Source organism: Pseudomonas corni, assembly GCF_057128765.1.
Genome location: NZ_JBSKHW010000025.1, coordinates 1 through 46,008 on the forward strand (window position 1 = coordinate 1; position 46,008 = coordinate 46,008).

38 protein-coding genes and 1 pseudogene are annotated in these 46,008 nt (G+C 58.8%); 12 read left to right on the forward strand and 27 right to left on the reverse strand.

Features of this window, described 5'->3' with window-relative positions; translation table 11 throughout:
* The first annotated feature begins 486 nt into the window (after window positions 1-486).
* From treS to mnmH, 4 genes are all read left to right on the forward strand, one after another.
* Window positions 487-2,556, forward strand: a complete 2,070-nt coding sequence (treS, locus tag ACWKV9_RS27040; RefSeq protein ID WP_483839174.1) for a maltose alpha-D-glucosyltransferase — start codon at window positions 487-489, stop codon at window positions 2,554-2,556.
* 126 nt (window positions 2,557-2,682) lie between these two features.
* Window positions 2,683-3,339: an ATPase gene (locus ACWKV9_RS27045; RefSeq protein ID WP_483839175.1), complete on the forward strand. Its 657-nt coding sequence runs from the start codon at window positions 2,683-2,685 to the stop codon at window positions 3,337-3,339.
* 260 nt (window positions 3,340-3,599) lie between these two features.
* The gene (gene selD / locus ACWKV9_RS27050) at window positions 3,600-4,634 is read left to right on the forward strand and encodes a selenide, water dikinase SelD (protein ID WP_483839176.1); all 1,035 of its coding nucleotides are present in this window, start codon (window positions 3,600-3,602) and stop codon (window positions 4,632-4,634) included.
* A complete protein-coding gene (gene mnmH, locus ACWKV9_RS27055) occupies window positions 4,634-5,740 on the forward strand; it encodes a tRNA 2-selenouridine(34) synthase MnmH (protein WP_483839177.1) in 1,107 nt (368 codons plus the stop codon). Before selD ends, mnmH begins: the two co-directional genes overlap by 1 nt.
* A gap of 40 nt (window positions 5,741-5,780) precedes the next feature.
* Here the strand turns inward: mnmH and ACWKV9_RS27060 are convergent, their stop codons facing one another.
* The 9 genes from ACWKV9_RS27060 to ACWKV9_RS27100 all read right to left on the reverse strand — a co-directional run bounded on the left by ACWKV9_RS27060 (window position 5,781) and on the right by ACWKV9_RS27100 (window position 18,242).
* Entirely contained in the window at window positions 5,781-6,836 is a 1,056-nt protein-coding gene (locus tag ACWKV9_RS27060; protein WP_483839178.1) for a permease, read from the reverse strand.
* A 703-nt stretch (window positions 6,837-7,539) separates the two neighbouring features.
* Window positions 7,540-9,138, reverse strand: a complete 1,599-nt coding sequence (locus tag ACWKV9_RS27065) for an ABC transporter ATP-binding protein (RefSeq protein WP_483839179.1) — start codon at window positions 9,136-9,138, stop codon at window positions 7,540-7,542.
* Between the two features lies 1 nt (window position 9,139).
* Entirely contained in the window at window positions 9,140-10,162 is a 1,023-nt protein-coding gene (locus tag ACWKV9_RS27070) for an ABC transporter permease (RefSeq protein WP_483839180.1), read from the reverse strand.
* Window positions 10,162-11,229, reverse strand: coding sequence for a microcin C ABC transporter permease YejB (locus tag ACWKV9_RS27075; RefSeq protein WP_483839181.1), 1,068 nt, complete (start codon window positions 11,227-11,229; stop codon window positions 10,162-10,164). Before ACWKV9_RS27075 ends, ACWKV9_RS27070 begins: the two co-directional genes overlap by 1 nt.
* A complete protein-coding gene (locus tag ACWKV9_RS27080) occupies window positions 11,230-13,128 on the reverse strand; it encodes an extracellular solute-binding protein (protein WP_483839182.1) in 1,899 nt (632 codons plus the stop codon).
* 165 nt (window positions 13,129-13,293) lie between these two features.
* The gene (locus tag ACWKV9_RS27085) at window positions 13,294-16,047 is read right to left on the reverse strand and encodes a TonB-dependent receptor (protein WP_483839183.1); all 2,754 of its coding nucleotides are present in this window, start codon (window positions 16,045-16,047) and stop codon (window positions 13,294-13,296) included.
* A 199-nt stretch (window positions 16,048-16,246) separates the two neighbouring features.
* Complete coding sequence (locus tag ACWKV9_RS27090; RefSeq protein ID WP_483839184.1) at window positions 16,247-16,648, reverse strand: ExbD/TolR family protein; 402 nt, start codon at window positions 16,646-16,648, stop codon at window positions 16,247-16,249.
* The gene (locus ACWKV9_RS27095; protein WP_483839185.1) at window positions 16,649-17,356 is read right to left on the reverse strand and encodes a MotA/TolQ/ExbB proton channel family protein; all 708 of its coding nucleotides are present in this window, start codon (window positions 17,354-17,356) and stop codon (window positions 16,649-16,651) included.
* Window positions 17,357-17,405: 49 nt separating this feature from the next.
* Window positions 17,406-18,242 carry an energy transducer TonB gene (locus ACWKV9_RS27100; protein ID WP_483839186.1) on the reverse strand — a complete coding sequence of 279 codons (837 nt, stop codon included), beginning with the start codon at window positions 18,240-18,242 and terminating at the stop codon, window positions 17,406-17,408.
* Window positions 18,243-19,473: 1,231 nt separating this feature from the next.
* Between ACWKV9_RS27100 and ACWKV9_RS27105 the strand changes: the two genes are divergently transcribed.
* Window positions 19,474-20,586 carry a DUF2817 domain-containing protein gene (locus ACWKV9_RS27105; protein ID WP_483839187.1) on the forward strand — a complete coding sequence of 371 codons (1,113 nt, stop codon included), beginning with the start codon at window positions 19,474-19,476 and terminating at the stop codon, window positions 20,584-20,586.
* A gap of 3 nt (window positions 20,587-20,589) precedes the next feature.
* Here ACWKV9_RS27105 and ACWKV9_RS27110 read toward each other — a convergent pair whose 3' ends face one another.
* Both ACWKV9_RS27110 and ACWKV9_RS27115 read right to left on the reverse strand, forming a co-directional pair.
* Window positions 20,590-21,423: an NAD-dependent protein deacetylase gene (locus ACWKV9_RS27110; protein ID WP_483839188.1), complete on the reverse strand. Its 834-nt coding sequence runs from the start codon at window positions 21,421-21,423 to the stop codon at window positions 20,590-20,592.
* Between the two features lie 125 nt (window positions 21,424-21,548).
* Window positions 21,549-22,313 (reverse strand): MBL fold metallo-hydrolase, encoded by a 765-nt coding sequence (locus tag ACWKV9_RS27115; protein WP_483839189.1) that lies wholly within the window; start codon window positions 22,311-22,313, stop codon window positions 21,549-21,551.
* Window positions 22,314-22,515: 202 nt separating this feature from the next.
* Here ACWKV9_RS27115 and ACWKV9_RS27120 point away from each other — a divergent pair, with 202 nt between their 5' ends.
* Both ACWKV9_RS27120 and ACWKV9_RS27125 read left to right on the forward strand, forming a co-directional pair.
* A complete protein-coding gene (locus ACWKV9_RS27120) occupies window positions 22,516-23,535 on the forward strand; it encodes a branched-chain amino acid aminotransferase (RefSeq protein ID WP_483839190.1) in 1,020 nt (339 codons plus the stop codon).
* A 169-nt stretch (window positions 23,536-23,704) separates the two neighbouring features.
* The gene (locus ACWKV9_RS27125; protein ID WP_483839191.1) at window positions 23,705-24,973 is read left to right on the forward strand and encodes a serine hydrolase domain-containing protein; all 1,269 of its coding nucleotides are present in this window, start codon (window positions 23,705-23,707) and stop codon (window positions 24,971-24,973) included.
* Window positions 24,974-25,167: 194 nt separating this feature from the next.
* On the opposite strand, the gene gloA is transcribed toward ACWKV9_RS27125, so the two are convergent.
* Together gloA and ACWKV9_RS27135 are read right to left on the reverse strand one after the other, a co-directional pair.
* On the reverse strand, window positions 25,168-25,695 hold the full coding sequence (gene gloA, locus ACWKV9_RS27130) for a lactoylglutathione lyase (protein WP_483839192.1): 528 nt from the start codon (window positions 25,693-25,695) through the stop codon (window positions 25,168-25,170).
* A gap of 222 nt (window positions 25,696-25,917) precedes the next feature.
* On the reverse strand, window positions 25,918-26,379 hold the full coding sequence (locus tag ACWKV9_RS27135; RefSeq protein WP_483839193.1) for an XRE family transcriptional regulator: 462 nt from the start codon (window positions 26,377-26,379) through the stop codon (window positions 25,918-25,920).
* A 289-nt stretch (window positions 26,380-26,668) separates the two neighbouring features.
* Between ACWKV9_RS27135 and ACWKV9_RS27140 the strand changes: the two genes are divergently transcribed.
* Window positions 26,669-27,229 carry a tat (twin-arginine translocation) pathway signal sequence gene (locus ACWKV9_RS27140; RefSeq protein ID WP_483839194.1) on the forward strand — a complete coding sequence of 187 codons (561 nt, stop codon included), beginning with the start codon at window positions 26,669-26,671 and terminating at the stop codon, window positions 27,227-27,229.
* An 11-nt stretch (window positions 27,230-27,240) separates the two neighbouring features.
* Window positions 27,241-28,809: a GMC family oxidoreductase gene (locus ACWKV9_RS27145; RefSeq protein WP_483839195.1), complete on the forward strand. Its 1,569-nt coding sequence runs from the start codon at window positions 27,241-27,243 to the stop codon at window positions 28,807-28,809.
* A 133-nt stretch (window positions 28,810-28,942) separates the two neighbouring features.
* Here the strand turns inward: ACWKV9_RS27145 and ACWKV9_RS27150 are convergent, their stop codons facing one another.
* Window positions 28,943-29,848, reverse strand: a complete 906-nt coding sequence (locus ACWKV9_RS27150; RefSeq protein ID WP_483839196.1) for a LysR family transcriptional regulator — start codon at window positions 29,846-29,848, stop codon at window positions 28,943-28,945.
* 123 nt (window positions 29,849-29,971) lie between these two features.
* On the opposite strand from ACWKV9_RS27150, the gene ACWKV9_RS27155 reads away from it, so the two are divergent.
* Window positions 29,972-30,730, forward strand: coding sequence for an SDR family NAD(P)-dependent oxidoreductase (locus ACWKV9_RS27155; RefSeq protein ID WP_483839197.1), 759 nt, complete (start codon window positions 29,972-29,974; stop codon window positions 30,728-30,730).
* A 103-nt stretch (window positions 30,731-30,833) separates the two neighbouring features.
* Here the strand turns inward: ACWKV9_RS27155 and ACWKV9_RS27160 are convergent, their stop codons facing one another.
* The 4 genes from ACWKV9_RS27160 to ACWKV9_RS27175 all read right to left on the reverse strand — a co-directional run bounded on the left by ACWKV9_RS27160 (window position 30,834) and on the right by ACWKV9_RS27175 (window position 33,874).
* Window positions 30,834-31,763: an AEC family transporter gene (locus tag ACWKV9_RS27160; RefSeq protein WP_483839198.1), complete on the reverse strand. Its 930-nt coding sequence runs from the start codon at window positions 31,761-31,763 to the stop codon at window positions 30,834-30,836.
* A gap of 209 nt (window positions 31,764-31,972) precedes the next feature.
* On the reverse strand, window positions 31,973-32,278 hold the full coding sequence (locus tag ACWKV9_RS27165) for an RcnB family protein (RefSeq protein ID WP_483839199.1): 306 nt from the start codon (window positions 32,276-32,278) through the stop codon (window positions 31,973-31,975).
* A 64-nt stretch (window positions 32,279-32,342) separates the two neighbouring features.
* Window positions 32,343-32,678: an RcnB family protein gene (locus ACWKV9_RS27170; protein ID WP_483839200.1), complete on the reverse strand. Its 336-nt coding sequence runs from the start codon at window positions 32,676-32,678 to the stop codon at window positions 32,343-32,345.
* Window positions 32,679-33,019: 341 nt separating this feature from the next.
* The gene (locus ACWKV9_RS27175; protein ID WP_483839201.1) at window positions 33,020-33,874 is read right to left on the reverse strand and encodes an SDR family oxidoreductase; all 855 of its coding nucleotides are present in this window, start codon (window positions 33,872-33,874) and stop codon (window positions 33,020-33,022) included.
* A gap of 84 nt (window positions 33,875-33,958) precedes the next feature.
* On the opposite strand from ACWKV9_RS27175, the gene ACWKV9_RS27180 reads away from it, so the two are divergent.
* Window positions 33,959-34,378 (forward strand): winged helix-turn-helix transcriptional regulator, encoded by a 420-nt coding sequence (locus ACWKV9_RS27180; protein WP_483839202.1) that lies wholly within the window; start codon window positions 33,959-33,961, stop codon window positions 34,376-34,378.
* Here the strand turns inward: ACWKV9_RS27180 and ACWKV9_RS27185 are convergent, their stop codons facing one another.
* From ACWKV9_RS27185 to ACWKV9_RS27205, 5 genes are all read right to left on the reverse strand, one after another.
* Complete coding sequence (locus ACWKV9_RS27185; protein ID WP_483839203.1) at window positions 34,379-34,987, reverse strand: FMN-dependent NADH-azoreductase; 609 nt, start codon at window positions 34,985-34,987, stop codon at window positions 34,379-34,381.
* Window positions 34,988-35,103: 116 nt separating this feature from the next.
* Window positions 35,104-36,204 carry an SMP-30/gluconolactonase/LRE family protein gene (locus ACWKV9_RS27190; protein ID WP_483839204.1) on the reverse strand — a complete coding sequence of 367 codons (1,101 nt, stop codon included), beginning with the start codon at window positions 36,202-36,204 and terminating at the stop codon, window positions 35,104-35,106.
* A 243-nt stretch (window positions 36,205-36,447) separates the two neighbouring features.
* The gene (locus ACWKV9_RS27195) at window positions 36,448-37,674 is read right to left on the reverse strand and encodes a c-type cytochrome (protein WP_483839205.1); all 1,227 of its coding nucleotides are present in this window, start codon (window positions 37,672-37,674) and stop codon (window positions 36,448-36,450) included.
* Window positions 37,671-39,434 carry a GMC family oxidoreductase gene (locus ACWKV9_RS27200; protein ID WP_483839206.1) on the reverse strand — a complete coding sequence of 588 codons (1,764 nt, stop codon included), beginning with the start codon at window positions 39,432-39,434 and terminating at the stop codon, window positions 37,671-37,673. The genes ACWKV9_RS27195 and ACWKV9_RS27200 overlap by 4 nt, the downstream gene beginning before the upstream one ends.
* Window positions 39,435-39,440: 6 nt before the next feature.
* Entirely contained in the window at window positions 39,441-40,187 is a 747-nt protein-coding gene (locus ACWKV9_RS27205) for a gluconate 2-dehydrogenase subunit 3 family protein (RefSeq protein ID WP_483839207.1), read from the reverse strand.
* Window positions 40,188-40,850: 663 nt separating this feature from the next.
* Here ACWKV9_RS27205 and mrdA point away from each other — a divergent pair.
* Window positions 40,851-42,785 (forward strand): penicillin-binding protein 2, encoded by a 1,935-nt coding sequence (gene mrdA / locus ACWKV9_RS27210; RefSeq protein ID WP_483839208.1) that lies wholly within the window; start codon window positions 40,851-40,853, stop codon window positions 42,783-42,785.
* 170 nt (window positions 42,786-42,955) lie between these two features.
* On the opposite strand, the gene ACWKV9_RS27215 is transcribed toward mrdA, so the two are convergent.
* From ACWKV9_RS27215 to ACWKV9_RS27230, 4 genes and pseudogenes are all read right to left on the reverse strand, one after another.
* Window positions 42,956-43,450 carry a hypothetical protein gene (locus ACWKV9_RS27215; RefSeq protein WP_483839209.1) on the reverse strand — a complete coding sequence of 165 codons (495 nt, stop codon included), beginning with the start codon at window positions 43,448-43,450 and terminating at the stop codon, window positions 42,956-42,958.
* Between the two features lie 156 nt (window positions 43,451-43,606).
* On the reverse strand, window positions 43,607-44,374 hold the full coding sequence (locus ACWKV9_RS27220; RefSeq protein ID WP_483839210.1) for a hypothetical protein: 768 nt from the start codon (window positions 44,372-44,374) through the stop codon (window positions 43,607-43,609).
* Window positions 44,375-44,523: 149 nt separating this feature from the next.
* A complete protein-coding gene (locus ACWKV9_RS27225; RefSeq protein ID WP_483839211.1) occupies window positions 44,524-45,186 on the reverse strand; it encodes a hypothetical protein in 663 nt (220 codons plus the stop codon).
* Window positions 45,187-45,238: 52 nt separating this feature from the next.
* Window positions 45,239-46,008, reverse strand: a pseudogene (locus ACWKV9_RS27230) (hypothetical protein); the annotation flags it as partial.

A 46,008-nucleotide genomic window follows, 5' to 3' on the forward strand; every position in this document is an offset into this window, starting at 1 on the left:
TAGGAGCGAACTTGTTCGCGAGACGATGTGCCTGATACACCGCAGCGTCTACCTCGCCAACAAGTTGGCTCCTACAGGTATCTGCGGTGGTTCGCCCAACACAATCCCCGTGGGAGCCGAGTCGGTCCAGCAGTCTGCGCCGAACTCAAAACCTGTAGGAGCGAACTTGTTCGCGAGACGATGTGCCTGATAGACCGCAGCGTCTGGCTCGCCAACAAGTTGGCTCCTACAGGTATCTGCGGTGGTTCGCCCAACACAACCCCCGTGGGAGCCGAGTCGGTCCAGCAATCTGCACCGAACTCAAAACCTGTAGGAGCGAACTTGTTCGCGAGACGATGTGCCTGATACACCGCAGCGTCTACCTCGCCAACAAGTTGGCTCCTACAGAACCTGCGTGCGGGGGGCTAAATCACTTCGTCATGCAACGTTTCCGGTCCGCCGCGCTCATACCCTTAAGCATTCGAGCGCACAGGACGACTGAAATTTATGACGACCCCGGACAAGCAATACGTGGACTGGCTGGTTGAGCAATCGATGCTCAACGCCGCACAACAGCGCGCAAAACTCTATGGCGGCCAGGGCCGTTTGTGGCAGAGACCCTACGCACAAGCCCGACCTCGCGACGCCTCGGCCATCGCATCGGTGTGGTTCACGGCGTATCCGGCATCGATCATCACTCGCGAAGGCGGCTCGGTGCTTGAAGCCCTGGGCGATGAAACCTTGTGGCATGCCTTGTCCGACATCGGCATCCAGGGCATCCACAACGGCCCGTTGAAAACCTCCGGCGGTCTGAAAGGCAAGCAACGCACTCCGAGTATCGACGGCAACTTCGACCGCATCAGCTTCGAAGTCGACCCGGAACTGGGCACTGACGCGCAATTTCTGGGCTTGAGCCGCATCGCTGCCGCCCACAACGCGATCATCGTCGACGACGTGATTCCGTCCCACACCGGCAAGGGCGCGGACTTCCGTCTGGCCGAAATGGCTTACGAGGAATATCCGGGCCTGTACCACATGGTGGAGATCCGCGAAGAAGACTGGTCGCTGCTGCCAGACGTTGCCAAAGGCCGCGATGCGGTCAACCTGCCGCCAGCTACCGTGGACATTCTGCGGGACAAGCACTACATCGTCGGCCAGTTGCAACGGGTGATCTTCTTCGAACCCGGCGTCAAGGAAACCGACTGGAGTGCAACCGATGTGGTGGTCGGCGTCGATGGCAAGCCACGCCGCTGGGTTTATCTGCATTACTTCAAGGAAGGCCAGCCGTCGCTGAACTGGCTGGACCCAAGCTTCGCCGCGCAACAGATGATCATCGGCGACGCCCTGCATGCAATCGATGTCATGGGCGCGCGGGTGTTGCGTCTGGATGCCAACGGCTTTCTCGGCGTCGAGCGCAAGGCTGATGGCACCGCGTGGTCCGAGAGTCACCCACTGTCGATCACCGGCAACCAGTTACTGGCTGGCGCCATTCGCAAGGCCGGCGGTTTCAGCTTTCAGGAGCTGAACCTGACCATCGACGACATCGCCGCGATGTCCCACGGCGGCGCGGATCTGTCTTACGACTTCATCACTCGCCCCGCGTACCAGCATGCGCTGCTGACCGGGCGCACCGAGTTTCTGCGCTTGATGCTGCGTCAGGTGCACGAGTTCGGTATCGATCCGGCGTCGTTGATCCACGCCCTGCAAAACCATGATGAGCTGACCCTTGAACTGGTGCATTTCTGGACGCTGCACGCCCACGACCAATACCTGTACATGGGTCAGACCTTCCCCGGCAATATCTTGCGTGAGCACATCCGTGAAGAGATGTACGAGCACCTGGCCGGTGAACACGCGCCGTACAACCTGAAATTCGTGACCAACGGCGTGTCCTGCACCACCGCCAGCATCATCACTGCCGCTTTGGGTATTCGTGATCTGGATACCATTACCGACGAAGACGTGCTGAAGATTCAGCACATTCACTTGCTGTTGGTGATGTTCAACGCCATGCAGCCGGGGGTGTTCGCGTTGTCCGGTTGGGATCTCGTCGGCGCCTTGCCGCTGCCGGCTGAACAGGTGGCGCACCTGATGGAAGACGGTGACACCCGCTGGATTCATCGCGGCGCCTACGATCTGGTGGGCATCGACCCCGAGGCAGAGTTCTCGGCCGGTGGCATGCCGCGACCGAAAACGTTGTACGGCAGCTTGCCTGAGCAGTTGCAGCGCCCGGATTCCTTCGCTTCGCAGCTGAAGAAAATCCTGTCGGTGCGCCGCGCCTATGACATCGCCGCCAGCCGCCAGATTCTGATTCCGGACGTCGAACATCCGGGCCTGCTGATCATGGTCCACGAGCTGCCTGCGGGCAAAGGCATCCAGATCACAGCGCTGAACTTCAGTGCTGAATCCATCGTTGAAACACTGCATTTGCCAGGCATCGCGCCGGGCCCGGTGGTGGATATCATCAACGAGCGGGTGGAGGGCGACCTGACCGAAGAGGGCGAGTTCACCATTACCCTGGATGCTTACGAAGGCCTGGCGTTGCGCGTGGTGAGCATGGTCTCGCCGATGATGTAAGGCGTCGATGGGCGCGGGCTATTATTGCTGCGCTCGATACCGAACATTGATAATCGGAAATTCTGCTTTTCTCCGCAAAGGCTCAGGATGACGCCACGTCAACCGAGCCTCTGCGGAGCACCCCTCATGAACCTTCGAATCGTTGCCCTTATTACCTTTGTCGCTGCATTGGCAGGCTGTTCCGTGCCTGGCGCTCCGCGTTACTCAGATGCACAGATGGGAACCTTCCACGCATCCGCCGTGACTTCCAGTGTTGCGCTGAAACACACCCAGACCGTGGGTGTGATCTTCACAGAAAACACCGTCGCCAACCTCAAGTACATGGAAAGCTACAACGCCAGCGCGCAAACCGGCCTGGCTGCGAAGCTCACGGACAGCCGCATCACCGAAGCCTACGTGAAGAGCTCCGATCCGGAACTGGCGATCAACTGGTTTGCCGAGTCGCTGGAAAAGCAGTTCGCCACGGTAAATTTCTACGAAAACCTGGATTCGGTACTGGCAGCGCGGCCTGACGTCATCGTGCTGCTCGACACCCGCAGCAAGCTGATCACCGAGCGCAGTTCGGACATGCAGGCGAGCATCACCGCTGAGTTCTTCGACGGCGATTTCAACTACATAGGCAAGGCTCAGGGCAGCGATGCCAAGTCCCTGTCGCCGATCTGGGCCCACACCAAACGCGCCCCGGAAATCGCTGCCGACATCGACCAGCAACGCGCCGTGCAGATCAACGCGCTGCAGCAGTTCGATGCGTCGCTGGAGTCGTTGATCAAGTCGCAGTCGTGATTCACCAGATGTCTCGATGGTTCGCCCTACACAAACCCCGTGGGAGCGGATCAGCTCGGTCCAGCAATCTGAGCCGAACACAAACCCTGTAGGAGCGAACTTGTTCGCGAGAAGGTTTGCCTGACACACCGCATTGCCCGTCTCGCCAACAAGTTGGCTCCTACAGGGATTTGCATTTCCAGGCCCCAACCATCCGCCACTCAATTCGCATACCCCCCGGCTCTGTTAGACTTCGGCGCCTTGATACTCAGGGGCTCCCCATGAACGATCCGGTTCGTCTCACCCAGTACAGTCACGGCGCCGGCTGTGGCTGCAAGATCTCTCCAAAAACCCTCGAAACCATCCTCGCCGGCAGCGGCGCGCAGAACCTTGATCCGCGTCTGTGGGTCGGCAATGCCTCCCGCGATGACGCGGCGGTCTATGCCATCGACGAAGAACGCGGCGTGGTCTCCACCACCGATTTCTTCATGCCCATCGTTGATGACCCGTTCGACTTCGGCCGCATCGCCGCCACCAACGCCATCAGCGACATCTACGCCATGGGCGGCGACCCGCTCATGGCCATTGCCATTCTTGGCTGGCCGGTCAACGTGCTGGCCCCGGAAATCGCCCGTGAAGTGATTCGCGGCGGGCGTTCGGTGTGCGACGAGGCAGGCATTCCCTTGGCTGGCGGCCACTCCATTGATGCCCCGGAGCCGATCTTCGGCCTCGCGGTCACGGGACTTGTGGAAAAGCGCTTCATGAAGCGTAACGACACCGCGACCGTGGGCTGCAGGCTGTACCTGACCAAACCGCTGGGCATCGGCATTCTCACTACCGCCGAGAAAAAGGGCCTGCTGCGCGACGAAGACGTCGGCCTGGCCCGGGACGTGATGTGCCTGCTGAACAAGCCGGGCAGCAAGTTTTCCAGACTCGCCGGCGTCACCGCGATGACTGACGTCACCGGTTTCGGCCTGTTGGGGCACTTAGTGGAAATGGCCGACGGCAGTGGCCTCAGCGCGCGCCTGAATGCAGCAGCGGTTCCACGTCTGGGCAGCGTTGATTTCTACATCGAACAGGATTGCATCCCCGGCGGCACTCATCGCAACTACGACAGCTACGGCGATCGTATCGGCGCCCTGACCGAAACGCAGAAACTGCTGCTGTGCGACCCACAAACCAGCGGCGGTTTGCTGATCGCCGTCGAGCCTGCCGAAGAGGCCGCATTCGTGGCCATGGCCACCGAGCTGGGCCTGAACCTGGCACCGATCGGCGAACTGATCGAGCGACAGCGGCACGCGGTCGAGGTGTTCTGATGCGCGATAACAGCGCTCACTTTCGCGAGATGTTCCTTCACGACGTGCCAATGATGGATGTGCGCGCCCCGGTTGAATTCGACAAGGGCGCCTTTCCCGGCGTGATCAATCTGCCGCTGATGAACGACAGCGAGCGGCAGAAGGTCGGCACCAGTTACAAGCAGGAAGGCCAGCAAGCGGCCATTGAGCTGGGTCATCGCCTGGTGTCGGGCGAGGTCAAGCAGGCGCGCATCGAAGCTTGGGCGGATTTTGCACGCCAGCACCCTGAGGGATTTTTGTATTGCTTCCGGGGCGGGCTGCGCTCGCAGATCACCCAGCAATGGCTGCAAAGCGAGGCGGGCATTCAATACCCCCGGGTGATCGGTGGGTACAAGGCGCTGCGCACGTTCCTGCTTGGCACCCTCGAACAAGCGGTCGCCGAGTGCGATCTGGTGCTGGTGGGCGGCATGACCGGCACCGGCAAGACCGAGGTGCTGGCGCAGCTGAACAACGCGCTGGACCTGGAAGGCCACGCCAATCATCGCGGTTCGAGTTTCGGCAAACACGCGACGCCGCAGCCCAGCCAGATCGATTTCGAAAACCGTCTGGCCGTCGACATTCTCAAGAAGCGCGCCGGTCATGTGCAGCAGTTCGTGATCGAGGACGAAGGACGCATCGTCGGCAGTCGTGCCGTGCCCGTCGACTTCTACCGGGCGATGCAGGAAGCGCCGCTGGTGTGGCTGGAGGACAGTTTCGACAGTCGCGTGGAGCGGATTCTCAAGGATTACGTGATTGACCTGTGCGCGGAATTCATCGCCGTTCAGGGGTTGGCAACCGGCTTCAGCGGTTTTGCCGAGCGCTTGCGGCAGAGTCTGTCGAGCATCGTCCGGCGCCTGGGTGGCGAGCGCTATCAACGGCTGTCGGCGATCATGGAGGCTGCGCTGCAAGAGCAGGAACGCAGTGGCAATGTCGATCTGCATCGCGGTTGGATCAGCGGCATGCTCAGCGAATATTACGACCCGATGTACGTCTATCAGCGAGACAGCAAAGACCCGCGTATCGAGTTCTCCGGCGATCAGGCTGAAGTGGTGGAGTACCTGAAACAGCGAAGCCGCCGGGAGGTTTAGTCCACGGCGGCTTCGTTGTGTTGCGTGTTGCGTGCAGCGTTTAGAGCAAAGCAGCACCCACCAGTCCGCTGACGATGCCGATCAGCATGGTCAGCACGCCGACGGTCACCAGCACTTTGGCGTCGAATGATTTACGCAGCATCAGCAGCGATGGCAGGCTCACGCTCGGCAGGGTCATCAACAGCGCCACGGCGGGCGCGGTGCCCAGACCCAGAGCCATCAACGTCTGCACGATGGGGATTTCCGCAGCAGTGGGAATCACGAACAGCGTGCCGACGATGGCCAACGGAATCAGCCACAACAGGCTATTGCCCATGGCGCCATCCACGTGGGGGAACAGCCAGACCCGGGCTGCGCCGAGGATCAGCACCGCGACGATGTAGATCGGGATGGTGGTCCAGAACAGACTCCACAGGGTTTTGCCCCAGCGAGTGAGCAAATTGCCGTGTTGTGGGGTTTCGGCATTGACCACTGCGTCAACGGCTTGCTCAGGCAACGGTTCGGCTTTGGAGATGCGTTGTGCGATCAACGACACGCCAATCACCAGCACCAGCCCGGCCACCAGGCGCAACGCAGTAAAGCCCCAGCCCAGCACGAAGCCCATGAACACCAAGGTGGCGGGGTTGAGCACCGGATTAGCGATCCAGAACGCCAGCGCCGCACCCACCGAAACGTTTTGCTTGCGCAGGCCAGCAGCGACCGGCGCGGCGCAGCAGCTGCACATCATCCCCGGAAGGGCGAACAAGCCGCCGCGTACCGTTGAACCCAAGCCTGCGCGGCCGAACATGCGCAGCAGCCAGTCGCGGGGGATCAAGACCTGGAGCAGGGAGCCGAGGATCACTGCCAGGACGGCGGCTTTCCAGATCGCCAGGAAATACACCTGCGCGTAGGCCAAAGCGGCGGCCCACGGGTTGGCCGGGTTGTCGTTGATGATCGAAGCGCCGATGTTGTGGGTGTCGGCGGCGACGAAGGACTTGAGGTAGTAAGGGGACCATTTGACGTAATACAGACCGATGGCGGCGATCAGCAAAAATACGACGGGTTTCCACCAGAACGACCAGCCACGGGACGGCGTGGCAAGCGGGAGACTGGACATGGGAGCGTTTCCGGGTAAGAGGCGTTAAAGCGCAATGATAGCCGCCACGGGACATGGATGCTTACAAATCAGCGAGCGCCATTCGCAGCACACTCCTGAGATCAGACACAAAACCCGTGGGAGCGGATCTGTCCGCGAAGGGGTCTGTACAGGCAATACATCTCCGGCGACTGACGCTTGGTCTTCGCGGACAGGTCCGCTCCCACGGGTTTCACACGTCATGGTTTGATCGATCAGTGCCGCTCTTGATTCTGACCGACGTCATCGTTCCATCGATCAGTGAAGGTCCGCCTTTGATTCTGGCCGAAGGCCGTAGGAGTCTGGCTTGCCGACGATCTGCCGGGGACCGGCAGTAAATCCTACGCACGCGGTGAGCCAGGCATGACGGCGGCGTTTGGTTTCAGGACTGCTGCGGTCGGACGCGACCCCGGACCCATCGCCTGCAAGCAAGGCTCCTGCGCCTTCGGCAGAAGCGGGCGTCATCCACTGCGTGATCGTCCCTCCCACAGAGCATGGCTGGGTGATGACGCCGAGTGAGGTCAGACGCAAAACCCGTGGGAGCGGACCTGTCCGCGAACGGGGCGGTGCGGGCAGTGCATCTCTGGTGACTGACGCTCAGTCTTCGCGGACAGGTCCGCTCCCACGGTTTTATCGCGTTCGATTGGGTAGCCTCCTCGAGGACGCAGCGCCTGGGAATGATCAATCAATGAAACGCCAACCCCGACGACTTCAACAGCTCCTGGGTATACGCCTGCTGCGGATTGGCGAAGATGTCGCGGGAGGCGCCTTGCTCGACCACTTTGCCGTCCTTGATCACGATCAGGTCGTGGGCGAGGGCATGCACCACCGCCAGGTCATGGCTGATGAACAGATAGGTCAATCCATGACGAATCTGCAGGTCCCGCAGCAAGGCGACGATCTGTTTCTGCACCGTGCGGTCCAGGGCCGAGGTCGGTTCGTCGAGCAGGATCAGTTCCGGCTCCAGCACCAACGCACGGGCGATGGAGATGCGTTGACGCTGCCCGCCGGAAAACTCATGGGGATAGCGATGCCGCCACGCCGGGTCGAGCCCGACTTCCCCCATCACCCGAATCACCGTCTGTTCACGCTCTTTAGGCGTGCCAATCCGGTGAGTAAGCAAGCCCTCGGCGATGATCTGCTCCACGGTCATCCTCGGGCTCAAACTGCCGAACGGGTCCTGAAACACGATCTGCATCTGCCTGCGCAATGGGCGCATCAAGTCCTGGCTGCGCAGGCTCAGCTCTTTGTTGCCGAAGCGGATGCTGCCCTCGGAATCGATCAGCCGCAAAATGGCCTGGCCCAATGTGGATTTTCCCGACCCCGACTCTCCGACAATCCCCAGCGTCTTGCCCTTGAGCAGTTCAAAACTGACGCCATCCACCGCTTTCACGTAGCGCTTCTCGCGGCTGAACAGCGGCTTGGGCAGAGGAAACCAGACCTTCAGTTCATCCACCGACAGCAACGTTTGCGGGTGCAGACTCGGCACCGGTTCGCCATCGGGTTCTGCGTTGATCAGCAGTCGGCTGTACTCATGCTGAGGGTTGGCGAACAGCGCCTGACATTCCGCTTGTTCGACGATTTGCCCGGCGCGCATCACGCACACCTGCTGGGCAATGCGCCGCACCAGATTCAAATCGTGGCTGATCAGCAACAAGGACATGCCCAGCCGCGCCTGCAACGATTTCAGCAGCTCCAGAATCTTCACCTGCACGGTCACGTCCAGCGCCGTGGTCGGCTCGTCGGCGATCAGCAAATCCGGCTCGTTGGCCAGTGCCATGGCGATCATCACCCGTTGCCGTTGCCCGCCTGATAGCTGATGGGGATAGGCCTTCAGACGCAGCAGCGGGTTGTGAATCCCCACCAGTTCCAGCAGCTCCAGAGTCCGGGCCCGCGCGGCGCGGCCCTTGATACCCTTGTGCATGGCGAGGATTTCGCTGATCTGCTTTTCCACGGTGTGCAGCGGATTGAGGGAGGTCATCGGCTCCTGAAAGATCATCGCAATGCGGTTGCCACGCAGGCTGCGTAATTGCTTGTCGCTGGCATGCACCAGGTCCAGGCCGTTGTAGCTGATGCTGCCGGTGGTGCTCACCGATTTTCCGGGCAGCAGGCGCAGGATTGAGTGGGCGGTCACCGATTTGCCCGAACCGGATTCGCCCACCAGTGCCAGGCATTCGCCGCGTCGGATGTTCAAATTGATCCCGTGCACCACTTCCGCGCCGTTGAACGCGACGCGCAAGTCGCGAATTTCGATGAGGGTGTCGGTGTTGTCTGCGTGTTGCATGTCAGCTCCTTGGATCGAATGCGTCGCGGCAGGCTTCGCCGATGAACACCAGCAGCGAGAGAATCAACGCCAGCGCAAAAAACGCCGTCAGCCCTAGCCACGGCGCCTGCAGATTGCGCTTGGCCTGACCGATCAATTCGCCGAGGGACGCACTGCCCGCCGGCATGCCGAAGCCAAGAAAATCCAGCGCGGTCAGGGTCGAAATCGCGCCGGTAACAATGAACGGCAGGTAGGTGAGGGTGCTGGTCATCGCATTGGGCAGGATGTGCCGGATCATCAGCGCGCCATCGGTCAGGCCCAAGGCACGGGCGGCTTTGACGTATTCCAGATTGCGCCCGCGCAGAAATTCCGCGCGCACCACGTCCACCAGGGCCAGCCACGAGAACAGCGCCATGATCCCCAGCAACCACCAGAAACTTGGTGCGACAAACCCCGACAGAATGATCAGCAGATACAGCACCGGCAGCCCGGACCAGATCTCCAGCACGCGCTGGCCGATCAAGTCCGCCATGCCGCCATAAAAGCCCTGAATCGCTCCGGCGAACACGCCGATCACCGTGCTGATCACCGTCAGCAACAGCGCAAACAGAATCGATATCCGCGCACCGAACAACACCCGCGCCGTCACATCCCGCGCCTGATCGTCGGTACCAAGCCAGTTCTGCGCGCTGGGCGGACTTGGGGAGGGCTGCTTGAGTTCGTAGTTGATGGTCTCTGCTGAAAAAGGGATCGGCGGGAACAGCATCCAGCCCCCGTTGTCAGCGATCAGCTTGCGCACGTAATCACTGGAATAGTCCGGCTCGAACGGCAGTTCGCCGCCGAAATCGGTCTCCAGGTATTGGTGCAGCGTCGGGTAATACAGCTTGCCGTCCAGACGAATGAGCAGCGGTTTGTCGTTAGCCACCAGCTCGCCGCACAGGCACACCGCAAGCAGGGCGATGAACAGCCACAACGACCACCAGCCACGCCGATTGGCCTTGAAGCGGGCCAGACGCTGTCTGCTTTGGGGAGAGAACTCGAACATCAGGCGCTCCTCGCCGAAAAGTCGATGCGCGGATCGATCATCGTGTAAGTCAGATCGCCCACCAGCTTGATCAGCAAGCCAAACAGGGTGAAGAGGAATAGAGCGCCGAACACCACCGGGTAATCCCGAGATACAGCGGCTTCGTAGCTCATGCGCCCGAGGCCATCGAGGCCGAAGATGGTTTCGATCAACAATGAGCCTGCGAAGAACACATCGATCAGCGCCTGGGGGATGCCCGCCACCACCAGCAGCATGGCGTTGCGAAACACGTGGCCGTACAACACGCGGGTTTCGCTCAAGCCCTTGGCCCGAGCGGTGACCACGTACTGACGGCTGATCTCGTTGAGAAAGCTGTTTTTGGTGAGAATGGTCAGGGTGGCAAAACCCCCGATTACCAGTGCGCTGACCGGCAGCACCAGATGCCACAGATAGTCGCGAACCTTGCCGAAGGTCGAGAGGGTTTCGTAGTTATCCGAGACCAGACCCTGGGCGGGGAACCAGCTGAGATAACTGCCGCCGGAGAACACCACGATCAGCAAAATCGCGAACAGAAACGCAGGCGTGGCATAGCCAATGATCACCAGCGTGCTGGTCCAGACATCGAATGCGCTGCCATGGTGAATGGCTTTGCGAATGCCCAGCGGGATTGAGATCAGGTAAGTGATCAGCGTGGCCCAAAGGCCCAGCGACAACGAGGTTGGCAGTTTTTGCAGGATCAAATCCGTGACTGAGGCGCCGCGAAAAAAGCTGTTGCCGAAGTCCAGCTGTGCGTAGTTTTTCAGCATCAGCCACAGGCGTTCATGCAGCGGTTTGTCGAAGCCATAGTGCTTTTTGATTTCTTCCACCAGCGCCGGGTCCAGGCCGCGACTGCTGCGGCTGCCGGTTCCGGTGGACGCAACTTCTCCGCCGCCACCGCCCACGCCGGTGGGGCTGAAGCCCTGAATACGGGCGATGGCCTGTTCCACCGGACCGCCGGGCGCGGCCTGCACGATGAGGAAGTTGACCACCAGAATGCACAGCAGCGTCGGGATGATCAGCAACAAACGACGGATCAGATAGGCCAGCATTCAGTGAGCCTCCGACGCGGGTTTGGGGTTTTTCTGTTGCGCGGCCAGCAGCGCAGCCATTTGTTCGTTGGTCAGTGCTGTAGGGCTGACCTCCCACCAGCTTTCCAGCCCCACGTCGTAGGTGGGGCCGACTTTCGGCATGCCGAAGCGGTTGGCGTACACCAGCGGCGTGCCCTGAGAGAAGTAGTGCGGAATCATGTAGAAATTCCACAGCAGCACCCGGTCCAGCGCGCGGGCATAGCGGACCATTTCATCGCGGCTGTTGGTGGCGACCAAGCCGTCGATCAACCGATCCACCACCGGATCGCGCAGCACCAGGGTGTTGGAACTGCCGACCTGGGTGGCGCTTTGCGAGCCGTACAAATTGTAGAGTTCGCGGCCCGGAGAAATGATCGGATTACCGTTGTTGGGGAACTGGGTGACGATCATGTCGTAGTCCCGGGCATTGAGCCGGTTCTGGTACTGCGCCGAGTCCACGCGTCGGTAGTCCAGGGTGATGCCGATCTGCGCCAGCACGCGTTTGTAAGGCAAGACCAGTCGGTCGAAGCCGCCCTGACCGTCGAGAAACGAGAACTCCATGGGCTCACCGGCAGCGTTGACCAACCGGTTGTTTTTCGGCAGCCAGCCGGCTTCGGCGAACAGCTTCAGCGCCTGCTTCTGCTTGTCACGGATGTAGCCGCTGCCGTCGGTTTTCGGTGCTTTCCATACCTGAGTGAAGACCTCGTCCGGCACCTGACCGCGCAGGGGTTCGAGGATTTTCAGTTCTTCGGCGTCAGGCAGTTCAGTGGCCGCCATGTCGCTTTTTGGCCAGTAGCTCTGCTCGCGCACGTAAAAGTTGCGCATGATCTGATTGTTGATCCATTCGAAATCCCAGAGCATCGCCAGCGCCTCGCGCACCTTGCGGTCCTTGAACACCGGTTTGTCGAGATTGAAGCCAAAACCCTGCGCGGCGACCGGACGGTTCTTCGCCACGATGTGTTTTTGCAAACGCCCGTCGTCGATGGCCGGGCCCGAATAGCCCACCACATAACCGGACGACGAGAACTCGCGGTTGTAATCGAATGAGCCGGACTGGATCAGCTGCCGTGCCACTTCAACGTCGCCATAGAAATTCACCGTCAGTGTGTCGAAGTTATAAAGCCCGCGACTGACCGGCAGATCCTTGGCCCACCAGTCCTTGACCCGCTCGAAAGACACGCTGCGCCCGGCATCGACCTTCGACACCCGATAAGGCCCGCTGCCCAGGGGTGGCTCGAAGCCGCCGCCGTTGGACAGATCGCGAGTCTTCCACCAGTGCTCGGGCAAGATGCGCATGCTGGCGATGTCCAGTGCCAGGGTGCGGTTGAGGTTGTTCTTGAAGTTGAAGCGAATCTGGCCCGGCCCCTCGACCACGACGTCCTGCACGTCGGCGTACAGCGGTCGGTAGCTGAAGCTGGCCTTGGTGGTCATCAGTTCGAAGGTGTAACGCACGTCTTCGGCGGTGATCGGGCTGCCGTCATCGAAGCGGGCCTTGGGGTTCAGATAAAAACGCACCCACAGATTGTCGGGGTCGCGCTCGATCTTTTCCGCCACCAGTCCGTAGACCGTGTACGGCTCGTCCAGCGAGCGGTAGGCCAGCGGCGAGTAAACCCAGGTGTCGATCTGGGAAACATTGATGCCCTGATCCGCGTAGGGCATCAGGTAGTTGTATTGGCCGATTTCCTCGGAGGAACGGCTCAGCGACCCACCCTTGGGCGCATCGGGATTGACGTAGTCAAAATGCTTGAAGCCATCAGGATACTTCGGTGCTTCGCCATAAACGGTCAACGCATGACCGGGCGCCGCAAGACAAAACTGGGAGATACAGGCCACGACAGTGCCCAGCAACAGGCGCCGCAGTGATAGGGAAAAACAACACATGATCGGACCATCCTCGGTTTGCAGTTCGGCACACTTGAAGCCTTCAAAACCCTGCGATGAAAAAAGCCCCCCGGCCGGGGAAAGGTGGACGAGACCTTGATGCCGGGGGCGCGAATTCGCAGAAAGACCGAGGCGCGCCGGAGTGGTGCGCGCCTCGGGTACGGCTTAGAAGTGGTAAGTGGCGCGTGCGAACAACGTGCGACCCATGGCTTCGGCGTAACGCGGGTCATAACCGGTCTGGAAGTTGTCGGTCTGGATGCTGAACGGCGGGTTGCGGTCGAACATGTTTTTCACGCCCGCATCCAGGTCCAGGGACTTGTCGAAGGTGTAGCCCGCCGACATGTCCCACAAGGCATAGGACGCAACGCGACGAGTGCTGCCGTCTTCATAGGAGGTGTCGTTGTAACCGGTGGTGAACCGGTTGGTCAGCGACGCACGATAAGCGCCCAGGTTCCAGGTGCCGACCAGGTTGTGCTTCCAGCGCGCGGCAACGCCAAGGCTGCTTTGCAGATCGCCGACCTTGTCGATGTAAACGCCATCGATGGCCTCCTGATAGTCATAACGATCGGTGTAAGTGCCTTGCAGGTTCAGACCGAACTGGCCGATCGGGGTGTTCGGGAAGCGGTAGTCCAGCGTGACGTCGACACCGTTGGTTTTGACTTTGCCCAGGTTGGCAAGGCCGGTGTTGATGTGGTCGATGGAGCCATCGGCGCCACGCACGATGCGGTCGGCGTACAGATCCGGGTTAGCGAAGATCGAGGCTTCCGGGAATTCGGCGATCTGATCGGAGATCTTGATCCACCAGAAATCCAGGCCTACCGACAAATCGCGGATGGGCTGGAACACGAAGCCAATGGTCTTGTTGCGTGCCTGCTCCGGGGAAAGGTCATGGTTGCCGCCGGTGCGGTTGTTGAACTGCAGACCGCAGTCGCGCGCAGCGTTGCCGCCCGGTTGAGCAGTACCGCCGGTACACAGGCGTGGGTCGTTGTAGCTGCCGGTGGTGAAGGTGGTGTAGTTGGGGTTGTTCAGCTCATACAAGGACGGTGCCCGGAACCCTTCACTGTAGGAACCCCGCACCACCAACTCTTTGATTGGCTGATAGCGGAACGAGTATTTCGGGTTGGTGGTGCTGCCAAAATCGCTGAATTTGTCGTGACGCACAGCGGCCGACAGTTCCAGGTTGTCCAGCACCGGCACGGTCAATTCGGCGTATTCGGCGCGGATGCTGCGATCACCGGCCACGGTTGCGCTCGGGTCGACGCCCAGGCTTTGCAGGTCGCCGGCGAAGTCTTCGATGGTCTGGTGGAATTTCTCTTTGCGATACTCGCCACCGATGGCCAGGCCCGATTGACCGCCGCCGAACCAGTCACCGATTTCCCGGCTAATGCGACCGTCCAGGGCAGTAACGCGGCCCACAGCGGTGGAGTAGATGCCGTGGTAGAGGTTGTCGTTGATGTACTGCTGGCCGGCCGCGCTTTGCGGGCCGAACGGGTTGAGCAGGCCGCTGGCAATGCCGGCGCCCAATGCACGGTCACTGGCATAACCGCCGGTGGCGGCGTTGGTGACTTTGCTCTGGTTGTAGGATGCGCCGACGTCGTAATCCCAGCCCACGGCGGTGCCGGTGAAGTTCAGCAACAGGCGCTGGGCGGTGTTGGCGTCCTTGGAGGAACGGTCGCCTGCGGCGGTTTCACGCCAACTGGTGTCCACCGGTTGGTTCGGGTCCAGGGTGAAGTTTTCCGGCAGCGGGGTGATGCCGTTGCCCGGGAAGTAAGGTGAATCGGGATTGACTTGTATACCGGTGTAAGGCGCCGGTGCCACGGTAGTGGCGTTGTTGTTGCGGGCCCAGAAGTATTCGAGGCTGACGTTATGGTCTTCGGCGATCTTGCCGGTGGCCTTGCCGAAGAAGGAGGTCTTTTCGGTCTGCGGGATCAGGTCGATAGAGTTGCGAGTATCGTACCGGCAGTTGGCCTGTCCAGCGGAGTTGGGGTGCAGGTTGGCGCCGGCGCAGGCAGCGCCCAGCGGGTTGGTGCTCGGGCTGTCGCCCTGGGTGTAGTTGGATGGGAAAGCGGTACCCGAAGTGGCATCCAGCCCGCGATTGGGTTGGTAGCTCTTGGCGAAGGTCCGGTCGTTGGCATCCAGGTTTTGTTGTTTGGCGTAGTTGAACACGCCCATGACGTTGAAGCGGTCTTCTTCCAGATCGCCGAAGCCCCAGCTGCCGCTCATGTCCTTGCTGCCGCCACCGCCGCTGGCGTCGGGCATTTCGCCGCCCAAGGACAACGTGCCGTCGGTCAGGGATTTTTTGGTGATGAAGTTGATCACGCCGCCGATGGCGTCAGTGCCGTACAGGGCAGAGGCGCCGTCCCGCAGGATTTCCACGCGGTCAATGGCCGCGAACGGGATGGTGTTCAGATCGACCGCGCCACCCTGTGAGTGGGTGCCCGACATCGAGTTGTTGGCCAGGCGACGGCCGTTGAGCAGGACCAGCGTCTTGTTGGCGCCGATGCCGCGCAAGTCAGCGAACGAAGCGCCACCGGTGGCGCTGCCGACCGAGCCCGACGCGTTGTCCAGCGAGTTGCTGGCGGTGATCCGCGAGATGATTTCGGCAGTGGTGCTCACGCCCTGTTTGCGCAGGTCATCGGCACGCAGCACGGTGATGGGCACCGCTGTTTCCGCATCGACCCGGCGAATCGCCGAACCGGTCACTTCCACCCGTTTGAGCTGAGTGGTGGCCGGTGCCGCAGCGGCAGCAGGCGCAGCGACTTCATTGGCGGGTGCCACATCGCTGCCCGAGCTATCAGTGCTTTCGGCGGCGTGGGCGGAGGTCATGCCGACAGCCAGCGCACAGATCAATGCACGTGGATGACGGGCTACGGCCAGGACAAGTGGCTTGAGGGTAGATCCAGGAAAACTCATCAGCATGGTAATTTCCGACTTATTCCAGATGTTATTGAAATGGCCTTGTGAGCCGTCGTTGCTCCGACGCGGGTGTGGCGGTCGGGAAATCCACATTTTTCAAGCAAGCCGCTCCCCTCCGAGGCAAAAACCACGGTCGGCTGGTACATCAGGAGTTGCGTGTCAGGGCCGAAGAAAGTGCGGCCCTTATTTCAAGGCGACGACATCACTTGGAGGTCATCACTGAAATCTTGGTAATGCCCGAGCGCTCGATGGACGCCATGGCTTTGGCCACCTGGCCGTAGTTCACGTTGGTGTCGGCCTGCAATTGCACGCGCACCTCCGGGTCCTTGGCCTTGACGTCCTTGAGGCTGATCTCCAGCGACTCAGGTGCAACTTCGCTTTTGGCCAGATAGAACTTGCCGTCCTGATCGACGCTGACCACCACCGGGTCTTTCTTGTCGGCGGCTGCGACGGCGTCAGTCTTGGGCAGGTTGACCTTGATTGCGTTGGTCATCAGTGGCGCGGTGACGATGAACACCACCAGCAGCACGAGCATCACGTCCACCAGCGGCGTGACGTTCATTTCGCTCATCACTTCATCGCTGTCTTGTGTCGAGAAGGACATTTAGCTGGCCTCCCGCACGGCCTGGGCGTGCTTGCTGGCGATTGGCTGGCGATTGACGGAGAAGGCGCTGCGTTGGGCGAGGGCGTCGAAGTCATGGGCGAAATCGTCCATGTCGGCCACAGCCAGTTTCAGACGGCGCAGGAAGAAGTTGTAAATCAGTACCGCAGGCACCGCGACCGCGATGCCGACACCTGTGGCGATCAGCGCGTGACCGATGGGCCCGGCGACCGTTTCAAGACTGGCCGAACCGCTTTCACCGATGCTGCGCAGCGCTTCCATGATTCCCCAAACCGTACCGAACAGACCAATGAACGGCGCGGTGCTGCCGATACTGGCGAGGATGGCTTGACCGGCCTCCAGCGAGCGGCGCTCTTTCTGGATCTGCTGGCGCAGGTTGCGCTCAAGTCGGTCGGAGCGGTTGATGGTGTGGGCCAGTTGCTGTGTGGTGCGCGGGCTGTCATCCACGGTCATGGCTTCGAAGCCGCTGTTGGCGATGCGTGCCAGGGAACCAGGATATTGCGTGGAGTGTTCGGCAGCAGTGAGCAAATCCGGCGCGGCCCAGAAGGCCTTGGTGAACTGTCGGTTCTGGGTTTTGAGTTTCAGGTACTGCGCGGACTTGATCAGCAGCAGGCCCCAGCTCAGCACCGAGAACAACACAAGTGCCCAGAGCACGCCAGGGACAATCATGGAAGAGAGAGATTCGTTCATGGTTTACACCTCACCAGCTATATAAAGAGTTGTCGTTTGCTTGCTGCCGTTATTCCGGCAACTTGAAATCAATGGTTTGTGTCGCGAAGCCTTCAATCGGGGTATCACCGCGCTTGGCCGGAATGAACTTCCAGGCACGCACTGTTTCCACGGCGGCATCGTCCAGCACTTGCTTGCCGCTGGATTTGGTCACCTCCACCGTCCCGGCGCGGCCGTTGGGCAGCACCTTGATGCGCAGGATCACGCGGCCTTCCAGGCCTTTGCGCAACGCGGCGCCGGGGTATTCCGGTGGCGGGTTGCCAAGGCTAGCCAGTCCCGAGATCGCCGCTGATTCCTTGACCGGCGCAGCAGGTGCTGCCGGTGCCGCAGGGGCAGGCGTCGGTGTCGGCGTCGGTGCAGGCGGCGCAGGGTTAGGCGGTGCCGGTGGAGTTGGCGGCGCGGGTGGCGTCGGTTTTTTCACCGGTTTTGGCTTCTCGACAGGCTTGGGTTTCTCAACCTTGGGCTTTTCGATCGGCTTGTCCGGTGGCTTGATCGCGTCCGGGTCTTCCACGGGCGTTTCCGGCTCTGGCGGTGGAGGCGGTGGAGGAGGCGGTGGCGGCGGAGGGGGTGGCGGTGGTTCCGGGGCTGGCGGCGTCGGGCTGGTCAGCTCGACTGTCATCTCCGGTACTTGCGGGGCAACTTCCGGTACTTCGGCTTTTGCAGTTTGCATGTACCACCAGATCGCGCCGTGAATAAGTACGGAGGCGGCAATCAATATCAACACCTGCGGTTTATTCAGTCCGCCGGGTCGAGAGGTGTTTTCCTTGAAAGGAATACCCTGCCACGCCTTGGAAAGTTCTTCGGGCGATGGGTCAGGCATTGCTTTCATCTTTACCGCATCATTCATTAAAGCTCCCTCGGGTAGTTGAAGGGCAATAAGGTTCCGTTCAAACATTTCGTGAATGTTCGACTGCGTAGGGTTCGCACTTTCATGAGGCGCAAAACACCCGTGAGCGGACAATGGAGTGTCAGCTCTTTATCGGAAGTTAAGTCACCGTTATGGCTATGGAGACGACATCACTATTCCCTGATTCTTGTTATGTACATTGATGTACAGCTTTGTTCCTGTCTGGGTACATAGCAACCGGTGTGCCAGTAACCCCTGTGCTAGAGCCTTTATCGTGACTGCGATCAGCATATGTCGCATTCCTGTATTTTTTTTACGAATCGGGCCTAAAACCGGCTTCGTACATACATGAACCATTGGAACCAATGCGAAAATCCCGAGGCGCACTTGCCCGTGAGGCAAATTTGCGAACTTCGCAATTGCCGGTTGTTTAAAGCGCTACAGTGCTTTGCACCAAACTTGTCGCAGCAGTATTGGTTTGGTGCGTCGGGCTTTTAAGTGTGCATAGTTGAAAAAATCTCCATATAAATTAACAGTGACTGGTGGGTCAGAGATTGAACATGCGTCGATTGCGAGGCGAACGAATTCGTTAAGCCGGTGCAGCACGGCTATGGCGCATTAGTGCAACTATCTGAACGGAAATGTCCCGTTTTTATAATGGCGGCTGGATAGCTCTTTAGTGTCTTCCGCTGTTCATGAATCAACAGTCAACCGCGCAGTTGGCGCAGCGTCAAAAATAAATAAGAGCAAACAGCGGACGTGAGTTCGCGTTTGATCAGAGGCTGTCGACGATCAAAAAATCAGACGGATGTGCCTAGGGAAGGTGACAAGGGTTTTCGGCTAAACGCGCTGTGGATGCATTCAGGCGCCGATGGGTACGGGCAGGGCGAGGCGGGGGTGGCGAGCAACAACGAAGCGCAATGGGGTTTGGGTAATTGATGCACGTAACGAATTCCTTATCGTTGGACGCGGGCTAATGGTCGCGTCCTGCACTGTTATGGACAGGGTGCTGTCCGTTTGTTTACACGTTGGTGCAGGGTGAGCACTCAAGTGCGTAGTACTACGCGGTTTCACTGGGGTTGCCGTGTTCACGTTGTGGTACTCACGTTCCATAAGAAAGAAATGTGCCAGAAACATGTCTTTTTGTAACAATATTTATATGCCTTTCATTTGACGCTTCCTGACCCGGCCTACAATGCCGACGTCGTCCTCTGCCCAGTGAGAATCTTCCATGACCACGCTTTTCCCTGACAGCCCCGGTTATAGCGCCTTGCGTGAGCGTTTTCTGTCTGCGGCACATCACTCCGGCGCCCGGTTGACCGAGTATCCGCACCCGCTGAAAGGACCGTTTGGTGAAGCGCTTTTTACCGACGTCGCCTGGCTGGGTGCGCCCGACGCCAAACGAGTACTGGTCGCCTTGAGTGGTACTCATGGTGTCGAGGGCTATTACGGATCGGACTGCCAGACACGGTGGCTGCAGACGTTCAGCGAGCGGACGCTGCCCGAAGACGTCGCGATTCTGATGATTCACCTGATCAACCCGTGGGGCACAGCGTGGATGCGCCGGGTCAACGAGGACAATCTGGATCAGAACCGCAATTATCTGGATTTCAGCAAACCGTTGCCGAACAACGCGGCTTATCGCTCCGTGCATGACATCTATAGCTGCGCGCAATTACAGGGGGCGGAGCGTGAGCGTGCCGATGCGCACTTTGATCAGCAGATTGCGCAGCAGGGCTGGGCCGGGCTGATGTCGGTGGTGGAGGCGGGTCAGTACGAGTTTGCCGACGGCCTGTTCTATGGCGGCACGGCGCCGAGCTGGTCAAACCTGACCCTGCGCCGGATCATCGCCACGCATTTGAAAGGGGCTGAAGTGGTGACCTGTTTTGACCTGCACACGGGGGCTGGCGATTACGGGCATCCGATGCTGATGAGCATCGTCGAGTCCGCCTATCCGGCGCTGGCCGATGCTCAGGCGCTGTTCGGGCCCTGGCTGTTCACGCTGGTGACGGGGGCAAACAAAGTCAGTGAAACCGGCGTGTCGGCGACCTCCACCGGCTATACCTCGCAGATGCTGGTGGACGATTTGCCACAGGTGTACTTGATGCCGTTTGTGATTGAGTGCGGCACCTATCCCGGTGCCGATGTACACGGGCACCTGCGGGACGATCATTGGCTGCACCTGCATGGTGATCCGCTCGGTGCGGTGGGTCAGCGCATCAAACGCGGGCTGCTGGAACAGTTCTATCCGGCTGATGCGGATTGGCAGGAAATCGTCTGGGTACGGACGAGGCAGATCTGGGAGCGCGCACTGGCAGCGTTGCCGGCGATCAATCGGCGTTGATGCCTAGCGAATCAGCTGCTCGGTCAAGCGAGGCAACAACTGTTCGCAGGAGGTTTCAAGCTTCATCGTCAGCACATCATCGGCGCGGGTTTTGCCGATGTTGATGGCGATGATCGGCTTGCCCTGATCCACCGTGGTGCGGCACAAGCGAAATGCCGAGTACGCCATCAATGACGAGCCAATCACCAGCAAGCCATCGGCCTGTTCGATGCGGGCCATGGCTTTGGCAGCGGTGGGCGGCGCGACGTTTTCACCGAAGAACACCACGTCCGGTTTCATCCGCTCACCGCCACAGTGTGGGCAGTGCGGGACTTGAAAGCGTGCTTCGAAGGACTCGTCCAGCAACGTGTCGCCGTCCGGCGCCTGGGTGGCATCCACGCCTGCCAGATAGGGGTTTTGCGCTTCAAGGGTGAGTTGAATCACGTCGCGCTCGGTGCGCTGGCGGCAATCCAGGCAGACCACCCAATGCAGACTGCCGTGCAGTTCCACCACATCATGGCTGCCGGCCTGGTCGTGGAGGGTGTCGACGTTCTGGGTGATGACGCCGGTGATGATGCCGTGGGTTTGCAGCGTCGCCAGCGCCTCGTGGGCGGCATTGGGCCTTGCGATTCGCACCCGAGGCCAGCCCAGCATCGCCCGCGCCCAGTAGCGGCGGCGCGCTTCGGGGGCGTTGAGGAATTCCTGAAACATCATCGGCTGCCGTCCACGTCTGACACCCTCGCTGTCGCGGTAATCCGGAATGCCCGACGAGGTGCTGATGCCCGCGCCGCTGAGCACCACCAGGGATTTGCTGTGCATCAGGTTTAACAGCGTGTCGAATTGGGCGTCGGCGGGCATGTGAGGGGTTCCCCTGATGATCGGGTGGTGGAGCAGACGGATGTATTCGATTTAAAGACCGCTCGCGAATGAATTCGCTCCTACAGGATTTCGGTAACCGCTCCCATGCCGGGCATGACGATCAATCAAAACCGCGCCAGATACCCGTCCACCAACTCAATCAGCCGCGCCCGCCCGAAACTCTTGCCGTGGCCGCCATGTACCACGCTGACGGGCAATTCCCGCAATCGCTGCATGGTGCGCACGTAGTCGTCCAGATTGGAGTGCGCGAAGTTGTCGATCAGCTCACCGTCGTAGATCGCGTCCCCCGAGAACAGCGTCTGCGTCGACGCTTCCCACAGGCCGATGCTGCCGGGCGAGTGGCCGGGCAGGTGCAACACGTCAAAGTGACGATTGCCCAGATCGACGACATCGCCTTCCTCCAGGGTCCGGGTCACGGTGGCCGACTTGATGCGCCAGGTGTCCAGGTCGTAATCGGGCGATGGCAAGGCGCTGATGATGGGGCCGAAGTGTTCATCGCTCAGGGCGGGCAGGGTGTAGTCGTTGGGGTCAAAGCCTGGCTCGACCAGCGTGAAATACCCATCGGCGCTGCGCAGCCCGTCAGCTTCCGCGCGATGCACCAGGCATTCGTCGAATTCGTGATGACAGCCGATGTGGTCCAGATGCACATGGGTTGCCAGCGCGCTGACCCGCTGGCCAAACAGATTCTTCGCGGCATCGCGCAAGCTGCAGATGCCCATGCCGGTGTCCACCACCAGGTCCTGATCGCGCCCACGGATGTGCCAGATATTGCAGCGCAGCCACGGCGTGACGTGGGGTTCGTCGATCAGCGTGATGGCGTCATCGATCTTGTGCAGCGAATACCACTGGTCGGCGACTTTTCTGAGCATGAGGACAAACCTGTGACCGGGGGGCGTCGCCCAGACTGTCACGAAGCACGCCGATTTGAAAAGGGAGTCGGTCGGGCGAAAAATCAGTAATATGGCGAAACATCGGGATACGGTCATGCCGATCCCGAGCCTTCAAGACCATATTGTTGATAAGTCAGCCGCCGCTCACGCCGGGCGCGCTAGCCAAGAAATAGAGGGTGTCATGGGTAACGAGAGCATCGATTGGGACAAGCTGGGTTTTGACTACATCAAGACTGACAAGCGCTATGTGTCGCACTGGATTGATGGCGACTGGCAAAAAGGCGAGCTGACCGAAGACAACGTGCTGCACATCAGCGAAGGCTCTACAGCGCTGCATTACGGTCAGCAGTGCTTCGAAGGCATGAAGGCCTATCGCTGCAAGGACGGCTCGATCAACCTGTTCCGCCCGGACCAGAACGCCGCCCGTATGCAACGCAGCTGCAACCGCCTGTTGATGCCCAACGTGCCGACCGAGATGTTCATCGAAGCCTGCAAGGACGTGGTCCGCGCCAACGAGCGCTTCATCCCGCCTTACGGCACCGGCGGCGCGCTCTATCTGCGTCCGTTCGTGATCGGCGTCGGCGACAACATCGGCGTGCGCACCGCACCTGAGTTTATCTTCTCGGTGTTCTGCATCCCGGTCGGCCCTTACTTCAAGGGCGGCCTGACCCCGCATAACTTCCTGATCTCCAGCTACGACCGTGCAGCCCCGCAAGGCACCGGCGCGGCCAAGGTCGGTGGCAACTACGCCGCCAGCCTGATGCCGGGTGTCGATGCCAAGAAGCGCGGTTTCGCCGATTGCATCTACCTGGACCCGCTGACCCATTCGAAAATCGAAGAAGTCGGTTCGGCCAACTTCTTCGGCATTACCCATGACGACGAATTCATCACGCCGAAATCGCCGTCGGTATTGCCAGGTATCACGCGCCTGTCGCTGATCGAGCTGGCTGCCAGCCGTCTTGGCCTGAAAGTCACCGAAGGCGATGTGCTGATCGACGAGCTGGACAAGTTCAAGGAAGCCGGTGCCTGCGGGACCGCTGCCGTGATCACGCCAATCGGCGGCATCAGCTACAAAGACAAGCTGCACGTGTTCCACAGCGAAACCGATGTGGGTCCTGTGACCAAGCGTTTGTACGCTGAACTCACCGGCGTGCAGACCGGTGATCTGGAAGGGCCGGCCGGCTGGATCGTCAAGGTCTGAATCTGATCTGAGCCGCGCGCAATAAAAAACCACCGCCTTTATGGCGGTGGTTTTGTTTATGGGGCAGGCAAGGGTGCTGACCGCCATCTTGGACTAAGGTAGAAACGGGCGCCGCAAGCCTGACAAGGCACCGGCCACCTTCCCGCCGTCAGAAGAATAAGGATGCGTTATGTTGGCAGCACACCTTCCCGACACCGATCCGCTTGAGCGTTCTCCTCTGCGTCATTCACCTGTTGCCCTGGCGCTGAGTCTTATAGCCAGCGGTTTCTCCCTGTCGTCCTGGGCCGACGAACCTGCTTACCCCCACGGCTATGAGCCCATCGGCACTGTCGAGCAAATCTACGACGGCGCGATGCTCCCGGACTTGGCAGTGAGCACTTATCGCAACATCGATCGGCTGTTCCCCACGCACACCATCAAGGCGGGCGGGCATCCGTATCCGCTGCCTAAAAGTGACAAGCAACTGGGTAACGTCAAGTTCACCCAGGACGGCAAAAAGTACGACCTCTACGATTTCGTTGCACTGGACAGCATCACCGCGATGCTGGTGATCAAGGACGGCAAGATCGTTTACGAAACCTATCAGCGCGGCAACACCGAGAAGACCCGCTGGATGTCGATGTCCATGGCCAAATCGATTACCTCGACGCTGGCCGCAGTCGCGATCAAGGACGGCCTGATCAAGGGCCTGGATGCGCAAGTGGTCGATTATGTGCCCAAGCTCAAGGGCAGCGCTTACGACGGCGTGTCCCTGCGCAACGTGCTGATGATGTCTTCGGGCGTGAAGTGGAACGAGACCTACACCGACCCGAAATCGGATCGCCGAGCATTGCTCAACGCGCAGATTTCGCAAAAACCGGGGTCAGCGGTCGAGCTGATGGGCAAGCTGCCCAAGGCCGCTGAACCGGGCACCCTCAATAATTACAGCACCGGCGAAACCCAGATTCTCGGCGAAGTGGTGCGCGGTGCGGTGAAGATGCCGCTGGCTGACTATTTGTCGCAGAAAATCTGGGCGCCGTTCGGCATGGAAAGCGACGCCAACTGGTGGCTCGATTCACCCGATGGCGTGGAGATTGGCGGCAGCGGCATCAGCGCGACGCTTCGGGATTATGGGCGGTTCGGGCTGTTTTTCTTGAACAACGGCGCCATCGACGGCCAGTCGATTTTGCCTGACGGCTGGGTCAAGGAAGCCACCACGCCCAAGGAGCTCAAGGGCGGCAAGCCGCTGGATTACGGCTACATGTGGTGGACCGCCTGGACCGAAGCGTCGGTCAAGGATGGTGCGTTCGCGGCGGTGGGGATTCAAGGGCAGAACATCTACGTCAACCCTGCCAACAAGGTAGTGATCGTCACCTTCGGTGCGCAGCCCAAACCGGTAGAGAAAGAGCCTGTGGACCCGATGGTGTTTTTCGATGCGGTGGTGGCGGCGTTGAAGTAGGGCTGCGCGATCGGTCTATGCGCGATCTCCCGAATCTACGCCTGACCCGTGGGAGCGGACCCGTCCGCGAAGAGGCTCGTACTGCACATGAATTTGTCGCCTGAGACGACCCATTCGCGGACAGGTCCGCTCCCACGGTGATCAGCATTTGCTGAGGGGAACCGGACTCGCCCGCGGGCTTTGGAACCTGGGGGTTACTGCCCCAGATTCCCCAACAAATCCGCCTGCACGATCTCGATCCAGTATTCGTCCGGATCGCTGATGAACGCCACGTGCTTCATGCCTTTATCCAGGCGTTTGACGAAGGGCACGTTCAGCGATTCAAAGCGCGCGCAGGCCGCTTCGATATCAGGGACTGAAAAGCAGATATGGCCGAACCCCCGTGGGTCCTTGTTGCCGTTGTGGTACTGCGAATCATCGGTTTCGGTGCCCCAGTTGTGGGTCAGTTCCAGCACCGATTCGCGGCTGAAGGTGTGGCTCATACGCGCTGATTGATCTTCCGGCACTGATTCGCCTTTGGTCATCGCCAGAAACAACAGGGAGAATTTGCCCTCGGGGAAGTCCACCTGTCGCAGCAAGCGCATGCCCAGCACGCGGGTGTAGAAATCCAGGGACTTTTCAGGGTCCTTGACGCGCAGCATGGTGTGGTTGAACACGTAATCCTGGGTCACGGCATCCGGCGTCAGGCAGACGCCGGGCTTTGTTTCGCTGACGAACGACATGGCAGATTTCCTTCTTTGACAATTTCGCCAGTGTAGAAACCGGATGTCGGGAGCGGGTAGTACCGGACTACTACGATAATCCCAGCCTCTGGATTCCAAATGTGTAGGAGCGCACTTGCCCGCGATGGCGTCGGGTCAGCAATGCATCATTATTGAAAACACCGCATCATTGGAAACACCGCATCGCGGGCAAGCGCGCTCCTACATGTCCTATAGCGTCGCTCACTCGATCAGATGAAAGTCACTGCGCTGCCGAGGATCAAGCGTAGCCCCCGGGCAGCCGTTGCCCTTGAACGGCTCGTGACCTGGGAAAAACAGCAGGCCTTCGGTTTCGAGGGCGTAAGCCAGCGCTTGTCTGGTCACGCAGAGCAGGTCTCCTGCGCCTGATTCAAATGCCTCTATGGCTTTGACCGAAGCCCCCGACCTGAACGCAAGCGCCTCGCGGGACCAGGTCAGAATTTTCCTGCCCTGAATACATTGTTCCGGGGTGAGACTGGACGGGAGGTAGAGGTAGTAATCCAGAATCTGCGCGTCGGTTTCAACGCGTTGGTGATCCTGTGCTAACTGAAAGTCGATGACAGTGCCTGTGTTCCCAGGCAGAGCGGCTCGACCGAAGTAGCTGGCAGCGGATGCGGCTTTACCGGGCGGTAAGGCAGGCAGGAAGGCAAGGGCACGGTTTTTCATCGGATCACGTCTTGCGTTGATGTTGATCGGGCCAGAGTAGCGCTCGTAGCTGAACCCAAACTTAACGAATTTCCGTCTCTGCAAGCGTAGCTCAAGCCGTTGAAAACAAAGGGTTACCCGCTGGCATAACCGCGTTGTGGGTCACGGCGATTTCGTCTATTAACCCGCTGATTGCTAAAAGGAATAACCATATTCCCTTGTAGTAGCTCGCTATTACCTGACCTGCCAAACCCCAACTAATATTTAAGCAGCAAACGTACCTACAAAAAAAATAACAAGGACAAAAGCCATGACTGACCTGAAGCTTGATCGACGTCGTTTCCTACAGGGAAGCGGCGGCTTGCTGCTGGGCACCCTGCTGTTTGGTTCCGGTCCCATCGCGTTGCTGGCCCCAAGTCGCACCTGGGCGCTGGAAATGAGCACGCTGGACAGCGACACCGGCAGTCGCCTGCTGCTGGTCATCCGCCGTATTTTTCCCCACGACACCATGGAAGACGCCGTATATGCGTTCTCCGTCAAAGCGCTCGATGAACGCGCCTCCCAAGACCCCGGCGTTGCCAGCCTGCTCAAACAAGGCATCGCCGACCTCGATCAGCGCGCAGGCGGGGAGTGGGCCAAGCTCCCCGAAGACAAGCAGGTGGACATCCTCAAGGACGTGCAGACCAGCGAATTTTTCAGCCTGGTGCGCGGCGTCTCGGTCAACACCCTCTACAGCAACGAACTGGCCTACAACCACTTTGGTTACGAAGGCGCTTCCTTTCCAAAAGGCGGCTATCTGATGCGTGGTTTCAATGACCTGAAATGGTTGCCGAACCCGCCGCTCGACGCCAGTCCGAACCCATTTGCCTGAGGAGCGCAGTCATGACCAACTACACGTTCGACGACGATTCAGTGGTAGTCATCATCGGCTCCGGCGCTGGCGGCGGCACCCTGGCCAATGAGTTGTGCCAGAAAGGTGTTTCAGTTGTATTGCTCGAAGCGGGCGCCCGGCAATCCACGGCCACGTTCATTAACGATGAGTGGCCGTCTTTTTCTCAACTGTCCTGGGGCGATACGCGCACCACGTCGGGCTCTTGGCGGGTGGCCAAGGACTTTCCCAATCTGCCGGCCTGGATCTGCAAAACCGTCGGCGGTACTACCACCCACTGGGCCGGTGCCAGTCTGCGGTTTCAGGAACATGAGTTTCGCGCGCTGCAAACCTATGGCGCCGTCAAAGGCGCCAACCTGCTGGACTGGCCGGTGACGCTGGCAGAAATGGAGCCGTATTACGCCCGCGCTGAAGACAAAATGGGCGTGACCCGGACCAACGACATCGCTGGTTTGCCGGGCAACAACAACTTCAAAGTGATGTACAACGGCGCGCAAAAGATCGGCTACAAAGAGTGCTCCACCGGGCACATGGCGATCAACAGCGCACCCCGCGCAGGTCGCGCGTCCTGCCAGCAATTGGGATTCTGCTTTCAGGGCTGCAAGATGGGCGCGAAGTGGTCGACGCTGTATACCGAAATTCCCGCTGCCGAGGCCACCGGCAAACTGGATCTGCGGCCTGGCTCCCAGGCGATCCGTATCGAGCACGACGAAACGGGCCGGGTCAACGCGGTGGTCTACGCCGATTCGGCGGGCGTAATGCAACGCCAGAAAGCCAAGGTGGTGGCGGTGGCAGGTAACTCCATCGAAACCCCGCGCTTGCTGCTCAATTCCTCCAGCACGCTGTTCCCTCAGGGCCTGGGCAACGGGGCGGGCATGGTCGGCAAGCACTACATGCGCCACACCACCGGCAGCGTGTTTGCCGAATTCAAGGAGCCAGTCCATTTCTATCGCGGCACGATCATGGCCGGGATCATCAGCGACGAAATCCACCACAAGCCGGACCGGGGTTTTGTCGGGGGCTATGAGATGGAAACCGTGTCTCTTGGGCCATCGTTCATGGCGGCGTTTTTCAATCCCGGCGCATGGGGTCGGGAATTCACCAGCGTAATGGATCAGTACACGCACATGGCCGGGATGTGGATCGTCGGCGAAGACATGCCCCAGGAAAGCAACCGCATCACCCTCAACGATGGGGTCAAGGACCGTTTCGGCATGCCGGTGGCGAACGTGCATTACGACGATCACCCCAATGATCTGGCGATGCGTGAGCATGCATTCGTCCAGGGAGAGAAGCTGTATAACGCGGTCGACGCGGTGAAGGTGCATCGCGTGCCGCCTTACCCATCAACTCACAATCTGGGCACCTGCCGCATGAGCGCCAAGGCCCAGGACGGGGTGTGCAACGGTCACGGGCAGAGTCACGAGATCCCCAATCTGTTCATCTCCGATGGCAGTCAGTTCACCACCAGCGCCGGCGAAAACCCGACGCTGACCATCGTGACCCTGGCGATCCGGCAGGCGGAGTTCATCGCGGATGCGTTGAAGACCAGGGCTATCTGACGGCTGATTCCTTACGGCTCCACCGCGGAGCCCTGTAGGAGCGAACGTGTTCGCGAGAGGCTTTTGACTAATAGCTGCCAAGCCGCCTCGCGAACAAGTTCGCTCCTGCAGAGGCTGTGGATGTCTGGGAGACTTAAACCAACGCCCCATGTTCACGCAGCAGCGCCTCCATCCACTGCATGAACGCCCGGCAGCGTGCGGGCAGATGGCGGCGGTGGGCGTACAGCAGGGACACGGGCATGGGTGAGGGTAGGAAATCAGGGAGTATTTCCACCATTTCGCCGCGTTCAACCGCTTCCCGCTTGGCCATGCGTGGCGCCTGAATGATGCCCAGACCGCCCAGACACGCCGCCTCGTAGGTCTCGACATTGTTCACCGTTACGCTGCAGGGCATGGGCAGACGGAAGTCTTTGCCGTCCTGGCGGTACTCGAACGCCGCGTTGCTTGCGCCGAAGGTCGAGACGTAATTGACCAGCCGATGCTGCTGAAGATCATCCAGCGTCAGCGGCACCCCATGCAGTTGCGCATAACCGGCGCTGACCACGTTGATCATCGGGAAGTCGCCCACGTGCCGCGCCACCAGCGTCGTGTCGGGCAACTCGCCGACGCGCATCACGCAATCGAAGCCTTCGCGCACCAGATCGACACGGCGGTCGGTGCTGCTGATTTCCAGATCGATCAAGGGATGACGGGCGATGAATTCACCGATCTTCGGCATCACGATTTTGCGCGCAACCGCCGTCGGCATGTCGACCCGCAAGCGCCCGCTGAGAGCTGCATCGTCGCTGCGAAACAGGCTTTCCAGCTCGTCCATCTGCGCGAGCACGTCCTTGCTGCGCTCATACAACACCTGACCGTCCGGGGTGGTCTGCACTTTGCGTGTGGTGCGTTGCAGCAAACGGGTGTCGAGCAGTTCTTCCAGCAGCCGCACCTGTTCAGAGACGGTGGAGCGTGGCAGGCCCAATGCATCGCTGGCCTGGGTAAAACTCGACAGCTCGGCGACGCGGACGAAGGTCTTCAAAAGCTCCAGCTTGTTCATGCACAGGTACCGTTCATTGTTCGGACAGGGCGATCAGTGATTTCGATTGTGGCGTATTTATCGAATGGCCAGCGAACAATAAGCTCTCGTTCATTCACTGACCAGCTACTTGAGGAATCAGCCATGAGCAATAAGATCGCAATCATCACCGGTGCCAGTCGCGGCCTGGGCAAAAGCGCCGCGCTGCACCTGGCGGCACAAGGCGTGGACATCATCGGTACCTACCACAGCAATGTCGAAGAAGCGCAGAAAGTCCTGGCCCAGATCGAGGCGCTCGGCGCTCGCGGCAAAATGCTGCAGCTGGATGTTGGCGACAGCGGGCGTTTTGAGGGTTTCGCCGGGCAAGTGGAGGCGTTGCTCAGCGCTTATTTCAAGGCCGAACGCTTTGATTTTCTGGTGAACAACGCAGGCGTCGCGGCACACGCCAGTTTTGCCGACACTACTGAGGCGCAGTTCGATCAACTGGTGAACGTGCATCTGAAGGGATCGTTCTTCCTCACTCAAAAGCTGCTGCCGTTGATTGCCGACGGCGGACGTATTATCAACATCACCACCGGGCTGACGCGCTTCTCGCCGGTGGGCTACGCGGCTTATGCAGCGATGAAGGGAGCGGTCGAAGTCTGGACCCGTTACCTGGCTAACGAGTTGGGACCTCGGGGCATCAACGTCAACAGCCTGGCCCCCGGCGCGATCGCGACCGATTTCGGCGACGGCGCAGTGCGCGACAACTCGGACGTGAACGCCTGGGTCGCGTCCAACACCGCCATGGGCCGGGCCGGGCAGCCGGACGATATCGGCGCGGCGGTGGCGATGCTGTTGAGCGAAGGCGGACGGTGGATCACGGCGCAGCGCATCGAAGCGTCGGGCGGGATGTTCGTTTAAACGCGGGCCCTGTAGGAGCGAACCTGTTCGCGAGGCGGCGTGCCTGACACTGCTCGCTGGATGTCTCGCCAACAAGTTGGATCCTACAGGAACGTGCCGCTATTCAGCCCTTGATGTAGTAGATACACAGCGACAAGGTCACCAAAGACCCCAACGTCGAGATCAATATCGTGCTCGACACCACCGACGCCTCGCGCTTGTAGTATTCGGCGAGCATGAACGGGCCTGTGCCGGTGGGCAGGGCGCTGAGCAGCAGAGCCGAGTTAGCCCACAGCGGCGGCAGGTGGAACACCCGATACGCCAGAAACCAGGTCAACAGGGGATGGGCGATCAGTTTGATCAACACCAAAAGGCTCGTGCCCTGGCGCGGGCCTTGTTGTTTGTGGGCCAGAAACAGCCCCAGAGAAATCAGCGCGCAAGGGGTAGTCGCGGCGCCCAGCAGATGAAGGAATTTGTCCAGTGCGCCCGGCAGCGGCACTCCGGTCGAGGCCCAGCATGCCCCGAGGATGGGCGACACCACCAGCGGATTTTTGGCCAGTGCAGTCAACACCTTGAGCACGATCCGGTGTACGCGGGCTTCACTTTGCAGGCCGATTTCGATGCACACCAAAGCGATGCCGAACAGCACGCAGACCACCAGCAACGAAGCGATCAGCGCGGGCTCCAGGCCGCCATCCCCCAGCACCATGACGCACAGAGGGATGCCGATATAGCCAGTGTTAGCGTAGGAAGCGCTGAGTGCATCGATACTGGCGTCGGCAAAATGCCCGGCTTTTTTACGGCGGATGAGCAGCGTCACGACAAACATTGCCATAGTGCTCAGGGTGAAAACAGCGACGAAGCCGGGGTGCCAGATCTGCTCCCATGTCGCAGTGGCGGTCGCAGTGAACAGCAACGCCGGAAGACACAGCCAGACCACCATTCGGTTGATTTCCGAGGCGGCGGTCTCGCCCAAGCGGTTGGTGCGACGACATAGGTAGCCCACCAGAATCAAGGCGAAGATCGGTAACAGCACGTTCAAAACAGACGACATCGGACCCTGGCCTTCAACACGGTAAACAGCGGGCAAGGTTAAGGGGGGTAATCGTTAGCGTCCAACCTTTATTGCCCTTCAGGCGTGGGTTTCATTATCGAATTCACCACGCCAGGCCGCGGGCCAGAGGGTTTTGCGGCTCTCAGACACAAAAATGCCCGGAAAGCGTCCGGGCATTTGGCGATCGGTCGGGGTATCAGATTGGGAGATCAGTGTGTCATCGGTGCGATGGCGAGGATCTTGCCGGTTTCCATTTCGACCATCACGTATTTGTTGCTGATGGTGACCCACTGACTGCCTTCTTGAGGCGGCTTGAGGTTTTTGTCTTTCCAGTCCTTGATGCCCAGGCGCTCGTCCTGATAAAGCTTATGAGCGGTGTCGCCGACTTTGTACTGCTTGTTGGTGTGCTCGGCCTGAACGCTTTGCGTTGCCGGGGTCTGCGCTTGCGCCACCAGGCTGGCGCCGCTCATGCAAGTGATTACAACCATGCTGCTTAACAAAGATTTCAACGTCATGGGGTGTTCCTTTTTTTATTCCTTTGGCAACGGATCGGCAGCGTGTGACTGCCGTCATGCGTGCTTACTTCTTGACCGGTCCCTTGTTCTTCATGGGTACGATGTCAGTGATCTGACCATTGGTGGTTTGTACCTGAACGAATTTGTTGTGAATCTGCACCCACTGGCTTTGCTCGGCGGGCTCGTGCAGCCCGTGGGCTTTCCAGTTCTGGATGGCAGCACCAGGGCGCTGGAATTTTTCAGGTGCGCGGTCGCCTTTTTCAAGCTCGCGCATATTGTCCTTGGATTGCTGAACTTTCTGTTCTGGATGTTCTGGCGCATCCGCCGCCTGCACCGTGAGACTTGTGACAGAAACGCAGCCCAGGAGTGCAACACAGGCCATGAGCGATTTGCTGTTCATACGAAGCTCCTTATCCAGTGCGTAATGCTCTGTTCATAAGGTCGGACCGTTGAGAAGCCAAATCATTCAGTCGGGTTGAGGCGCCCCCAGTCCAGGCGAGGCTCTAACAAGGGATCACAAGCGTCTGTCGGCGGCCACCGCAGACCCTGTAGGAGCGTACGAGCAGCGCGAGGCCGCGATCGGCTGCGCAGCAGTCGTAGGCGTATCGCATTCACTACTGCTGCCAGCGCTGCACACCGGATCGCGGCCTCGCTGGGGCTCGTCGGCTCCTACAAGGGACCTGTGATGTTTGCAGAGTATCGGTCGAGCACAAACCAATTGGATTTGCGGCGCTACCGAAATTATTTGAGAGCCTGGGCAATCGTCTGGGCCAGGGGCGTGGTTGGCCTGCCGATCAATCGGCTCAACACGCGGCTGTCATCGAACAACGCGCCTTGTGCCGCAGCGCTGTCGGAATTGGCCAACAACTGCGCGAACTCTTCAGGCAAACCGGCCTGCAGCAACGCCGCTTTGTAGCCGGGCTCCGGCAGATTGGTGTAGACCACAGTCTTACCCGACTGCTGCGTCAGTTCGGCGGCAAATTCGCTGAGGGTGAATGCCTCATCGCCCGCCAGTTCGTAAATCTTGCCAGCTTGCGCTTCGCCCGAGGTCAGCACTGCCACCGCGGCGCCTGCGTAATCGGCGCGGGCGGCGGAGCTGAAACGGCCATCCCCGGCACAGCCAAAATGCGCGCCGTGGGCCAGGGCATTGGGCACCCCTGCGGTAGTGTTTTCGGTGTACCAGCCATTGCGCAGGATCACCGATGGCAGGCCGGATTCCTTGATCGCCACTTCGGTCTGGCGATGTTCTTCGGCCAGTTCCAGGCTGGAAGTGCCCGCGTGCAAGACGCTGGTGTAGCCCAGCAATTCAACGCCCGCGCGGCGGGCAGCGTCGATCACTGCCTTGTGTTGCACGGCGCGCTGACCAATCTCGTTGGAAGAAATCAGCAGGATTTTGGTCGCGCCTCTGAACGCCGTTTCCAGCGTTGCTGGCTGCGAGTAATCAGCCTGGCGGACCTGAACGCCCTTATCGGCAAGGTCCACAGCTTTTTCCGGGCTGCGCACGGCAGCAATGATCTGGTCAGCGGGGACCTTCGTGAGCAGCAGGTCGATGACAAGGCGACCGAGTTGGCCATTAGCACCGGTGATGACGTACATGATGTTTGCCCTTGGCAGTGAAGTGAGTCACCAGCATAGACATCGTGCTAACCTTTCGTAAGTACGTACGAAAAGGTAAGTGTCATGAATGACAAGTTGAGCGTGGGTCCTGAAAATACCGCTTCACTGATGAGGCTCAGAATGGGCGAGGTGCTGGATCGCAACTGTCCGTCCCGCGAAGTGCTCAATCACGTATGCAGCCGCTGGGGGGTTCTGGTGTTAGTAGTGCTGCGCGACGGCATGCACCGCTTTAGCGAGTTACGGCGCAAGATCGGCGGCATCAGCGAGAAGATGCTCTCGCAGACGCTGCAAAGTCTGGAGCACGACGGTTTCGTCGAGCGCAAGGCGCTGCCGGTGGTGCCGCCCCACGTGGAATACCGGCTGACGCTTTTGGGCGAAGACGTTGCCGCCCAGGTTGACAGTCTGGCGAGCTGGATCGAGGCCAACCTGCCGCGCATCATGCAAGCGCGGCAGGAGAAGGCCCCAGAGACAGACACCAAGTGATCAGAGCGTCGCCGCCAGCTCAATGGCCGCAGCTGTCGAGGCCTTTCGCGATTCGGCGTCCACGTCAGGGCCGAGCAAGGTCTTTTCGATGACGATGTTGTACTGATCGTTGATGCCGACCATTTCGCTCCAGGTAGTCATATAGGAAATCTGATGCTCGGCACGGTCCAGTGGCGCGCCACGGGCGGCGATGACCACCACTTTGCGGCCGTCGAGCAAACCGTTCAGGCCGCGTTCGTCGAAGGTGAACAACAGGTCTTTCTGGCTGACCACATCGATCAAGTGCTTGAGCTTGTAGGGGATGCCGAAGTTCCACATCGGCACGCCAAACACGATGATGTCGGCCTTGATGAAACGCCCGGCCAGTTCGACGATCTGCGCCCAGGCTTCTTTCTGTTCCGGGGTGCGTTCGATGCCCTGAATGCCGGCGTATTTTGCATCCAGCACCGCGCCATCGAACTCTGGCAGCGGGGTGTTCCAGACGTCCAGGGTGTCTACCGTCGCGATCGCGTGCTGGGCCTTCCAGGCGTCGATTAGGGCGTGAGCGACTTCGATGGAGGCGGAGCGTTGTTTGCGGGGCGAGCTTTCGATGTAGAGCAGATGCGGCATGGCGAAGTCCTTCTGCGGGGGATGACGGATGCATCAGTCATAGCAGAAAGTCTTGTCCCAGGCAGCCTTTCTTCAGGGCGACTCGACAGCCGTAGCAGGCTGTCGAGTCATCCAGGTCAGGCGAAGGTGGCCCCGCGCGTATTGACGAACAGCGAGTACACCGAGTGACTGCTGGCCATGAAGATCCGGTTGCCTTCGCGTCCGCCGAAGCACAGGTTCGGGCAGCGCTCCGGCAACGAGATATGGCCGATGGCTTTGCCTTGGGGGTTGAAGACGCGCACGCCGTCGAGCTTTTCCAGGTCCGCTTTCGGGTCACCATTGCCACCCCAGCCGCACCACAGATTGCCCCCTTCGTCGCACTTGATGCCGTCAAGCGCGGCATATTCCAGCCCTTCGATGTGCTTGCGCCGGGCGCCGAGGCTACCGTCATCATTTACGGTGATCGCCCAGACCAGCCGGTTGGGCTTGGCCCGGCCTTCCACCACGTACAGGGTTTTTTCGTCGGGTGAGAAACACAAACCGTTCGGACCATTGAGGTCGTCGATCACCCGCGTGACCTTGCCGCTGTCGCCATGGATTCGGTATACGGCGTGAGGTTGGGTCGGGGTGATCTTGTGGCCTTCATAGTTGTTGCCGGTCTGGAAGGGTGGGTCGCTGAACCAGATCGAACCGTCGCGCTTGCAGATCACGTCGTTCGGCGAATTGAAGGGTTTGCCTTCGTAGCTGTCGGCCAGCACGGTGATCGTGCCATTGGGCTCGGTGCGGGTGATGCGACGGCCTTCGGAGGTGGTGGTCGAGCCTTCGCAGGCGATCAGCCGACCCTGGCGATCGCGGCACAGGCCGTTGGAGAAATTGGAGTTTTCGCGGTACACCGAAAACGCGCCGGTGATCTCGTCCCAACGCATGATGCGGTTATTGGGGATGTCGCTGAGCAGCAGGTAACGCCCGTCGCCGACCCACACCGGACCTTCAGCCCAGCGCATGCCGGTGGCGAGTTTTTCGACGCTGGCGTTGAAGATGCGAAGGTCCAGGAAGCTGTCGTCGAGAATCTGGATCAGCGGGTCGGGGTAACGCTGACTCAACGGCTCGGCAGCATTGACCAGGCGCGGCAGGGACAAGCCCCCCACGGTGGCGAGGGTGGCGGAGACGGCGAGGGAGGTTTTCAGAAAACTGCGGCGACTGGCGCCCGGGAGAGGCTCAGGTAGCAAGGAATCCATCGAGGGATCTCCGTTGATTATTGTTGTGACGGCGGGCTAGTAATACCTTCTGATAAGACATCGTACAAGTGCAACTGCACCGTCCCCTGTAGGAGCGAACTTGTTCGCGAGGCATTCGACCGGCGGACTTTTCTCATTCGGCTCGCCAACAAGTTGGCTCCTACAGAACGAGGGAAGCGGACAAAAAAATGCCCGATTCCATTGCTGGGACCGGGCATTTTTGTACCGTCGAAAGGCTACGGCTTATTTAGGCCGCAACTCCTCGCGCACGTCCTTCACGTCACCGCTCGACACCGCAGGCGCAGCATTGCCCCAGGTGTTGCGCACGTAGGTCAGGACGTTGGCGACGTTGTCATCCGACAGGTTCCAGCCAAACGCTGGCATCGCTGGCGCAGTCGGTGCTGCGTCAGTTGCACCGGCACGGCTGCCCGCCACGACCACCCGAATCAGCGACGACGGATCGGCGCTGTTGATCAGCGGACCCATGGCCAGTTTCGGGAACAGACCTTCGACACCTTCGCCGTTCGGCGTATGGCACGCCGAGCAACGATCCGCGTAGATCGCCTTGCCCGCAACCATCGCTGCATCGTTGGCCGCGATCGGTTTTGGCGCGTCAGCTGGCTTGGCGCCGTCCTTCAGGTACACAGCGACCGCTTTGAGGTCGTCATCCTTCCAGTGCTGGGACGAATGCTCGACTTCTTCGGCCATAGGGCCAGAAGCGACATCAAAACGGTTGGCGCCGGTCTTCAGGTATTTGACGATGTCCTCTTCGGTCCACGCGCCAATGCCGTCGTGGGCCTTGGAAGAGATGTTCGGCGCAACCCAGCCTTGCAGGTTGGCGCCGCCCAGGAAGTTATCGTTCTTGTCGCCGCCAATCAGGTTTTTCGGCGTGTGGCAGGTGCCACAGTGCCCAAGACCTTCAACCAGATACGCGCCGCGATTCCACTGCTCGGACTTGTCCGGATGCGGCTTGAATTCGCCCTGGGTGAAGTTCACCAGATTCCAGCCAATCAAGCTGGTGCGGACGTTGAACGGGAAGGGCAACTGGTTGGTTTCAACCTTGTTGTCCACCGCTTCAACCGTTTGCAGATAAGCAAAAATCGCCTGATTGTCTTCACGCTTGACCTTGGTGTAAGCGGTGTAGGGCATGGCGCCGTACAACAACTTGCCATCCAGCCCGTGGCCCTTGGACATTGCATTCTGGAAGTCATCGAAGGTCCAGCGACCGATCCCGGTCCCTGGGTCCGGCGTGATGTTGGCACCCGCGAGCTTGCCGAACGGCGTATCGAGAATCACGCCGCCTGAGAACAGTGGTTTGCCCGGCAGGGTGTGGCACGCCGTGCAGTCTCCCAGAGTCGTCAGGTAACGGCCTTTTTCCACCAGATTGTAGGAATCGGCGCCGGTTGCGGCATGCGCCATGTTCAGCGACAGGCCGATAACGCCTGCGCACACAGTCAGAAGAGTCTTCATACGCTGATCATCTCCCCTGGACGCTTGAGGTAGCGGGTACGAATCGCATCGGCCGCCTTGAATGCCAATGCGGCCACGGTGCCGGTGGGGTTGTATCCAGGGTTCTGCGGGAAGGCCGATGAGCCGACCACGAACAGGTTCGGCACGCCCCACACTTGCAGGTGCTTGTTCACCGAACTGGTCTTCGGGTCGGCGCCCATGATGAAGCCGCCAACGATGTGCGAAGACTGATACGGCGCGCTGTTCCAGTGTCCGGTTTGCGCGGCGGGAACCATCTGGCGCGGGTTCATGCTCTTGGCGATTTCAGTGACCTTGGACGTCACGTAGGCGGCCATTTTGCGATCGTTTTCCGGGAAGTCGAAAGTGATACGCAGCAATGGTCGGCCCAGTGGGTCCTTGTAGGTCGGGTCCAGCGACAGGTAATTGGTACGCGTCGAGTAGCTGCTGGCTTCGCAACCGATGGACATGGTGCTGGCGTAATTGTCGACCGTGGCTTTCTTCCACGCCGAACCCCATGCCGGGGTGCCGGGTGGCACAGGACGGGAGTCGATCGGCGCTGCGCCAATCGGCGTCACACGGGTACTGCCGCCGCCGACGAACCCCAGACCTGAGTGGTCGAAGTTATCGTTGTTGAATTCGTCGATGCCCATGCCGATGGCGCCGCCACCGATGAACGGGTTGAAGTTTTTGTCATCGAAGAACATCTTCACGCTGTTGGCGGTCTGGTAGGCGTAGTTGCGGCCCGTGGTGCCGGTGTTGGTCACCGGGTCGTACGGCTTGCCCACGCCGGACAGCAGCATCAGGCGCACGTTTTCGAAGATGAACGCACTGATCACCACCAGGTCGGCTGGCTGCTCATACTCATCACCGTTGCTGTCCATGTAGATGATGCCGGTGGCCTTGGTGCCGGTGCTGTCCATCACCACTTTGATGACTTCGCAGTTGGTCTTGGCGGTGAAGTTCGGCTTGCGAATCAGCACCGGCAAAACGGTAGTGATCGCACTGGCCTTGGAGTAGTTGGCGCAGCCGTAATTGGTGCAGAAACCACAGAAGGTGCAGGCGCCCATTTTTACGCCCAGGGAGTTCGTGTAAGCGCGAGACACCAGCGCCGACGGCACCGGGAACGGCTTGTAGCCAAGGTTTTTCGCAGCTTCGGCGAACAGCGTCGGCGCGTAGGTCTGGGCGGTCGGCGGGTTCGGGTATTCCTCTGAACGTGCGCCTTCGAAGGTGTTGCCGCCTTCCTGGATCACGCCCTTGATGTTGCCGGCCTTGCCCGAAACGCCTGCCAGCTTGTCGAACTTGGTGTAGTGCGGCTCCATTTCTTCCCAGGTCGTGCCCCAATCCTGCAGGGTCAGTTCCGGTGACAATTCCTTGCCATAGCGCTCGCTCAGATAACTGTGCAGACGAAACTCATGGGGCTGGAAGCGAAACGAAATACCGGCCCAGTGATTGCCTGCGCCGCCGGTGCCGTTGCCGGGGTGAAACGAACCCCAGGTGCGCATCGGCAGCGCGGTTTCGGTCACGTTGTTACGCATCGTGGTGGTGTTTTGCTTGGTGCGCAGCATCAGCTCCTGACGGCGCGAGTAGCGCAGCTCGTCAGTGGCGGAAGCGAGGTTGAAGTCGGTAGCGGTATCGCGCCACGGGCCGCGTTCAAAACCGATGATCTTCAAGCCTTCGTCAGCGAGTTCATTGGCGATGATGGATCCGGCCCAGCCGAGCCCGACAACCACGACATCCGTGGAAGGTAATTTTTTGGCCATGTGGAATTAACCCTTCTTGTTCCAGGCGGAGCTGCCGATGATGGAAAGCGGCACGAGGTCGAGCTTCTGGTTATGCAGCGCGATGTAGTCGCGGTAGTCATAACGGGCGCCGGGGAAGCCAATCATTTTCCATGACACCATCTCGCGATTGCCGCCGTAGATCGGGTCGGCGAAGAAGCCTTCCATGGTGTTGGAAAGTATCTGCTGGAAAAACAGCTTGCCGTCGATGCCGTCCAGCGCGATGTCGCCCTTTTCGATACCGGTGAGCACTTTGTCCTGCTCTTCGGGACTCAACGCGCTGAAGGCTTTCTGAAAGGTTTTCTGGGTGTACGCGGCAAGGCCAGCCAGGCCCAGACGATAGCGTTCGCGCGGCACCAAAGAAGATTGATCGCCTTGCATCGGCGTGCCCGCTGCGAAAGGGCCCTGCATATACAGACGATCAAACGTGCCGTACTCGCCAGCCAGCTGTCGGTCGATGAACACCGCGCAACCCGCGTCTTTGCCACTGATGCTCAGGTCGTCAGCAGGGATCAGCCGCGCCACGATAGCCTCTACGGCAGCCGCTTCGTCAGCGCTGAAAAACTGCCAGCCTGGCGTCTCGTAATGCATCGGGCCGTTGTGGTCGAACGGCACCCACTGCGGGACGCCGGTAAGGGTCGCGGCTTTGGCGGTAGCGGCGCCGACCACGGCCAGAGAGGTCGCGGAGGACACCAGCAACTGCCTGCGGGTGAGGCCTTTGGGTTTATCGGTCATTCAGGGCTCCTGCGAACGCGCTTTTCCCCAGGCTATCGTCAGATGGGCCCAAGGACAGGCGGCGTTATCGCGGTTATTTCACGGTGTGTGCTCGACAAAAAGCAAATGTCGGGCAAGCGATTCCATTTCAGTGCGGGGGTGTGACATTGGGTCTCTGGCAAGCCAGTGAGGGAGGAGCGCACGCTAAGCGGGGGCCAACCTTGCCTGTGATCATCTTTTCCACGCGCCTTGCAATGATAGATGTGTTACGAACGGTTGCATCCAGCAGATTTGGCAAATAACTATTACCGAAACAGTAACAGTCGGTTTTCATTACTGTTGGCATCGTAAATACGGTGCAGATGACGTGAGAGAGAGCAGCGTCGTACTGCAGACAGGATTCAACCCAATACAGATGCTCCTATAAAACGATTCACATCACTGCTATGGATAGTCGCAGATAAGTTTTATTGAGAATGATTCCTGCATTATGTTGTCTTTCGCAACAAAAAATCGGTGAAACACTTTTGCTTTGATGACCACCGGAAGCTGCCTGACAGCATTTTCATGAAGTTCCGGCCATGATGGCGCCCGGTTCTTGGTATCTTGCACGGCATTTACGTCCATTCAATTGTCACCGGCTGCTACCTGCGCCGTTCAAATGTTTACCGAGAAGCTGTAGAAATGCCTGATCCGATCCCGTTAAAGGACCACGAGAAAGAAACCCGGCTGGTCAACAAGCGGTTGATTGCTTGCGCCGTGTTTGTGGCCCTGCTGAGCGCTGCACTGGTTTGCCGCATGTACGTCTTGCAGGTCACCGAGTTTGCCTATCACTCGACCATTTCCGAAAACAACCGCGTACATGTACTGCCCATTCCCCCAGAGCGCGGGCTGATCTACGACCGCAATGGTGTGGTCCTCGCCGATAACCGTCCCAGCTTCAACCTGACCATGACCCGCGAACGCGCCGGCGACTGGCACGAAGTCATCGAAACGCTGATGGGCCTGCTCAACCTGCCGGACGAAGATCGAATCGTCTTCGACAAGGCGATGAAGAACTCCCCGCATCGGTTTGTCCCGGTCACGCTGCTGTACGAATTGACCGAAGAGCAGATCGCCGTGCTGGCGGTCAATCAATTCCGCCTGCCGGGTCTCGACGTTGAAGCGCAGTTCGTCCGCCATTACCCGTTGGGCGCGCATTTCGCCCACTCCATCGGCTATGTGGGGCGGATCAACGAGAAGGAATCCACCCAGCTCGATCAGGTCGAATATCGCGGTACGCAGTCCATCGGCAAGACCGGGATCGAACGCTTTTACGAGAGCGAACTGCACGGTCACGTCGGTTATGAAGAAGTCGAAACCAACGCTCAGGGCAGAGTGCTGAGGGTGCTGAACCACACCGATCCGGTGGCGGGCAAGAACATCGTCTTGAGCCTGGACATCAAGTTGCAGGAAGCGGCGGAAGATGCGCTGGGCGATCGTCGCGGTTCAGTGGTAGCGCTGGACCCGGAGACCGGCGAAGTGCTGGCGATGGTCAGCAAGCCGAGCTTCGACCCGAACCTGTTCGTCACCGGCATCAGCTTCAAGGAATACTCGGCCCTGCGTGATTCGGTTGACCGCCCTTTGTTCAACCGGGTACTGCGCGGCCTTTACGCGCCGGGTTCTACGATCAAGCCGGAAGTGGCGATTGCCGGGCTGGACAGCGGGGTGGTCACGCCATCTACTCGCGTGTTCGACCCTGGTTATTTCCAGTTGCCAGATTTCGACCACAAGTACCGCAACTGGAACCACAGCGGCGATGGCTGGGTGGATCTGAATGCGGCGATCATGCGCTCCAACGACACCTATTTTTACGACCTGGCGCACAAGCTCGGCATCGACCGTATGCACGATTACCTGACCATGTTCGGCATCGGCCAGAAGGTCTCGCTGGACATGTTCGAAGAGTCCGCCGGCCTCATGCCGTCCAAAGAATGGAAGCGCGCGACACGACGTCAGGCGTGGTTCCCGGGCGAAACCGTGATTCTCGGCATCGGCCAGGGTTATATGCAGGTCACGCCGCTGCAACTGGCCCAGGCCACCTCACTGATCGCCAGCAAGGGTGTATGGAATCGCCCGCATCTCGCGAAAACCGTTGGCGGCGTTGCGCCGCTGGACGAGCACCCGATGCCCAACATCGTGCTGCACGATTCGCGTGAGTGGGATCAGGTCAACAACGGCATGCAGTCAGTGATGCACGACCCGCGCGGCATCGCACGTGCGGCTGCCCAAGGCGCGCAATACCGCATCGCTGGCAAAAGCGGCACCGCTCAGGTGGTTGCGATCAAGCAGGGCGAACGCTACAACCGCGAAAAAACCCTCGAACGCCACCGCGACAACGCCCTCTTCGTAGGCTTCGCCCCGGCCGCGCATCCCAAGATTGTGGTGTCGGTCATGATCGAAAACGGCGAGGCGGGTGGTCGAGTCGCAGGGCCCGTGGTGCGGCAGATTCTTGATGCGTGGCTGCTGGACGGGGAAGGGCATTTGAAGCAGCAATACGCAAACCCTGACAGCCCGCCGGTGAATCCGAAGCAACAGTTGGCGGCGCCAGTGAAGGCGGCGGGTGATCCCCACGTTTGACGCAAGGATGCGCAGACCCTGTGGGAGCGGACCTGTCCGCGAATGCAATCGATCAGACGCTAGAACTGTATTGGATGGACCGACCTCTTCGCGGACAAGTCCGCTCCCACTGGTTTGCGTGCGAAGCTTGAGCCGTGTGAGAAGGCAATCTGTTCAGTTATGAATGGTGATCACTGCGTTGGTTTATCGCATTCGTGGAGACACTGACTTGCCAGCGGAAACGTCAGGCCATCGATATCGGCATGCGCGCCACAGACGCCCAAGCCCAAAGCCGTGGGATCGATGTTTTTTGAAGTAATTTCCAGTGAAACGTCATTTCGCCTTACCAGCACGCGACCAAGTTCTGTCTCATGAACAAGCTCTCCATCGACTACATCCATAAAGAACGAAAACGAACAGACATGCTGATCGGCCTGTGTGCTCAATAACTCGACCTTATAGCGCTGATTCCAAGGCTTAATTTTAAGTTGGTAACGGAATTGGTCGGCACAACTGGCATTGGTAGCGGGCTCAGTACAGCGTTCGCTTTGTTGTGAATAATACCCCAGCCAAGAAAAAGTTTCTGCTGCAGCTATGGCAGGAAATTTATCTAAATCACCTCCATAACCGGAACCAAGTGTAAGCGTCGACAGTGCCGCTATAAGGAGGGTCTTGGCCGCTTTCACTTCAATCTCTTACGTGTAAATAATGAGCAGGACGTAAAGCTTCGTTTTAAACATCAGCGGCCACAGGGCAGGTACCGTCCTAGACAGCTAAAAGTTTGCCCTCAGCTAACACTCACGCCCTGGCACATAATTTAACTTTAATCATTATTATTCTATCTAAAAACTAATAGCATCACATATCAACCACATTCTGATTGGCGCAATCTCCGCTGTGTATGAGACTTTGCACCAACCAGCCATTGAGTCCTCTAGAGTGACCCGATCGTTTTTGGATGCATATCTTTGGCTTACGTCCCATGTCGCCGGTTCTAAATCCCCGCCGTACAGAGCTGTCCTTTTACGAACTATCGCGCTTACCGGCGTAGACGTCTCCACAGCTTTGAATATGGGGGAGCGAATCGCGTTTTCGACTGACGCCTTGTCTTTGTATGGATAAATGTATTTGATTTTTCCTTGATCGTCCATGAAGTCGCCACCCAAATCGAAAAATCGCGATAGTCTCAAGTCAATAACGAAGTTCCCACCGTCGAAATTTATCACGCTAACACTATAAGCATCACCGACAATATCCCAAGAGCTGGGAGCTTCCATAGACTGGATCACAAAAAGCCTTATACCACCGTCTACCGAGCTAACAAATGCGTCCTTTATTTCGTTTTTGGTTCCTGCATAGGTAAGCTCATAAAGAAATTCTGCTTGCCCGTTTGTAGTAGATGAATATATCGATATGCCGTCAGGATCTGAGGATAAACTATGGCCGCTCTTCTCTGCCATGTTAAGGGTATATAAAAAACACACCAGCGAGCCATCAATTTTTAGGGGGTTGTAAGCTGTACGGAAGCCCGTGTTATTACATGAGTCACTCCCCAGTGCAGCGTTTTCGACGCAGATTAGCAGTGCGATGAAAAATAGACTTTTAATCATGTTTATGGGCATCCGCCGAAGTAGAGCCTTTTGAAAATCTTGGTAATTTTCCTCTTGTAGTGTTGTCGGTCAGCAAGCCCCCACTAATCCCGTACCAATTGGTCGCGTCAGCATTGATCATTTCCCAGCACTCCCGATCTCATTAGCTTTCACCGGCACTCATCAACAGCAAGTTTGATCAAATCACCATGACTCATCCTTTTTAGTGTCATTGGTTCCTGCGATTCAAGCAGATCAAGAAATTTCAGCTCTGGGGCGTCCTTGTTCAAAAACACCAGAAACCCCACTGCGGTGCCAAAATCAAAGCACCCATCTGGACCTTTAATGTATTTTTTCGGTGAAGCATTTGCCAGGGTCGTTACTGATGCGTACCTGTCAAATATCTCAATATCCTCAATATTTCCAAGCAAAAAACTGCCCGGTGTCAAGCCGTCAACTACGGGTCGAGTATCGAAAGAAAATACCGACTGCTGTATATGATTTGAATGTTGCCAGGCGACATCACTATATGTTTCGTCCAATGGCGAGTGCAGGCCACAAATACCAGCAGTCATCTTGGCGCCATTGTAATTGTTTCTCGTATCGAAATATGCGCAATCAATGACGATTTGATCACGCTCCGCCGCCAGCGTTAGGTACTGAAAATCCCTACCCAGAATTACTATTGAGGGAGATCCATTTATAGTCGACAGGCTTCTAAGAACATCGTAATCGTCGCCGACAATATTTTCATACACTTTTCGGTGACCTGCTTCATCAACCACAATGCTACCGGTTTTAGGTCCAGTAAAAACGTCGAATGCATTTGCCACGGAGCACGCCATACAAAACAACAATGAGATGCAATATTTATTCATGGCTATATTAGAAGTCCGATGGTAGTTGGGACGTCTTTCTAAGGATAATTTCGAATTTTTCGGCGTAAGACGCGATAAGTTCACGCTGATCAACGCCATTGATAATTCGCCTTGATGACAAATAATCGATTCCGCTAGGGTTTAAATAGTCAGCCATTTTCTTCCCTGTAAATATTCCTTTTTTCATTCCAATAATCATAATCGGTATGGCGTGCTCAAATTTTGCGGCAGCATCAGGATTAGAAGCAAGATTGTGAGCGATCAGTTCCGAAAATCTTTGATAGTTATTTCTCCACGTCAGATGGACACCACCACGGCCTCTATATTTAAAACCATCCCCCTCATCAATATTTCCATTTGCAATCGCTCTAGCTCGGAGTCGGGTGGTTTGTGCGCGAACCGAATCGTATTTATCGAAGTAGGAGATATCACCTACTTCGGGCTTTTCACTGAAGAATTCCCCGGAGAGAAAGTGATAAGCCTCATGCCTGTACGTCGCTAGCATATAAGAAACCTCATAAAGGTTCGGCTTTTCATCGCCGGTGTCGTAGTATTTATTTATCGCTTTCAGTATTTGCCTTAAATTATCCTTGGATGCTTGATTTAAAACACGCGTGCCTGGAGCGAACGATTGGTGTGTAAGCTCGTAAACTTCTAAAAAATCTCCGACATTTATCAGGTCTCGGGATTTAGCAAAACTTCCCACCAACCCCACCGGATGAAAGTGGTACACCTTCCCATCCGCCCTTAACCCTAGCTTTTCTGCCACATCCCCCC

What these genes read in the sequence shown, in the direction of transcription:
- ACWKV9_RS27200 (WP_483839206.1), bottom strand. Translation starts at nt 39,434, where the DNA reads ATGGCCAAAAAATTACCTTCCACGGATGTCGTGGTTGTCGGGCTCGGC.
- ACWKV9_RS27080 (WP_483839182.1), bottom strand. Translation starts at nt 13,128, where the DNA reads ATGTGTTGTTTTTCCCTATCACTGCGGCGCCTGTTGCTGGGCACTGTC.
- ACWKV9_RS27140 (WP_483839194.1), top strand. Translation starts at nt 26,669, where the DNA reads ATGACTGACCTGAAGCTTGATCGACGTCGTTTCCTACAGGGAAGCGGC.
- selD (WP_483839176.1), top strand. Translation starts at nt 3,600, where the DNA reads ATGAACGATCCGGTTCGTCTCACCCAGTACAGTCACGGCGCCGGCTGT.
- ACWKV9_RS27145 (WP_483839195.1), top strand. Translation starts at nt 27,241, where the DNA reads ATGACCAACTACACGTTCGACGACGATTCAGTGGTAGTCATCATCGGC.
- ACWKV9_RS27065 (WP_483839179.1), bottom strand. Translation starts at nt 9,138, where the DNA reads ATGCAACACGCAGACAACACCGACACCCTCATCGAAATTCGCGACTTG.
- gloA (WP_483839192.1), bottom strand. Translation starts at nt 25,695, where the DNA reads ATGTCGTTCGTCAGCGAAACAAAGCCCGGCGTCTGCCTGACGCCGGAT.
- ACWKV9_RS27165 (WP_483839199.1), bottom strand. Translation starts at nt 32,278, where the DNA reads ATGACGTTGAAATCTTTGTTAAGCAGCATGGTTGTAATCACTTGCATG.
- ACWKV9_RS27045 (WP_483839175.1), top strand. Translation starts at nt 2,683, where the DNA reads ATGAACCTTCGAATCGTTGCCCTTATTACCTTTGTCGCTGCATTGGCA.
- ACWKV9_RS27180 (WP_483839202.1), top strand. Translation starts at nt 33,959, where the DNA reads ATGAATGACAAGTTGAGCGTGGGTCCTGAAAATACCGCTTCACTGATG.
- ACWKV9_RS27170 (WP_483839200.1), bottom strand. Translation starts at nt 32,678, where the DNA reads ATGAACAGCAAATCGCTCATGGCCTGTGTTGCACTCCTGGGCTGCGTT.
- ACWKV9_RS27120 (WP_483839190.1), top strand. Translation starts at nt 22,516, where the DNA reads ATGGGTAACGAGAGCATCGATTGGGACAAGCTGGGTTTTGACTACATC.
- ACWKV9_RS27110 (WP_483839188.1), bottom strand. Translation starts at nt 21,423, where the DNA reads ATGCCCGCCGACGCCCAATTCGACACGCTGTTAAACCTGATGCACAGC.
- ACWKV9_RS27085 (WP_483839183.1), bottom strand. Translation starts at nt 16,047, where the DNA reads ATGCTGATGAGTTTTCCTGGATCTACCCTCAAGCCACTTGTCCTGGCC.
- mrdA (WP_483839208.1), top strand. Translation starts at nt 40,851, where the DNA reads ATGCCTGATCCGATCCCGTTAAAGGACCACGAGAAAGAAACCCGGCTG.
- ACWKV9_RS27185 (WP_483839203.1), bottom strand. Translation starts at nt 34,987, where the DNA reads ATGCCGCATCTGCTCTACATCGAAAGCTCGCCCCGCAAACAACGCTCC.
- ACWKV9_RS27075 (WP_483839181.1), bottom strand. Translation starts at nt 11,229, where the DNA reads ATGCTGGCCTATCTGATCCGTCGTTTGTTGCTGATCATCCCGACGCTG.
- ACWKV9_RS27105 (WP_483839187.1), top strand. Translation starts at nt 19,474, where the DNA reads ATGACCACGCTTTTCCCTGACAGCCCCGGTTATAGCGCCTTGCGTGAG.
- ACWKV9_RS27115 (WP_483839189.1), bottom strand. Translation starts at nt 22,313, where the DNA reads ATGCTCAGAAAAGTCGCCGACCAGTGGTATTCGCTGCACAAGATCGAT.
- ACWKV9_RS27070 (WP_483839180.1), bottom strand. Translation starts at nt 10,162, where the DNA reads ATGTTCGAGTTCTCTCCCCAAAGCAGACAGCGTCTGGCCCGCTTCAAG.
- ACWKV9_RS27135 (WP_483839193.1), bottom strand. Translation starts at nt 26,379, where the DNA reads ATGAAAAACCGTGCCCTTGCCTTCCTGCCTGCCTTACCGCCCGGTAAA.
- ACWKV9_RS27220 (WP_483839210.1), bottom strand. Translation starts at nt 44,374, where the DNA reads ATGATTAAAAGTCTATTTTTCATCGCACTGCTAATCTGCGTCGAAAAC.
- mnmH (WP_483839177.1), top strand. Translation starts at nt 4,634, where the DNA reads ATGCGCGATAACAGCGCTCACTTTCGCGAGATGTTCCTTCACGACGTG.
- ACWKV9_RS27090 (WP_483839184.1), bottom strand. Translation starts at nt 16,648, where the DNA reads ATGTCCTTCTCGACACAAGACAGCGATGAAGTGATGAGCGAAATGAAC.
- ACWKV9_RS27205 (WP_483839207.1), bottom strand. Translation starts at nt 40,187, where the DNA reads ATGACCGATAAACCCAAAGGCCTCACCCGCAGGCAGTTGCTGGTGTCC.
- treS (WP_483839174.1), top strand. Translation starts at nt 487, where the DNA reads ATGACGACCCCGGACAAGCAATACGTGGACTGGCTGGTTGAGCAATCG.
- ACWKV9_RS27155 (WP_483839197.1), top strand. Translation starts at nt 29,972, where the DNA reads ATGAGCAATAAGATCGCAATCATCACCGGTGCCAGTCGCGGCCTGGGC.
- ACWKV9_RS27190 (WP_483839204.1), bottom strand. Translation starts at nt 36,204, where the DNA reads ATGGATTCCTTGCTACCTGAGCCTCTCCCGGGCGCCAGTCGCCGCAGT.
- ACWKV9_RS27060 (WP_483839178.1), bottom strand. Translation starts at nt 6,836, where the DNA reads ATGTCCAGTCTCCCGCTTGCCACGCCGTCCCGTGGCTGGTCGTTCTGG.
- ACWKV9_RS27100 (WP_483839186.1), bottom strand. Translation starts at nt 18,242, where the DNA reads ATGAATGATGCGGTAAAGATGAAAGCAATGCCTGACCCATCGCCCGAA.
- ACWKV9_RS27125 (WP_483839191.1), top strand. Translation starts at nt 23,705, where the DNA reads ATGTTGGCAGCACACCTTCCCGACACCGATCCGCTTGAGCGTTCTCCT.
- ACWKV9_RS27095 (WP_483839185.1), bottom strand. Translation starts at nt 17,356, where the DNA reads ATGAACGAATCTCTCTCTTCCATGATTGTCCCTGGCGTGCTCTGGGCA.
- ACWKV9_RS27150 (WP_483839196.1), bottom strand. Translation starts at nt 29,848, where the DNA reads ATGAACAAGCTGGAGCTTTTGAAGACCTTCGTCCGCGTCGCCGAGCTG.
- ACWKV9_RS27160 (WP_483839198.1), bottom strand. Translation starts at nt 31,763, where the DNA reads ATGTCGTCTGTTTTGAACGTGCTGTTACCGATCTTCGCCTTGATTCTG.
- ACWKV9_RS27175 (WP_483839201.1), bottom strand. Translation starts at nt 33,874, where the DNA reads ATGTACGTCATCACCGGTGCTAATGGCCAACTCGGTCGCCTTGTCATC.
- ACWKV9_RS27195 (WP_483839205.1), bottom strand. Translation starts at nt 37,674, where the DNA reads ATGAAGACTCTTCTGACTGTGTGCGCAGGCGTTATCGGCCTGTCGCTG.